At 62.8% G+C, this 55,493-nt stretch carries 52 protein-coding genes and 12 pseudogenes (1 of these 64 running past the window's edge); 29 read left to right on the top strand and 35 right to left on the bottom strand.

What is annotated here, in order from left to right:
* Positions 1–588: 588 nt before the first annotated feature.
* Positions 589–1,620, bottom strand: coding sequence for an IS110 family transposase (locus ACD578_RS25900; RefSeq protein WP_404294519.1), 1,032 nt, complete (start codon positions 1,618–1,620; stop codon positions 589–591).
* A gap of 115 nt (positions 1,621–1,735) precedes the next feature.
* On the opposite strand from ACD578_RS25900, the gene ACD578_RS25905 reads away from it, so the two are divergent.
* A complete protein-coding gene (locus ACD578_RS25905; RefSeq protein ID WP_404295580.1) occupies positions 1,736–2,806 on the top strand; it encodes an IS110 family transposase in 1,071 nt (356 codons plus the stop codon).
* A gap of 322 nt (positions 2,807–3,128) precedes the next feature.
* Positions 3,129–4,159: pseudogene (locus tag ACD578_RS25910) on the top strand (IS3 family transposase); the annotation flags it as partial.
* 107 nt (positions 4,160–4,266) lie between these two features.
* Here the strand turns inward: ACD578_RS25910 and ACD578_RS25915 are convergent.
* From ACD578_RS25915 to ACD578_RS25930, 4 genes are all read right to left on the bottom strand, one after another.
* Complete coding sequence (locus tag ACD578_RS25915; protein WP_404294716.1) at positions 4,267–5,532, bottom strand: IS256 family transposase; 1,266 nt, start codon at positions 5,530–5,532, stop codon at positions 4,267–4,269.
* Between the two features lie 252 nt (positions 5,533–5,784).
* Positions 5,785–6,027, bottom strand: coding sequence for a zinc ribbon domain-containing protein (locus ACD578_RS25920; protein ID WP_404294717.1), 243 nt, complete (start codon positions 6,025–6,027; stop codon positions 5,785–5,787).
* Between the two features lie 461 nt (positions 6,028–6,488).
* Positions 6,489–7,523: an IS630 family transposase gene (locus ACD578_RS25925; RefSeq protein ID WP_404294719.1), complete on the bottom strand. Its 1,035-nt coding sequence runs from the start codon at positions 7,521–7,523 to the stop codon at positions 6,489–6,491.
* A gap of 391 nt (positions 7,524–7,914) precedes the next feature.
* Complete coding sequence (locus tag ACD578_RS25930; protein ID WP_404294720.1) at positions 7,915–8,574, bottom strand: hypothetical protein; 660 nt, start codon at positions 8,572–8,574, stop codon at positions 7,915–7,917.
* Between the two features lie 45 nt (positions 8,575–8,619).
* On the opposite strand from ACD578_RS25930, the gene ACD578_RS25935 reads away from it, so the two are divergent.
* Positions 8,620–8,886 (top strand): transposase, encoded by a 267-nt coding sequence (locus ACD578_RS25935; protein ID WP_404294722.1) that lies wholly within the window; start codon positions 8,620–8,622, stop codon positions 8,884–8,886.
* Positions 8,887–9,126: 240 nt separating this feature from the next.
* Entirely contained in the window at positions 9,127–10,500 is a 1,374-nt protein-coding gene (locus tag ACD578_RS25940) for an IS110 family transposase (protein ID WP_404294723.1), read from the top strand.
* 7 nt (positions 10,501–10,507) lie between these two features.
* Here ACD578_RS25940 and ACD578_RS25945 read toward each other — a convergent pair whose 3' ends face one another.
* Positions 10,508–12,187 (bottom strand): IS1182 family transposase, encoded by a 1,680-nt coding sequence (locus ACD578_RS25945; RefSeq protein WP_404294577.1) that lies wholly within the window; start codon positions 12,185–12,187, stop codon positions 10,508–10,510.
* Between the two features lie 141 nt (positions 12,188–12,328).
* Between ACD578_RS25945 and ACD578_RS25950 the strand changes: the two genes are divergently transcribed.
* From ACD578_RS25950 to ACD578_RS25960, 3 genes are all read left to right on the top strand, one after another.
* Positions 12,329–13,024: a hypothetical protein gene (locus ACD578_RS25950; protein ID WP_404294725.1), complete on the top strand. Its 696-nt coding sequence runs from the start codon at positions 12,329–12,331 to the stop codon at positions 13,022–13,024.
* Between the two features lie 304 nt (positions 13,025–13,328).
* Positions 13,329–13,862: a helix-turn-helix domain-containing protein gene (locus ACD578_RS25955; RefSeq protein ID WP_404294727.1), complete on the top strand. Its 534-nt coding sequence runs from the start codon at positions 13,329–13,331 to the stop codon at positions 13,860–13,862.
* 38 nt (positions 13,863–13,900) lie between these two features.
* Positions 13,901–14,989, top strand: a complete 1,089-nt coding sequence (locus ACD578_RS25960) for an IS110 family transposase (RefSeq protein ID WP_404294729.1) — start codon at positions 13,901–13,903, stop codon at positions 14,987–14,989.
* Positions 14,990–15,478: 489 nt separating this feature from the next.
* Here ACD578_RS25960 and ACD578_RS25965 read toward each other — a convergent pair.
* From ACD578_RS25965 to ACD578_RS25975, 3 genes and pseudogenes are all read right to left on the bottom strand, one after another.
* Positions 15,479–16,630, bottom strand: a pseudogene (locus ACD578_RS25965) (recombinase family protein); the annotation flags it as partial.
* Positions 16,631–16,931: 301 nt separating this feature from the next.
* Positions 16,932–18,035, bottom strand: coding sequence for an IS110 family transposase (locus ACD578_RS25970; protein ID WP_404294731.1), 1,104 nt, complete (start codon positions 18,033–18,035; stop codon positions 16,932–16,934).
* A gap of 87 nt (positions 18,036–18,122) precedes the next feature.
* Positions 18,123–18,593, bottom strand: a complete 471-nt coding sequence (locus ACD578_RS25975) for a helix-turn-helix domain-containing protein (protein ID WP_404294732.1) — start codon at positions 18,591–18,593, stop codon at positions 18,123–18,125.
* 252 nt (positions 18,594–18,845) lie between these two features.
* On the opposite strand from ACD578_RS25975, the pseudogene tnpC (ACD578_RS25980) reads away from it, so the two are divergent.
* Positions 18,846–19,670: pseudogene (gene tnpC / locus ACD578_RS25980) on the top strand (IS66 family transposase); the annotation flags it as partial.
* A gap of 228 nt (positions 19,671–19,898) precedes the next feature.
* On the opposite strand, the gene tnpC (ACD578_RS25985) reads toward tnpC (ACD578_RS25980), so the two are convergent.
* Genes tnpC (ACD578_RS25985) through ACD578_RS25995 form a run of 3 tightly spaced genes read right to left on the bottom strand, consistent with a single transcriptional unit; the run spans position 19,899 to position 22,792 of the window.
* Positions 19,899–21,182 carry an IS66 family transposase gene (gene tnpC / locus ACD578_RS25985; protein WP_404294734.1) on the bottom strand — a complete coding sequence of 428 codons (1,284 nt, stop codon included), beginning with the start codon at positions 21,180–21,182 and terminating at the stop codon, positions 19,899–19,901.
* The gene (locus ACD578_RS25990) at positions 21,169–22,149 is read right to left on the bottom strand and encodes a tyrosine-type recombinase/integrase (protein WP_404294736.1); all 981 of its coding nucleotides are present in this window, start codon (positions 22,147–22,149) and stop codon (positions 21,169–21,171) included. Before ACD578_RS25990 ends, tnpC (ACD578_RS25985) begins: the two co-directional genes overlap by 14 nt.
* Positions 22,142–22,792 carry a tyrosine-type recombinase/integrase gene (locus tag ACD578_RS25995; RefSeq protein ID WP_404295595.1) on the bottom strand — a complete coding sequence of 217 codons (651 nt, stop codon included), beginning with the start codon at positions 22,790–22,792 and terminating at the stop codon, positions 22,142–22,144. The genes ACD578_RS25990 and ACD578_RS25995 overlap by 8 nt, the downstream gene beginning before the upstream one ends.
* Before the next feature lie 106 nt (positions 22,793–22,898).
* On the opposite strand from ACD578_RS25995, the gene ACD578_RS26000 reads away from it, so the two are divergent.
* The gene (locus tag ACD578_RS26000; protein WP_404294242.1) at positions 22,899–23,978 is read left to right on the top strand and encodes an IS630 family transposase; all 1,080 of its coding nucleotides are present in this window, start codon (positions 22,899–22,901) and stop codon (positions 23,976–23,978) included.
* Between the two features lie 31 nt (positions 23,979–24,009).
* Here ACD578_RS26000 and ACD578_RS26005 read toward each other — a convergent pair whose 3' ends face one another.
* Positions 24,010–24,279 carry a hypothetical protein gene (locus ACD578_RS26005; RefSeq protein WP_404294737.1) on the bottom strand — a complete coding sequence of 90 codons (270 nt, stop codon included), beginning with the start codon at positions 24,277–24,279 and terminating at the stop codon, positions 24,010–24,012.
* Here ACD578_RS26005 and ACD578_RS26010 point away from each other — a divergent pair.
* From ACD578_RS26010 to nifT, 5 genes and pseudogenes are all read left to right on the top strand, one after another.
* Positions 24,190–24,726: pseudogene (locus tag ACD578_RS26010) on the top strand (helix-turn-helix domain-containing protein); the annotation flags it as partial. The gene ACD578_RS26005 and the pseudogene ACD578_RS26010 overlap by 90 nt on opposite strands.
* 242 nt (positions 24,727–24,968) lie before the next feature.
* Positions 24,969–26,450, top strand: coding sequence for a nitrogenase cofactor biosynthesis protein NifB (gene nifB, locus ACD578_RS26015; RefSeq protein WP_404294739.1), 1,482 nt, complete (start codon positions 24,969–24,971; stop codon positions 26,448–26,450).
* A gap of 34 nt (positions 26,451–26,484) precedes the next feature.
* Positions 26,485–26,718 (top strand): 4Fe-4S dicluster domain-containing protein, encoded by a 234-nt coding sequence (locus ACD578_RS26020; protein WP_404294741.1) that lies wholly within the window; start codon positions 26,485–26,487, stop codon positions 26,716–26,718.
* Positions 26,719–26,771: 53 nt separating this feature from the next.
* Complete coding sequence (locus ACD578_RS26025) at positions 26,772–27,086, top strand: nitrogen fixation protein NifZ (protein WP_404294743.1); 315 nt, start codon at positions 26,772–26,774, stop codon at positions 27,084–27,086.
* Positions 27,083–27,295 (top strand): putative nitrogen fixation protein NifT, encoded by a 213-nt coding sequence (gene nifT, locus ACD578_RS26030; RefSeq protein ID WP_404294745.1) that lies wholly within the window; start codon positions 27,083–27,085, stop codon positions 27,293–27,295. The genes ACD578_RS26025 and nifT overlap by 4 nt, the downstream gene beginning before the upstream one ends.
* A 142-nt stretch (positions 27,296–27,437) precedes the next feature.
* Here the strand turns inward: nifT and ACD578_RS26035 are convergent, their stop codons facing one another.
* Genes ACD578_RS26035 through ACD578_RS26045 form a run of 3 tightly spaced genes read right to left on the bottom strand, consistent with a single transcriptional unit; the run spans position 27,438 to position 30,594 of the window.
* Entirely contained in the window at positions 27,438–28,445 is a 1,008-nt protein-coding gene (locus tag ACD578_RS26035; protein ID WP_404294746.1) for a tyrosine-type recombinase/integrase, read from the bottom strand.
* A complete protein-coding gene (locus ACD578_RS26040) occupies positions 28,442–29,374 on the bottom strand; it encodes a tyrosine-type recombinase/integrase (protein WP_404294748.1) in 933 nt (310 codons plus the stop codon). Before ACD578_RS26040 ends, ACD578_RS26035 begins: the two co-directional genes overlap by 4 nt.
* Positions 29,374–30,594, bottom strand: coding sequence for a site-specific integrase (locus ACD578_RS26045; protein WP_404294750.1), 1,221 nt, complete (start codon positions 30,592–30,594; stop codon positions 29,374–29,376). The genes ACD578_RS26040 and ACD578_RS26045 overlap by 1 nt, the downstream gene beginning before the upstream one ends.
* Positions 30,595–30,740: 146 nt before the next feature.
* Here ACD578_RS26045 and ACD578_RS26050 point away from each other — a divergent pair.
* Positions 30,741–31,656: pseudogene (locus ACD578_RS26050) on the top strand (SIR2 family NAD-dependent protein deacylase).
* A 269-nt stretch (positions 31,657–31,925) separates the two neighbouring features.
* Here ACD578_RS26050 and ACD578_RS26055 read toward each other — a convergent pair.
* The 10 genes and pseudogenes from ACD578_RS26055 to ACD578_RS26100 all read right to left on the bottom strand — a co-directional run bounded on the left by ACD578_RS26055 (position 31,926) and on the right by ACD578_RS26100 (position 39,939).
* Positions 31,926–32,225: a ferredoxin family protein gene (locus ACD578_RS26055; RefSeq protein WP_404294752.1), complete on the bottom strand. Its 300-nt coding sequence runs from the start codon at positions 32,223–32,225 to the stop codon at positions 31,926–31,928.
* A 15-nt stretch (positions 32,226–32,240) separates the two neighbouring features.
* Positions 32,241–33,548: an FAD-dependent monooxygenase gene (locus tag ACD578_RS26060; protein WP_036349961.1), complete on the bottom strand. Its 1,308-nt coding sequence runs from the start codon at positions 33,546–33,548 to the stop codon at positions 32,241–32,243.
* Positions 33,549–33,559: 11 nt separating this feature from the next.
* Positions 33,560–34,669, bottom strand: a complete 1,110-nt coding sequence (locus ACD578_RS26065; RefSeq protein WP_404294754.1) for an electron transfer flavoprotein subunit alpha/FixB family protein — start codon at positions 34,667–34,669, stop codon at positions 33,560–33,562.
* A gap of 16 nt (positions 34,670–34,685) precedes the next feature.
* Positions 34,686–35,537 (bottom strand): electron transfer flavoprotein subunit beta/FixA family protein, encoded by an 852-nt coding sequence (locus ACD578_RS26070; RefSeq protein ID WP_404294756.1) that lies wholly within the window; start codon positions 35,535–35,537, stop codon positions 34,686–34,688.
* A 185-nt stretch (positions 35,538–35,722) separates the two neighbouring features.
* Positions 35,723–36,106, bottom strand: coding sequence for a nitrogenase stabilizing/protective protein NifW (gene nifW / locus ACD578_RS26075; protein ID WP_404294758.1), 384 nt, complete (start codon positions 36,104–36,106; stop codon positions 35,723–35,725).
* Positions 36,103–36,813: a serine O-acetyltransferase EpsC gene (gene epsC / locus ACD578_RS26080; RefSeq protein WP_404294759.1), complete on the bottom strand. Its 711-nt coding sequence runs from the start codon at positions 36,811–36,813 to the stop codon at positions 36,103–36,105. Before epsC ends, nifW begins: the two co-directional genes overlap by 4 nt.
* 119 nt (positions 36,814–36,932) lie before the next feature.
* Positions 36,933–37,388: pseudogene (locus ACD578_RS26085) on the bottom strand (homocitrate synthase); the annotation flags it as partial.
* Positions 37,385–38,596 (bottom strand): cysteine desulfurase NifS, encoded by a 1,212-nt coding sequence (gene nifS, locus ACD578_RS26090; protein ID WP_404294761.1) that lies wholly within the window; start codon positions 38,594–38,596, stop codon positions 37,385–37,387. The gene nifS and the pseudogene ACD578_RS26085, both read right to left, overlap by 4 nt.
* Positions 38,571–39,594 (bottom strand): annotated as a pseudogene (gene nifU / locus ACD578_RS26095) (Fe-S cluster assembly protein NifU). Before nifU ends, nifS begins: the two are co-directional and overlap by 26 nt.
* Before the next feature lie 24 nt (positions 39,595–39,618).
* Positions 39,619–39,939: an iron-sulfur cluster assembly accessory protein gene (locus ACD578_RS26100; protein ID WP_404294762.1), complete on the bottom strand. Its 321-nt coding sequence runs from the start codon at positions 39,937–39,939 to the stop codon at positions 39,619–39,621.
* 882 nt (positions 39,940–40,821) lie between these two features.
* Here ACD578_RS26100 and ACD578_RS26105 point away from each other — a divergent pair.
* From ACD578_RS26105 to ACD578_RS26130, 6 genes are all read left to right on the top strand, one after another.
* Positions 40,822–41,115, top strand: coding sequence for a hypothetical protein (locus tag ACD578_RS26105; protein WP_404294763.1), 294 nt, complete (start codon positions 40,822–40,824; stop codon positions 41,113–41,115).
* Between the two features lie 47 nt (positions 41,116–41,162).
* Positions 41,163–41,342 carry a BrnA antitoxin family protein gene (locus tag ACD578_RS26110; RefSeq protein WP_404294765.1) on the top strand — a complete coding sequence of 60 codons (180 nt, stop codon included), beginning with the start codon at positions 41,163–41,165 and terminating at the stop codon, positions 41,340–41,342.
* On the top strand, positions 41,335–41,547 hold the full coding sequence (locus ACD578_RS26115; protein WP_404294766.1) for a hypothetical protein: 213 nt from the start codon (positions 41,335–41,337) through the stop codon (positions 41,545–41,547). Before ACD578_RS26110 ends, ACD578_RS26115 begins: the two co-directional genes overlap by 8 nt.
* Positions 41,544–41,813: a hypothetical protein gene (locus tag ACD578_RS26120; RefSeq protein ID WP_404294767.1), complete on the top strand. Its 270-nt coding sequence runs from the start codon at positions 41,544–41,546 to the stop codon at positions 41,811–41,813. The genes ACD578_RS26115 and ACD578_RS26120 overlap by 4 nt, the downstream gene beginning before the upstream one ends.
* Before the next feature lie 175 nt (positions 41,814–41,988).
* Positions 41,989–42,381: a transposase gene (locus tag ACD578_RS26125; protein WP_404294769.1), complete on the top strand. Its 393-nt coding sequence runs from the start codon at positions 41,989–41,991 to the stop codon at positions 42,379–42,381.
* Positions 42,382–42,429: 48 nt separating this feature from the next.
* Positions 42,430–44,106: an IS1182 family transposase gene (locus ACD578_RS26130; RefSeq protein ID WP_404294770.1), complete on the top strand. Its 1,677-nt coding sequence runs from the start codon at positions 42,430–42,432 to the stop codon at positions 44,104–44,106.
* Here the strand turns inward: ACD578_RS26130 and ACD578_RS26135 are convergent.
* From ACD578_RS26135 to ACD578_RS26165, 7 genes and pseudogenes are all read right to left on the bottom strand, one after another.
* Complete coding sequence (locus ACD578_RS26135) at positions 44,081–44,557, bottom strand: hypothetical protein (protein ID WP_404294772.1); 477 nt, start codon at positions 44,555–44,557, stop codon at positions 44,081–44,083. The genes ACD578_RS26130 and ACD578_RS26135 overlap by 26 nt on opposite strands.
* 154 nt (positions 44,558–44,711) lie before the next feature.
* Entirely contained in the window at positions 44,712–45,347 is a 636-nt protein-coding gene (locus ACD578_RS26140) for an OmpW family protein (RefSeq protein ID WP_404294774.1), read from the bottom strand.
* Positions 45,348–45,481: 134 nt separating this feature from the next.
* Positions 45,482–45,577, bottom strand: a pseudogene (locus ACD578_RS26145) (IS3 family transposase); the annotation flags it as partial.
* A pseudogene (locus ACD578_RS26150) lies at positions 45,569–45,907 on the bottom strand (IS481 family transposase); the annotation flags it as partial. The pseudogenes ACD578_RS26150 and ACD578_RS26145, both read right to left, overlap by 9 nt.
* 114 nt (positions 45,908–46,021) lie before the next feature.
* Entirely contained in the window at positions 46,022–47,461 is a 1,440-nt protein-coding gene (gene rpoN, locus ACD578_RS26155; RefSeq protein ID WP_404294775.1) for an RNA polymerase factor sigma-54, read from the bottom strand.
* A 37-nt stretch (positions 47,462–47,498) separates the two neighbouring features.
* Positions 47,499–48,080 carry a peroxiredoxin gene (locus ACD578_RS26160; protein ID WP_404294777.1) on the bottom strand — a complete coding sequence of 194 codons (582 nt, stop codon included), beginning with the start codon at positions 48,078–48,080 and terminating at the stop codon, positions 47,499–47,501.
* Entirely contained in the window at positions 48,080–48,391 is a 312-nt protein-coding gene (locus ACD578_RS26165) for a hypothetical protein (RefSeq protein ID WP_404294779.1), read from the bottom strand. Before ACD578_RS26165 ends, ACD578_RS26160 begins: the two co-directional genes overlap by 1 nt.
* A 446-nt stretch (positions 48,392–48,837) precedes the next feature.
* On the opposite strand from ACD578_RS26165, the gene ACD578_RS26170 reads away from it, so the two are divergent.
* Positions 48,838–49,530 carry a nitrogen fixation protein NifQ gene (locus ACD578_RS26170; protein WP_404294780.1) on the top strand — a complete coding sequence of 231 codons (693 nt, stop codon included), beginning with the start codon at positions 48,838–48,840 and terminating at the stop codon, positions 49,528–49,530.
* A gap of 50 nt (positions 49,531–49,580) precedes the next feature.
* On the opposite strand, the pseudogene ACD578_RS26175 reads toward ACD578_RS26170, so the two are convergent.
* A pseudogene (locus ACD578_RS26175) lies at positions 49,581–49,673 on the bottom strand (hypothetical protein); the annotation flags it as partial.
* 251 nt (positions 49,674–49,924) lie between these two features.
* Here ACD578_RS26175 and ACD578_RS26180 point away from each other — a divergent pair.
* The 6 genes and pseudogenes from ACD578_RS26180 to ACD578_RS26205 all read left to right on the top strand — a co-directional run.
* On the top strand, positions 49,925–50,395 hold the full coding sequence (locus tag ACD578_RS26180; protein ID WP_404294781.1) for an RT0821/Lpp0805 family surface protein: 471 nt from the start codon (positions 49,925–49,927) through the stop codon (positions 50,393–50,395).
* A gap of 21 nt (positions 50,396–50,416) precedes the next feature.
* Positions 50,417–51,634: a cytochrome P450 gene (locus ACD578_RS26185; protein ID WP_404294783.1), complete on the top strand. Its 1,218-nt coding sequence runs from the start codon at positions 50,417–50,419 to the stop codon at positions 51,632–51,634.
* Positions 51,635–51,676: 42 nt separating this feature from the next.
* On the top strand, positions 51,677–51,919 hold the full coding sequence (locus tag ACD578_RS26190; RefSeq protein WP_404294785.1) for a ferredoxin: 243 nt from the start codon (positions 51,677–51,679) through the stop codon (positions 51,917–51,919).
* 254 nt (positions 51,920–52,173) lie between these two features.
* Positions 52,174–52,713, top strand: a complete 540-nt coding sequence (locus tag ACD578_RS26195) for a nuclear transport factor 2 family protein (protein WP_404294787.1) — start codon at positions 52,174–52,176, stop codon at positions 52,711–52,713.
* Positions 52,714–53,325: 612 nt separating this feature from the next.
* Complete coding sequence (locus ACD578_RS26200; protein ID WP_404294789.1) at positions 53,326–53,715, top strand: hypothetical protein; 390 nt, start codon at positions 53,326–53,328, stop codon at positions 53,713–53,715.
* Positions 53,716–53,757: 42 nt separating this feature from the next.
* A pseudogene (locus ACD578_RS26205) lies at positions 53,758–54,593 on the top strand (IS630 family transposase); the annotation flags it as partial.
* A gap of 62 nt (positions 54,594–54,655) precedes the next feature.
* Here ACD578_RS26205 and ACD578_RS26210 read toward each other — a convergent pair.
* Positions 54,656–54,895 (bottom strand): annotated as a pseudogene (locus tag ACD578_RS26210) (omptin family outer membrane protease); the annotation flags it as partial.
* A gap of 541 nt (positions 54,896–55,436) precedes the next feature.
* Here ACD578_RS26210 and nifH point away from each other — a divergent pair.
* A protein-coding gene (gene nifH, locus ACD578_RS26215) for a nitrogenase iron protein (RefSeq protein WP_404294791.1) crosses the window boundary here: on the top strand, positions 55,437–55,493 show its beginning. Its footprint extends 837 nt past the window's final position; the window shows 57 of its 894 coding nt (coding positions 1–57); the start codon lies at positions 55,437–55,439; the stop codon falls past the right edge of the window.

The raw sequence follows: 55,493 nt of genomic DNA on the forward strand, positions 1-55,493 counted from the left end.
ATTTGAACAGCGGGACAAGTGGAGTTTCTGCCTGAGAGCGGCCAGAATGGCTGCCGAACAGGAGAAACGATGAGCAAGAGACCCCGCCGCAATCACTCACCGGCTTTCAAGGCCAAAGTGGCCCTGGTCGCTTTGAGAGGCGAGAAGACCCTGGCCGAGTTGGCGCAACAGACCGTATGTTCGTTGCCAGCGGAGGTGGCTCGTCCACACTATGCGGCGAGCGAGGGTTGCGCCGGATGGGCCGGCGCCGAGCCTCCCGCACAGGGGACGAGCCATGCAGCAGAAGAGCAAAGTGTTTGTCGGTCTGGATACCTTCTTTATTCGGCTAGTTCCAGTCAAGCGTCTTTAAATCCATCGCGGCGTTCGGTGCAGTGGCCCCCTGCAGGCTCTCGCTTCTTTCCGGAATCGGCATCAAAGCCCTTCCATAATGGGATCAGAAGAATGAAGTGGAACAATCTCTAAAGCGTTCTCTCGCAACTTGCGAAGGAGACCAGGTATCCAGCGAACTCACTTCATTCGTCGTCCCGCGAGGGAGACCGCTCCGCCAGCCGGCGAAGTTCCGAGACTTTCTTGAATCGTGATCGTGTGTCAGGCGGCCGATGCCGCCTTCGCCCACCGGAACTCGGTTCCGTCGCTCCACACGCGATGCAGGATGACAGCCAGGCGCCGGGCCAGCGCAATGATTGCTTTTCTCGCTCCGCGCCGCTTGGCCACGTTCATCGCCCATGCTTTCAACCACGACCATCTCGTCACTCGCGTGAGCAGCGTCTGAGCGGCTTCAAACAGCAGCGTTCGCATCATGCCATCACCACACAGCGAAATCCTGCCAACCCGCTTGCTTTCGCCGGACTGATGCTGCACGGGCGTGAGGCCCAGAGCCGGCCCCACCGCTTTGGAATTCCGAAACCGGGCTGGGATGTCGATGGTGGCGACGAAGGCCAGAGCGACCACAGGCCCTACTCCAGGGACGGTCATGAGCCGGCGGCAGACCTCGTCGCCACGCACAATCTCCAGAAGCTTGCGATGCAGGCTGGCAAAGTGCTCGCGCAGGGTCCGGCGAGCATCCAGAAGCGGCTTGGTGATCTCGGCCAGGTCCGGCAGGCCAGCCACCAGTTCGTGAATACGCTCCTCGAACTTGAGCGCACCGACAACTCCGACCTTGAGGCCAAAGTTGCGGAGCAGACCGCGTAAATCATTCTCGATGGCAATGGCCTTTTCCTGCAGGAGCTTACGGGCGGTCAGCAGCGCACGGCGCTTCTGGCTCGCCAGCGTCTTGACGTGAACCGGTCGGAACAGGTTGACCCGCATCATCTGGGCGATGCCGCGGGCATCATTCCGGTCGGTCTTGTTGACCTGGGCCTTGAGGAAGGCCTTGGTGTGCCGGGTCTCGATACACACGACGGGCAAGCCTGCCCTGGCGAGCCCATCGAAGAGCCATTGGGAGAGCGGGCCCGCCTCAAGGCCGATCCGCTCCATCCGCCAGGCAGGATCTTGTAGGACCTGAAGAAGGTCCTCCGGATGGCTGGGAGCCTTCAACTCGCGACAGATCCTCCCTGTCTCATCGACAATGCACACCGATGTCTCCTTGACCGAAACATCCAGACCCACGTAGTGCTTCATGCTGCGCTTCCTCTACTAAGACCCGAAGTCGTTCTCAACTGCTCTCGTTGTATCATTGGCCTGACGCACTGCCCCCATCAACCAGTGGAGGGCTCCGCAGCCGGCCGAATATCCCATCTCGAAACTGAAGATCTCGGGCGCCGTGGCCGAGGACGGCCGTCAGGGCGAAGTCCGCTTTCTCGGCGAGATCGACAATACCCCCGAGGCGGTGCGGCGTCTGGTCCACAAGCTGGCGAGCCGACACAGCGAATTGTTGTTCTGCTATGAGGCGGGGCCGACCGGCTATGGCCTGCAGCGCCAGATCAGCGCGTTCGGATACGATTGTGCGGTCATCGCCCCGTCCCTGATCCCCAAACGCCCGGGCGAACGGGTCAAGACCAACCGGCGCGATGCCTTGACCCTGGCCCGGCTGCACCGGGCCGGCGAGCTGACCGCCATCTGGGTGCCGGATCCGGGGCATGAGGCGGTGCGGGCGCGCGAAGCGGCCATGGCGGATTTGCGCGAGAAGCGCCAGTACCTGCAATCCTTCCTCCTGCGCCATGGGCGGATCTTCTCCGGCCGCAAGCCTTGGACCCGGGCGCATGCCCGCTGGCTTGCGGAGCTCGTCTTCGAGCATCCGGCTCAGTACTTGGTCTTGGGCGAATACCGGCAGGCGATTGCGGATGCCGAGGCGCGGTTGGAGCGGCTGACCCAGCAAGTCGCCGAGATAGTCGCGACCTGGTCGATGGCGCCGGTGGTCGAGGCCTATCAGGCCCTGCGCGGGGTAGCGCTTCTGACTGCAGTAACCTTTGTGGCAGAGATTGGTGATGTGCGCCGCTTCGAGAGCCCACGGCAGCTGATGGCCTTTCTCGGCCTGGTGCCGTGTGAGAGCTCGACCGGTGAGCGGGTGCGGCGGGGCGGCATCACCAAGGCCGGTAACACAAGGGTCCGTCGGGTGCTGATCGAGGGGGCTTGGACCTATCGCTTTCCGGCCCGGATGAGCCGTTTCCTGCAGGAGCGCCAGGAGGGCTTACCAGCGATCGTGCGGGCGATTGCCTGGAAGGCGCAGGTGCGGCTGTGCGCGCGTTATCGCCGGCTGATGGCGGCCGGCAAGCGCCAGACCGTGGTAGTAACCGCGATTGCGCGGGAGATGGCGGCGTTCCTGTGGGCGATCGGGCGCGAGATCCAACCCCGTTTGGCCGCCTAAAGGTGCACAAAGACAAGATCTCACAAAGACCTGGATCACGTTCGCCTGACATCTGTGATTGCGCAGCACCGGAGGCAGGGCCTCGGTGGGGAACCCTCGTTCGAATTGTGTGGCCGATGGGACACCATTGACGCCCGTCAACAGATCGAGGCAGCCCCGGACGAACACACGGAAATGCGGTCACCAACCCGCGCATCAGAGTCTGCTCAACCGTCGTCTTGCGGCTCTGCCTCCGGCCCTGCGCAATTGCTTCATCCTTGTATGCCCTGATCGTTGCAGAGGAGCGCACACCCACGTCCGACATCATTGACAACGAACATCAGAGTTCGATGTCCATCCCAACCAGATCACCCAGTGGAAGGCGCAGCTCCTCGACGGAGCGGTCGGCGTGTTCGGGGCCGAGAAGGCAGCGACGCCACCTGTGGACGTGAAGACGCTGCATGCCAAGATCGGCGAGCTGACCCTGGCCAATGATTTTTTAGAACACGCGCTCGCCAAAGTCGGAACGTGGCCGAGCGCAAAGCGATGATCGATCGCTCGCATGACCTGCCGCTGACCCGGCAAGCCGAGGAACTCGGGATCAGCCGGGGCAGCCTCTATTACCAGCCGCAGCCGGTCTCGGCGACTGATCTGGCCCTCATGCGGCGCATGGACGAACTGCATCTTGCCTATCCGTTCGCGGGCAGTCGGATGCTGCGCGATCTGCTGGTCGCGGAGGGCTTTACGGTCGGACGCCTGCATGTTTCCACGCTGATGAAGCGGATGGGCATGGAGGCGATCTACCGCAAGCCCAACACCTCCAAGCCAGCGTCCGGGCATCAGATCTATCCCTATCTGCTGCGCAAGCTGCCGATCACCCGCTCCAATCAGGTCTGGGCCATGGATATTACCTACATCCCCATGGCGCGCGGCTTCGTTTATCTGGCGGCGGTAGTCGACTGGTTCAGCCGGCGGGTTCTGGCCTGGCGGCTGTCGATCACCTTGGAGGCTGCGTTTTGCATTGAGGCCCTGGAGGAAGCGCTGGCCCGCTATGGCCGGCCGGGGATCTTCAACACGGATCAAGGAAGTCAGTTCACCAGCCACGACTTTACCAGCGTGCTGCTCAAGAACGAGATCGCGATCAGCATGGATGGCAAGGGCGCCTGGCGCGACAACGTCTTTGTCGAGCGGCTCTGGCGGTCCATCAAATACGAGGAGGTCTATCTGAAAGCCTACGACAGCGTATCCGAGGCCCGCGCCTCAATCGGCCGATATCTGACTTTTTACAACAGCCGGAGGCCTCATTCGAGCCTTGACCGGCAGACACCCGATCAGGCCTACTTTACCCCGCTGCCGCAACTCGTGGCAGCTTAACACGGCAGAGCCTCCACTTATCCGTCCGAAAACCCTGTTCAGACAAACCGAGCCTCCTCAAGGTGATGGCTCGAGGACCTATGCTAGATTTTGGGTGACGGGGCCGATCAGGCGGCGCTGTTTGTCGGCATCGGGATGACTTCGGTGCCGTCCTGGAATCTGACACCGGCGATCACCTTCGGCAACTGGTTTTCGCCCATCAGCCGGCGCCAGCCTTTCGCGGCCGCCATCACCAGCTTGAAGACCATCAAGCGTGCAGTCTTTGAGGACAGCGCGCCCTTGGTGCGCACGGTGCGGTGCCGGACCGTCGCGAACACGCTCTCAATCGGATTGCTTGTTCGCAGATGAAGCCAATGCTCGGCGGGAAAGTCGTAAAAGGCGAGCAGAGCGCGCTGATCCTTCGTCAGGCATTCGGCGGCTTTGGGATAGCGAGCCGCATATTTCTCGACGAAGACGGCGATCGCCACCTCGGCTGAGGCGCGGCTTGGCGCGAGATAGATTTCCCGCAGGTCGGCCTTCATGCCTGGCTGCACCGATTTGGGCACCTTGTTGAGCACGTTGATAGTCTTGTGCAGCCAGCACCTCTGATGGTGCGTCCCGGGAAAGAGCTCGTCGAGCGCCTTCCAGAAGCCCAGTGCTCCATCCCCGACAGCGATCCGGGGCGGAATCGACAGGCCCCGCCGCTTGATCTCGACGAGAAGCTCTCTCCAGCTCTGCGTACTCTCGCGCACGCCGGTCTGGAAGCCGACCAGCTCTTTCTTGCCTTCCGGGGTGGCGCCGATCAGCACCAGCATGCATTCAGCCTGATCCTCCATGCGGGCCTGAAGGTAGACGCCGTCGGCCCAGACATAGACGTACCGACGGGCTGACAGGTCCCGGGCCTGCCAGCGATCGTATTCGGCCTGCCATTCTCCCGTCAGTCGGGTGATCACGGAAGGCGAGAGGTTCGGTGCGTCCTTGCCCAGCAATGCTGCCAAAGCCTCCTGAAAGTCGCCGGTGGAGAGCCCGCGGAGATAGAGGATCGGCAGCAGCGCATCCAGGCTCTTCGACCGTCGCGCCCATTTCGGCAGGATGGTGGAGGAAAAGCGGATACGGTCCTCGCCGGTGGCGCCCCGATCGCGGATCTTGACCCGGCTGACCTCCACCGGGCCGATGCCAGCCTGGAGCATTCGCTCCGGCCCATGGCCATGCCGGACCAGACGGTCGCGGCCATCCGGCAGCTTCAGGTCGCGCATCTGAGCCAGGAAGGCCTCAGCCTCATTCCCAGTCGCCTGGGCCAGCAGCTGGCGGGCGCCAGCGCGCAAGATATCCGTCAGGGGATCATCGATTGCATCGGGCTGACGCAGGCGCAAAACATTGGTAGTCTCGTTCATGGCGTATCGCTCTCTCGAAGAGGTTCTGGCAGGCTCGACACCCGCCTCGATACGCCGCCCTTCTCACACCGTCATCACCCAGTTTCCGCCATAGTTCCTTCAGGCCCGCGATGCGCGGCTGGAACTCGCCAGGTTCGATCATCCCCTCGGCGTAGCTGTCAATCAAGCGCCCGATCCCGCACTGGAGACGCGCGATTTGGCGCCTAAGCTGGAGTACGTCGGAACAACTGCCTGTGTGGTCTTGGGTTTGCGTCAAGCGCCGGTGATATTCACATGGCATCCATCGGGGTCCTCCAGCAGCGCGCGCACCCGGTCCCAGACCGCCTGCTCCAGATGATCGCCTCGGATCTGAGGATTGTCACACACCGCATGGTCGTCGAACCGATGCCCGTCTGTTCCGATGCAGCGATAGTAGCAGTACACGCCTTTGGCAGGATCCCGCTTCGATTGCGGGGCTGTCTTGCCATAAGAGGCATAGCCGCAGCGGCGGCACACTCGTCAGCCCCTGCAGCAGCCAGCGCGGCCCTGTCCGGGCTTCCCGCTTGCGCTGGCGGTTCTCCTGCAACTGCATCTGAGCGGACTCAAACACGGCCGGGTCCACCACAGTCGGCACCGGGACCTCTTTATTAACGAGGTCCAAAAGGTCGTGTTGCGCGAGATGCTGGGCAACGATGCCGTAGTCGTAACCATCGGTACTATCAATGGTGGGCACGCGACAAACATTATTTGCCCCTCAGTTGCCATCACGAGCACAATAAGTACAAGCAGTCCCGAGCGTCGGGAGCTGCTGGTGCGACGCGTACGCGAGGTGGCGGGGAGTAGCGCTGCAATGCATCGGGGCAAAGCCGGGTTTTCCTCGCATTTGGGCAATCCCCCGGTAGTCACCGATAGTGTAATGGCCGAGTGCTTCCGGCAGCTTGTTCTTGAATTATTGATCCGGCCTCCATTGTCTTGGCTCATGCGGCGTAGCGGACGGGCTCGTGGCGGAAGTAGCTTCGGATGCGGGAAGGCGATTGGGAGAGCCGGCGCATGTGGCTGATGACGCTGCGCTTAAGGTCGTGTTTGCTGCGGGCCGGGGGCTTGCGCGTGACAGCCTGCTTCAGGTCAGCGTTCAACCCCTCGTCTGGGTTCAACTCCGGACTGTAGGCGGGCAGGTAGAACACCTCGATCTTGGTCCTGTGCGCGGCCAGCCAGTCGCGGATCTGGCCGGCCCGGTGCACCTGCAGCCGGTCCAGAACTAAGAACACCTTGCGCCGGACGTCCCGGATAAGGCGCTGGAGGAAGCGGATCAAGGCCGCGGCGTTCACGGCCCCATCGAGAACCATCCAGCGCAATGCGCCGCGGTTGCTCACGGCAGAGATCAGGCTCAGCCCGGCTCGCCGGTGACAGACCCGGACCACCGGCGTCCGGCCTCGCGGCGCGTAGCCGCGGCCGCGCACGTCGTCCGAGCGCAGACCGGTTTCGTCACCCCAGAAGATGGTGCCGTGCGCCCGACGGGCCGCCGCCACGATAGCCGGGTAATCCCGCCGCAGCCAGCACCGCACTGCGGCCGGGTTCTGTTCGTAAGCGCGCCGCAACGGCTTCTGTGCCGTGAAGCCCCAGCGCGCCAAGTATTTGCCCACAGTCCGTATGGCCAGCGCGACCCCGCAGCGCTGCCGGATCACCTCGCAAACTGCTGCCCGGTTCCACAAGGCAAACGGCAGCCCCAACTCGTCCGGCGGATGCCGGCAGATCAGCCGCCGCACCGCTGCCTCCTGGGCCACATCGAGCAGCCGCTGCTCATTGGGCTTGCGCCCGCGCGGCTGGCTCACCAGCCCCTTGGCGCCCTCGGCCGCAAACCGCTTGCAGATATCAAATACCCCGGTCCGTGACAGTCCGACCTGCGCCGCAATCGCCCCGTAGGTCAGCCCCCGCTCGCGCAACCCAAGCACCTGACGCCGCCGCTCCTCTGGAGCCGCTGCCGGCAGCTTACGCATGTCCACGTGCTTCATGCTAATCGAGGTGGGGTTGCCTGTCGCTCGTTCAAGACAATGAGGGCCGGATCAATAGTACACATAGCAACGAGCTTCGAGTGAGGGTTGTGCCTGAATTGGACGGTCCGGCCACACGCCTTGAACTTGGGGGAGCGCCGAGCCTGGGTGCTGCCAAAAAGTGATCGGCTCCACCTCAATGGGCGCTCAGACTACTGGTCCGTAGAAGCAAAAAGAAGCGGCATCCATGTGTAGGCGATTGCGCTCTCTGCCGTCTGTCGGGAAAGCAACAGTTCTGAGCAAACTCTCCCCGGCCTTGGGCACCTCCAAGACAGCTCGGGCCTCGGTATTTATCCGCCGCTCCTCAGCTCGAGTTTGGCCATTTCTGGTGGGTCTATAGGCCATCTGCGGGTCAGTCCGGATCGGCAAATCTCACCAGGCTCATGAGTGCGTCCATCACGGCAATGCGGTAGATCGCGGTGGCAAACCGGCGATCATTGGCAATCGCGTCGGCATCGCCATGCACGCGCTCCAGCATGGTATCGAACACCTCCTCCATCATCTCCGCATCCACAGGCACAACAACCCCGCACGTCATCGCAAAAGCTTCCGGTGTGCTCAGTCGCATCGCGAGCGAGGTGCCAGGATGAGCCGTCTGCTCCAGATGCTCGTCAACCAGCCAAGCCTCTTCCTGGCGCATGAGATCCAGCACCACCAAGCCGGCCGTCTCATGCCGGCGCTCAATCCGCCAGACCGAGAAGCGGGCCCGGAGCAGGGCCTGCAACATCACGTCCTCATCCGAGCCGGGCGTCGCGGCAGCGTTGCGGACATAGCGGTCCATCCCGCGCGAGCGGCCCGGCGCCGCGGTGTAGAGGGCCAGGTCGTACGCCAACGTCACCTCGTCCAGGCTCTCGGCCACCAGCATCTTGCCGACCGTGAGGCCTAAGCGACGCGCCTGTTCCATCAGAGCCGAATCCGGCACAAAGCGGAGGGCCTCGTTGTGATGGTGGGTGCTGATCGCGCGCAGATGACGGTAGCGCGTCAGGATCTCGGTCCGACCCATTTCGGCCATGGCGACCTCCCAGGCTCTCAGGCCTGATTGTGGGAGATCGTGGCCATGCCCGTCCAGCCCCATGTTCCTGACCTCCTGTCCACTTGGCTGGTTCCGTTCCGGTCCTGCCTGACCGGACCAACCTTCCGCCATGCCCTCGTGCTCGTTATGGGGGCTCTTCTCACCCCAGGGCGTCGGACCGTCACCGCCATGCTTACCGTTGTCGGCCTCGCCCGCACCCGCAGCTTCACGAACTATCACCGCGTGCTCAACCGCAACCAGTGGTCCAGCCGCGAGATCGCGCGATGCCTGCTCTGGTCTTGCTTCGCTTAAGATACTGCTGGCGAACGGGCGCGGATTTTCAATCCGCCTGTGGCGGGAGAAACAGGGCGCCCTATGATCGACCGTGGAGGGGAGCGGCCGATGTGAATGTGGTGGTCCCAACCCCGATGGCGAACATGGTCCACGGGCTGCTGCGCACTTGAGAGTGGTGACGCCCAGGCGATCCCGGTTAGGAATGTGATGATCTCGCACAGCCCCGCCCTCCGTTGATGTCTCGAGGAGGAGCCTGCCATGACGCGCAAGTCGCCATCCCGCCTGCAGCGGGATCTCGCCCCGGTCCACCCCCATGCGGCCGCCGTTGATATCGGCGCCCGGATGCATGTGGCGGCCGTCTTGCTCCGCTGTGATCCCGAGCCGGTGCGCACCTTCGGCACCTTCACGGGCGACCTGCAGCGCCTCGCCGACTGGTTTGAGCAATGCAGGGTCGCCACGGTGGCCCTGGAGTCGACCGGGGTCTACTGGATCCCGCTCTACGAGATCCTCACCCAGCGCGGCTTTGCCGTGGTGGTGGTCAATGCCCGCGAGGTCAAGCAGGTGCCGGGCCGCAAGACGGACGTGTGCGACGCCCAGTGGCTGCAGCGTCTGCATGAGTACGGGCTTCTGCGGGCCAGCTTCCACCCGCAAGGCGAGATCGCCACGCTGCGCTCTTATCTGCGCCAGCGCGAGCGCCTCCTGGAAGCCGCCGCCGCCCACATCCAGCCCATGCAGAAGGCGCTGATCCAGATGAACCTGCAGCTCCAGCACGTGGTGGCTGACATCACTGGCCAGACGGGGCTGCGCATCATCCGGGCCCTTGTCGCCGGCGAGCGCGATCCGGACCGCCTGGCCGCCTTGCGCGACGGGCGCTGCAAGACCCCGCTTGCGACTCTGCGCGCCGCGCTGGTCGGCAACGATCGGGAGGAGCACGTCTTCGCCCTGGCCCAGGCGCTGGAGCTGTATGAGATCTACCAGACCAAGGTGGCCGCCTGCGACGAGCGCATTGCGGCCGTACTGGAGCGCCTGCAAGCCCAGAACCCGCCTCCGGCGGCGGCGCTGCCGCTGCCCCGTCGCGCGCAGCCGCAGGCCAATGAGCCGGCCGTACCGGTGCGCGCGGCCCTGCATGCGATCCTCGGGGTCGACCTGACCCAGATCGATGGGATTGGACCCGACCTGGCGCTCAAGCTGGTCAGCGAGTGCGGCACGGATCTCGCGGCCTGGCCGAGCGCCCAGCACTTCACCTCCTGGCTCGGCCTCGCGCCGCACAACAAGATCTCCGGGGGCAAGGTGCTGTCGAGCCGCACGCGCCGCTCCGGCAGCCGGGTCGCGGCGCTGTTGCGGCTGGCCGCGGGCGCGGTCGGGCGCACCCAGACGGCGCTGGGCGCCTTCTACCGGCGGCTCGCCGCGCGGGTGGGCAAGGCCAAGGCGATCACCGCGACGGCGCGCAAGATCGCGGTGCTGGTCTACAACACGCTGAGCCACGGCATGACCTATGCCGATCCCGGGGCGTCCTACTACGAGGAACGCTACCGGCAGCGGGTGCTGAGCAATCTCCGCCGCCGCGCCAAGTCACTCGGCTATGTCCTGGAAAAGGCAGAGCCCGCCTCAACCGCAGTAGTTGTTTCTTAGGAATTCATCATGCTGGGATGGGAGCCATCATGAGCTTGGTAAAGGCGGATTGCCGCGTTCGTGCGAGCGGCGTGCCCGCAAACCAAGCCCCGAGTCGGATGAGGTTCATGGCGGCTGCCGTCAGCACGTGTTGAAGGTGCGTTTTGGCGAGACCGATATAGCGCGAGCGCCGCAGATGCATGACCCGGACGCCTGCCGAAATCGTTCCCTCGATGCCAGCGCGCCGTCGATACTCTTTTGAGAAGGCAAGCTGCCCCTCGCGCTGGCGAGCCGCCTCCAGCGTCTCGTGTTCCTCGCGTGGTCGTAGCGTGAGCAGTCGCCGCCCGCTTCGGGTACACTGTGTCTTCAGGGGACAAGGTCGACAATCTGTTGTCGAGAAACGAACCTTGAAGGCGGTCCGTCCCTGATGGTCGTCGGGACTCCAGCTCTTGCTCTGATGCCCGGCCGGGCAGGTCGCCACTTCCCGCTCCCAATCGAGGCGGAAGTCCTGCACCGTGAAGCCCTCGCCTGAACGGGCCTGCCATTGATCATCCTTGGGAGCCGGGCCTAACAGCGCGACACCCTTCCTCCGGCTGGCGACAAGCTGGTCGGCCGCAACATAACCGGCATCGGCCAGATGAGTACCGGGCAGCAGGCCCTTGGCTTCGAGCGCTGCATGGATGTCTTCGAGCGCGTCGCGATCAACGACAGGTGCCGGCGTAGTCTCCACATGCGTGATCAGGTGTGGTCCGCCCTCATCGCACGTCTCGGTCAGATGCACCTTGTAGCCGATCCAGATCGTGGACTGCTTCCTGGCGTAGTGCACCTCCGGATCGTAGGGCGAGGCGAGCATCAACAGCGAGGGTGGAAATCCCTCCTGTTCGGTCCGCCATCGCACCAGGGGAGTGGCCTTAGATCCGGCGGCCGGGACATCGCCAATGATGGAGAAATTCTGGAGCCAGGCCTGCCGCAGCAACTCAACGGCCGGGATCTGACGCAGCCATATCGGAGCGCCAGGAGCCATGATGGCCGCAAGCAACTGATGACCATCGCGGCCGATCTGCTCGGCATGAGCACGCCGCTTCGTCTCGCCTTGCGGCACGTCATGATCGCCAGCCCGCCGGTCATATCGCTCCAGCCAAGCAGGATCCGCCTCAGCGCGCAGCCACTCGGGGGCCGCTATCGCCAAGGCATTCAGGGCCGCGCGCAGGGTTTCGGTCACGCATTCGAGACGGTTCAGGGAACGGACGGTTCCGAGCACATGGGTCGAGTCGGTGCGCTGCCGGCCCCGGGCACTGAGCAGCTTCAGGTCACGGCACAGCGCCAACAGCGTGTCGAGCAGATGCTCCTCCGCGCCGCCGGCCACGAGACGGCCGCGGAACTCGCTCAGAACCGAAGCGTCGAAGCCAGGGTCGGTCAGCTCCAGGCCGAGCAGATACTTCCAGTCGATGCGACCGCGGACCGCATCGGCCGCGCGCCGGTCGGGCAGGTTCTCGGCGAACTGGAGCAGGGTCACCAGCGCCAGCCGCCACGGGCATTCCGCCGGTTGCCCGCAAGGGGCGAAGAGGGGTGCGAACTGGGCGTCGGTAAAAATCGTCCCGAGGTGGTCACGCAAGCGCAGATAGGGATTGCCACGGGGAAAGGCCGCACGGGCAACGGTTGCGGTTGACGCTGGGACATTCCCACTCAAAGTCGGGCGGAGCGACATGAGAACCCTCCAGGTCTGAACCCAAGCCCCCTACAGCCTGAACGCCGAGCCTGCCTCAATCGCTCCACCCCGTTCGCCAGCAGTATCTTTTTCGATGCAAGTCCAATTGACCTGTTGAATGCGGTTCGGCATCGCCTGTGCATGATCACGCGCCTGCGTCTGGATGCGCGCCTGTTCACGCCGGCTCCGCGCCGTCGGCCCGGAACCCGAGGGCGCCCCCGCATTGTCGGGCAGCGTCTTCCGAGCCTGGCTGAACGCCTGGCCAATCCCAAAACGGCATGGCGGCGTGTCTGGGTCGACGGTTGGTACGGCGGTGACGAACGCCTGATCGAGTTCGTCTCCGGCACGGCGATCTGGCACCATCCCGGCAAGCACGTGCCGATCCGCTATGTTCTGGTGCGCGACGTGGCCGGCTTGCTCAAGCCTCAGGCGTTTCTGTGCACGGACCTCGAGGCCGATCCTCTTGAGATTGTGCGCTGGTTTGTGCGGCGCTGGAGCACCGAGGTGACCTTTGCCGAGGTTCGCAGACACCTGGGGATGGAGACGCAGCGCCAATGGTCGGACAAGGCGATCGCCCGCACGACACCAGCCCTGCTGGGGCTGTTCTCGCTGGTCAGCCTCTGGACCGATGATCCCGCCATTCGGCGCTTGGCTCGCCCGCGGTGTGCCGCTTGGTACAACAAGCACACGATCACCTTCAGCGATGCTCTGGCAGCCGTCCGACGCTCGCTCTGGGCCGCCGCAGTTTCCAATGCGTCACGCCGGCCCGCCAACATGACAAAATCCCAAATCGATGTTCTGAAACGAATGACAGCAGCGCTCTGCTATCCAGCATAAATGGCCAAAGTCGAGCTCAGACAAGGTGCTGGTGAGCTCGCCAGTGAAGGGGCGCTGCCAGCGATTACCCCCTGTGTTGAGAAAGAGGTAAGCAACGATTACTGCGCCAACGATAATGAGAGCGACAGTGGCAACCAGAATGGGCCAGCCAATTCGGGTTTCGTGAGCCAAGCGCTCATTCACCTCGTGGCGCTTCTGATCTAGTGCCTCATCCGTCTCGTTGTGTCCGAAGATCATTTCTACCCCGCTAAGTAGGTCATCATAAGTCTTGCAACGCGAGCACTGCGGGTGTTTCCTGGGGAGCATGCAACGACATGATCACTCTCCCGAGACGTGGCTCGACGAGGCGGATCGCAAGCGGCTTGCCGCAGCGCTTGCTGGCGCCCGTGAGGCTCGTGTGTATCGCCGCCTCGAGGCGCTGCTGCTGGTGGCCGAGGGCCATTCCATGGCCGAGGCGGCTCGCCGCTGCCGGGTCAATCGCTCCAGCGTGCACCGATGGTTGATGCAGTACCGGGCCGAGCCTGAGGCCAGCGCGCTCCTCGACCGGCCGCGCAGCGGGCGGCCTCGCCTGCATCGCCCGCTGACGCCGCAGCGACTGGCGGCGGCCCTGGCGCGCGACCCGCGCCGCTGCGGCTACCAGGCCACGAGCTGGACGGTGCCGCTGGTGGCGCACGACCTAGCCGCGAAGGGCCTCGCGGTCAGCCCCCAGACGCTGCGGCGGCGGCTGCACGAGGCGGGTTATCGCTGGAAGCGGCCGCGCTATGTCTATGTCGAGCGCGCAGCTCATCTGCCGCAGAAAAAAGATCCTATGAGGCGACGGACAGCGGAACTCGGGTAGGGTTTCGGGGTCCGACATCCGAACCCTGGAGACGCCCCATGGACCTCTCAACCGTTGCTCTGCCGCCCGTCAGCGAGAAGCCTGCCACACTTTTTGTGGCCCTGGAATTGAGCAAGGCGACTTGGCTTGTCGCGCTCCACTCGCCAGCGGCCGACAAGGTCAGCCTGCATCGCCTGGCTGGGGGCGACACGCAGGAGTTGCTCACGCTGATCGCCCGCAAGCGCGATCAGGCGCAAACCGCCCTGGCGCGTCCGGTGCACGTGATGTCGTGCTACGAGGCAGGCTATGACGGGTTCTGGCTGCATCGTCTCTTGTGCGCGTCCGGTCTCGACAACCGGGTGCTGGACGCGGCCAGTATCCTGGTCGACCGCCGGTCACGCCGGGCCAAAACAGATCGGCTCGATGCTGCGGCGCTGCTGCGCACCCTGATGGCCCTCGACCGCGGGGAGCCGCGGGTCTGCCGCGTGGTGCGGGTTCCCAGTCCGGAGCACGAGGATGAGCGCCGGCGCAGCCGGGAGCGAGCCCGGCTTGTCAACGAGCGGGGTCAGCATGCGAGCCGGATCAAGGGATTGCTGATGACCCAGGGCATCCGCGACTTTGCGCCCACGCGGCGCAATTGGCGCGAGCGGCTTGCAGAGCTGCGCACGGCTGATGGGCGGGCTCTCGCCGCCTGCCTGACGGCCGAGATCGAGCGGGAGTGCCGCCGCTTGTGGCAGGTGATCGGCATGATTGCAGAGGTTGAGGCCGAACAGGTTCACGCCGCTGAGAAAGCGGCCACCGGGGCCGTCCAGCTAAGCCGGCTGCGCGGCATTGGCCTGACCAGCGCCAGCATCCTGGCCGACGAGGTCTTCTTTCGCAGCTTTCAGAACCGGCGCGAGATCGCCGGCTATCTCGGCCTGGCCTCCAGCCCCTGGAACAGCGGCGCGGTCAGCCGCGATCAAGGCCTTCAGCGATCCGGCAACCCCCGCGCGCGCCGCACCGCGATTGAGCTGGCCTGGCTGTGGCTGCGGCACCAACCCGAGAGCGATCTGGCCCGCTGGTTCCAGGAGCGCGTCGGCGCCGGCAAGGGGCGCATCCGCCGCACAATGATCGTAGCTCTGGCCCGCAAGTTGATGATGGCGTGTTAGACAATGGTGCAAATTCCGGCGAGTCTCGGACGTACCCGATGAGCCGGGATCAACCCGGAAGACCACCCGGACAACATCATCGGCAACCTCGATGCGCTTGACGAGAGTACAGATGATATCGCGCTTCGTCGCCCAATCTGCACTCGTCAGTCGGTCGCGCACCATCGTCGCAAACAGGTCGAGTTTACCAATGACGAGGTGCAGCGAGCGGATCTGATCATCGGCTTCCTGGTGAGCCTTGGCTTCGGCTTCCAGCCGGGCTGTCCGGCGGCGCAACGCGGCCAGGCGCGGCTCGAATTCAGGCTTGTCGATCAGTCCCTCCGTGTAGCTGTCGATCAGCCGCTCGATCGCGCGGCGCGCCTTGGCCAGCTGACGGCCGAGAGCATCGAGCTCGAACCGCTGCGGCGTTGCTTGAATCGCATCCAGGCGTCGCTGATACTCCTCGATCACCCGCGTCGGGTCGTCGAGCAGCCGACAGACCTCGCTCCAGACCGCCTCATCGAGCTGATCAACCGCCACCAGCCGAGCATCACATCGCCGGGCACCATGGAACCGGGTCCGGTCGGTGCCGCAACAGCGATAGTAGCTCCACGGCCCGCTCGATCGTTGCCCCGTGAAGCCATAGCCGCATTTCTGACAGACAAGCAGACCTCGCAGCAGGTACTGAGCGCCCGCAAGACGCTCGCGATGACGCTTCCGGTTCTCTTCCAGCCGCTCGGCGACGCGCGCAAAGAGGTCTTCATCAACAAGGGCCGGCACCGCAATGCTGATGTGCTGCTCGGCGGCGGCTGGCACTTGCCGGTAGGGCCGCCGCGGCAGGCCCTCATGGCCACGCGGCGGATGAAGCGGTGGCTGCCACGGCACGCATTGGCGCCGACCATAGACCGCCTGGCCGGCATAGGCCGGGTTGCGCAGCAGGGTATAGATCATCGCCCGGCTCCAGTGCGGTCGACCGGTCGGGCTGGGAACCCCGCTGGCGTACAAGCGCCGGCCGACCCCGGCCAGCGTCAAGCGCTCATGCCCGACCCAGGTGAAGATCTGGCGCACGATCCGGGCAGCCTCGTCGTCGATCTCGTAGCGTGCGGCTCCCCCACCAGCTTCACGCGTGATGTAGCGATAGCCAAAAGGTGCCCGGGATAGGACGCTGACCGAACCGCTTTGGGCGCGGTGGCGCTTGCCGCGCCGGCTGCACTCCATCACCTTGGCCCTCTCGTACTCGGCAAACATGCCCTGAAGCTGCAGCAGGAGGCTGTCCTCGGGCGTGCTCCCGATCGCGCGATTGAGGAAAACAACCTGGGTGCCGGCCTGGGAGAACTCCTCGATCAGCAGGGCTTGATGCGCATAGCTGCGGGCCAAGCGATCCGGGGCATGGATGTAGACCAGATCGATCGCCGACAGAGCCACAAGATCGCGCAGACGCTCCAGGGCCGGACGGATCAGGCTGGCGCCGCTGTGGCCGTTGTCGATGAACCGCAAATCCTCCCGCACGTCGTGGCCGTCCTGGGCCACTCGGGCGGTCAACTCGGCCAGTTGGCTGTCGATGGTGTGATGCTCAGCCTGCTGGTCGGAGGAGACGCGGGCATAAATGGCGACCTGCAGGGTCTGTGGGGCCGAAACGGCTCTCAGGTGCGGAGTTCTCATCGCCTGCTCCCTCAGAAATGGGTGTTAGCGCGCTCGATGACAGGGAACAGGTACGCAGGGGCAGGAGGCGCTCGTAGGCGCGTCCCAAGGCCTCGCGACTGCCCCGTCTGACCTCGAAGCCGACCTCAAGGCGCAGAGGTCGGCGCCTCGTGCAAAGCTTGGCCATCGTGGTCCTCTTCCTTCGCCGGTCTGGCCTATCCAGATCCGGCTAAAGGCTTCAACGTCGGACCCGCCGTACGATGGCGCAAAGCCGCGCGGGCAATCGTATGGACAAAACTGAGCGGAAACTTTGCACCATTGTCTAACACGCCATCAGCAGCTTGCGGGCCAAGGCCACAATCGCAATGCGTCTGACCCGACCGGTGGCCGACCCCACACGGCTGCGGAACCAGACCGCGAGCGCACTGTCAGGCTGGTTGCGCACCCACAGCCAGGCGAGTTCGATCAGCGCCTTGCGGGCGCGGGCGTTGCCCGCCTTGGTGATGCCCTGCTCGCGCGATCGGCGCCCGCTCGCAAACGGACTGGGGGTCAGCCCCACATAGGAAGCCACGTGGCGCCGGCTGGCAAAGCATCGGTCGAACACCTCCTTGGCGAGGACGGTTGCCAGTTCGGGCCCGATGCTCCTCACGTGCAGCAAGGCCCCGAGCTTGGACGGGGACGCTGCTTTCGCGGCCGCCGCCGCTTCGGCATCGCGCCTCGTCTCGACCTCGGCCAGCTGGCGCAGCACGAGTTCGAGCCAGTCGAGCTGACGGGCGATCTCCTTCGACAGTCGCGGTGGCAGGGGCCGACCATCCCCCGTGATCAGCTGCGCCAGGCGCGGGCGGCGATCCGACCGCAGCGGCTCGTAGTCGGCGATCCCCTGGGTGGCGCACAGCCCCTGGATCCGGTTGACGAGGCGAATGCGCTCCTGCAGCAGCGTGGCGCGCTCGCGGCTCGGGCGACGCGCATCCTCCTCGTCCGGCGACGGCGGGCGGACCATGGAGCAGACCTTCGGCTCGCCGCGGGACCAGGCCATCAGCGCCCGCAGCAGAGCCTGGGCATCCAGGCGGTCCGTTTTGGCCCGCCGGGCCCGGCGGTCGACCTGCAGCGAGCTCGGGTCCATGACATGGCTGCTGACACCGTGCGCCGCGAGAAGGCGGTGCAGCCAGAACCCGTCGCGGCCGGCCTCGTAGCAGCATGACACGTGCGGGCTCACGCCGGTGCGGCGTTCCACGCGGGTCTGGATGCGGGCGAGCAGCTCGAGCACCGCCTGTCCGTCACCGGCGGGGAGCCGATGCAACTCGATCTTGGCGGCATCGGGCGCATGCAGCGCCACCAGCCAGGAGCGGCGGCTGAGTTCGAGAGCGAGATAGATCGTGTGGGTGCTGCCCGAGAAGGAAGCGTCGGCTGATGGAGAGTGGAACATGAGCGACCTCCGGAGGTGAGGAGACCGCCTTACTTCACCAATCTGGCGGTCCCTGGCCCATGAGATCTTTTTTCGGCGAACGCCGGATCAACCCGCTCGCCAAACCAGGTCTCGTGCTTGCGCCAGCGCAGGCCTTCGTGGAGTAGGGTATCGCAATGCGGCTGCGCCGCATTGCGATACCCTTCGCTTCATGCAGGTAGGCGGCCCGACGGTCGAGCGTCCAGGCGGCAAACGGCAGCCCGAGGGTCTGAGGCTTGGCAGCGCAGTGGCGATCACGGTGGCGGTTTGTTCAGATGTGTAGGTGGGCGGGCGGCCCGACCGATACCGGTCCTTGAGAGCGCCCAGTCCCTCGGCATTGAAGCGCCGGATGCGCTTGCGCACGGTCTCGCCATCAAGGCCGACCCGAGTTGCGATGGCTGATGCACTCTCTCCGCGACTGGCCCGCAAGATGATCTGGGCGCGTTGCACGCTCTGGGCCGGAGCCGTGCGTGAATGAGCCAACTTTTGGACCGCCGCACGTTCCGCAGCAGTCATCTCCCGTATGCAGACTGGTGCCATCGGTCACCTTCCCCAGCAGGTCAGAAGGGACTGCCATTATACCCCGCAACCTGCCGGATGCACCACTTAGACAGGGCATTACTCCGCACAGTCACTTGAGGGTATCGATTGGTGCCATCCCCGGCAACCCTGGCGGCCGTGCAAGGCCGGCTAGCGGAATTGTGTTGCAATCTCCGACGGATCTGATCCATTGGCGATATGACACTCTCGACTCCCAACCCTCTCCCGACTGACTTAGCTGCCGCGCACGCGATGATCCTTGCCGAACGCGAGGAACGCCGTGCTGCGGAAAGCCAGCTTGCGGATGCGCGCGCCGAGGATGCGACGGCTCAAGCCCGTCTGTCGAGCCGGGAAGGCTTCATTGCGCACCTGAAGCTTAAGATCGAGAAGCTGCGGCGAGAACTCTACGGAGTGCGTTCCGAGGGCAAGGCGCGCCTGCTCGACCAGATGGAGTTGCAGCTTGAGGAACTCGCTGCTGATGCCAGCGAGGATACCGAAGTGGCAGAGATTGCGGCTTTCCGAGATGGGCAGGCGCGCTTTCGGCCACTCAAGCCATCCGCCCGCCGCGTCTTCTCCGAGCATCTGCCGCGCGAGCGTGCGGTGATCCCCGTTCCTGCGAGTTGCCCATGCTGCGGGTCGGATCGCCTCTCGAAGCTCGGCGAGGACATCCCCGAGACGGTGGAGGTCATTCCCCAGCAATGGAAGGTGATCCAGACCGTGCGCGAGAAGTTCTACTGCCGGCGATGCGAGACCATCACCCAGCCGCCCGCGCCCTTTGACGTGACGCCGCACGGCTTTGCCGGACCGAACCTCTTGGCTCAGATCCTGTTCGAGAAGTTCAGCCAGCATCAGCTCTTGAACCACCAGAGCGAGCGCTACAAGCGCGAAGGAATCGATCTCAGCGTCTCCACACTGTCCGACCAAGTCGGCGCCTGCACGGCAGCCCTTCAGCCGCTGCACGCCTTGAGCGACGCGCATGTGCTCAAAGCCAAGCGGTTGCATGCCGACAACACCACGGTGCCGATCCCCGCGAAGGGTAAGACCACGACAGGCTGGATCTGGACCTACGTGAGGGATTATGCGCACCCGATAATTATGCGCAGCTCACCGGGACAGGAGCGTATAACCATCGGTTTCCCGGATGATGTCCAGCTGGCGGACTGCGCATAATTTTTAAAGGCTCAACAGGAACTGCATGAGCTGGTCCGGCGGCCGATACCGGCTTTGACTGGCCGTCATGGGCAGTAATCGGTTGAGCGTACGCTCCTTCATGGTAATTACCCACGCCCTATTTCGCACTGAGGTTCAGACGGACACAGTCTGAAGGATTGTGTTGAACGCATTGGTTCCCGGACCGAGACGAGCCGTGTCAACGACCGTGCGAATGTCCGCCTCGCCCTCGGCGGCCCACATGGCGCGATAGCCGTTGGTCACCTTGCGCTGAATGACGGCGGGTCTGAGGGCGCGTTCGCAGGCATTGTTCGTCGCGTCAACCATGCCGGGCCAGTGGGCGAAGGTCAGAAGCTGATCGCGGGCACGCCGGAACTTGGTCTGCAGGTCGCGGGCCAGATCACAGGCTGTCGGCGCAGCCAGGATAGCGTCCAGACTGCGCTCCAGGACGCGGCGCTTGCGGGCGATGCTCGAGGCGGCAAGCGTTGCGACACCCTCCGCCAGGGCGAAGGCCCGGTGCAGCCACAGCTGGAGGCGGGAGGGCAGGACATCCGCGCTGATCTCATCGGCATAGGCGACGTCGCGGGAAAGATGGGCCAGACAGGTCTGGTGGGCGTCGGCATGGCCTTGTTGTGCGCTGTAGCGGTCGGAACACCAGACTGCGGGCCGATGCCCGTCCATCACGGTCCGGACCACGATGGCGCCCCAGGTCGGGGAGGCGTGATGGACAACCGCCTCGGCGCAGCGAAACACCCAATGATAGGCGTTAGAGCCCTCAATCCGGACGCCGGTCTCGTCCGATGCGACGACCGCAGCCCGGCGCAGTGCCGCCACCGCCTTTGCCCGGCCCTCGGCAAAGCGCCCCTGGGCCCGCTGCAGCAGGTTCATCAGCCCGCCCTGGCTGAGCGTGAGACCGAAGAGGTCGGCCAATGCGGCTTGCAGCCGTTCGTAGGACAGGGCCTGGAAGGTCTTCAGATAGGTGGCCACGGCGTGCAGCCGCGGCCCGAACGGCGTCCCCTTTGCGGCATCCGGCACGGGGGCGGCGGCCCGCTTGCCGCAGGCGGGGCAGCGCACCGCCAGGCGCCAATGTTGGGTGACATGGGGCGTTATCTCCGGGAGATCGATCTGCTCGTGGATGCTGATCGTCTCCCCCGGCAAATCCGCCATCAGGACAGCCGAACAGCACGAGCACCGATCAGGACGATGCTCGACCACCTCATCGGGCGTGGCGCTGATGATCCGGCTGTGGCCTTCATGTCCCGGCTTGGCACCGCCAGGCTTGGCCTGATCCCGACGCTGCTTGCGATCCGTCGCGGGCGGCTTTGAGGACGTGCGCGAGGTCTTCGGCGGATGCTGCATCCGCAGCACCAACTCAATCAGTTCTTCCTTCGTCAGGCGCTGCAAATCAGTGCGATCCATCTCCCCATGGATTCAGGAATTGCGCCTGCTGACAAGGGCGTGGGTAATTACCCTTCATGGCGAGATCCGCCTGAAGGTACATGTGCGTCGTGGCGGGGCTCTCATGACCCAGCCATAGGGCGATGACGCTGATGTCGACGCCGGACTGCAGAAGATGCATTGCTGTGGTATGGCGGATAGTGTGAGGCGAAATCGAGCGACGCGCGAGTTGCGGGTAACGTTCCGCGGCGGCCGAGACCGCAAGTTCAAGGCGCTGAGTGACGTTCGAACGCGCCATGCACCCTCCGCCCCGGTTCGGAAACAGGAAACTCTCCTCGCCCGCGCAGTCCAATCGGCGCTTCCAGTTGCGGATCAGGTTGGCGGTCGTACGCCAGAGCGGCACGCTGCGGTCTTTGCGCCCCTTTCCACGCAAGTGCGCGACCGCCGGGCTGTCGACGACCTCGCCGACGCGCAGGCCGATGGCTTCAGACACGCGGGCGCCGGTGTTGTACATCAGGCTGAACAGTGCACGATCGCGCTCACCTGCCCAGGTCCGTGCATCCGGCGCGTCAAGGATCGCCTGCATCTCCTCGCGGGACAAAAACCCCAGGACCGGCCGGTCGAATCGCTTCATCGGAATGGCCAGCGCCTGTTCGATGACGGGGAGCGCGGTCAGGTCGTAGTGGGCGGCATACTTAAGGAAAGTGCGAAGTGCCGCCAGGCGAGCGTTGCGAGTACGGGCGCCGTTGCTCCGCTCCTTCTCCAAGTGGTTGAGGAAGCTAAGGATTAACTGCGCATCGAGGTCGGCCAGGATCAGCCGGGTGGGCGCCTTTCCAATCGTCGCCTCGGCGAAGTCAAGCAACAATCGGAAGGTATCCCGGTAGGCGGCGATGGTGCGCGAACTGACGGCTCGCTGATTGCCCAGATGCTCGACGAAAAAGCGTTGAAGCAGGATGGGGAAGGACGGTGTCAGCTTGGGATCAGTCATGATGATCCCCTCCAATCGTAGAGGCAAATAGCTCGAACCGTTTGCCCGCGACCGCCATGAGCTCCGGGACGCCCGTCAGATACCAATAAGTATCGGAGATCTTGGCGTGGCCGACGTAGGTCGAGAGCGCCGCCATGGCATTGTCGATATCGGCGCCATGCTCGTGCCAGAGCTGGATCCGGCGGCAAATGAAGGTGTGGCGCAGGTCGTGAATACGCACCTCGCCATGGCCGCCCCGCACGGTCCAACCAAGGGTGGTGCGAAGCTTCTGGAAAACCTTATTGATCCTCCGCTTCGCGATGAATCCGCCCGCGGGGGACAGGAACAGCGGTGAGTCCTCGGTGGGCGCGCCATGACGCGCCCGAACCGCCAGATAGCGCCGTAGCGCGGCTACGACGGTGGCGTGTATGGGCACATGCCTGGACTTGCGGAACTTTGTGTTCCGAACCGTAAGGAACGCTCCGTCGAGATCGACATCACCGCAGCGCAGGTGGAGTGCTTCTGACCGGCGCAGACCCGTAGCGGCGATCAGCCCGAAGATCGTCGCGTAGGTTGCCGGCCGCAATCCGCCCTTAGGGGCCAGGCGCGAAGCGGCAGCCACAAGATCGCAAATCTCCTGCTCTGAATAGATGTGCGGTGCCAGGCGGCGATGTGAACGACCAAAGGTCGCGGATTGTGGGAACTCGGTGCTAGTGTTCTGTCACTGACGGGTGATTCCGAAATCCAGTGCAACATGCGATCCTGCCAGGATGGGTAAGATCGAACGCATTGAGGTTCCGACGGCTGATCGGGATCGCCTGGAGAACCTGGTCCGGGATCGCAATACGCCCCAGAAGGTTGTCTGGCGGGCTCGGATTGTTCTGCTGACGGGCGAGGGCTTGCGCGCCACCGAGGTGGCCGCCCGCGTTGGCACGAGCACTCTGACCGTCCGGCGCTGGCGCCGTCGCTATGCGCAGGCTGGCGTGGAGGGGCTTCTCAAGGACGCCTCTCGCCCACCGGGGCGCAAGCCTCTTTCGACCGCTGTGATCCATCGGGTTGTCGACATGACCCTGCATGAGAAACCACCGCGAGCGACCCACTGGAGCGTGCGCTCGATGGCGGCTGCCGTGGGCCTGTCCCACACCAGCGTGCAGCGGATCTGGCACGCCCACGGCCTCAAGCCGCACTTGGTCAAGACGTTCAAGCTCTCCACTGACAAACGTTTCGTCGAGAAGGTTCAGGACGTGGTCGGCTTGTATCTCGATCCGCCGGACAGGGCCCTGGTTCTCTCGGTTGATGAGAAGTCTCAGATCCAGGCGCTTGACCGCACCCAGCCGGGCTTGCCGCTCAAGAAGGGGCGCGCCGGCACGATGACCCATGACTATAAACGGCATGGCACCACGACCTTGTTTGCCGCTCTCGATGTGGCGACCGGAACGGTCCTGGGCACCTGCATGAAGCGGCATCGCCATCAGGAGTTTCTCCGCTTCCTGCGCGTCATCCATCGCAACACCGACAAGCGCCTCGACCTGCACCTGATTGTCGATAATTACGCGACGCACAAGCACCCAAAGGTGAAAGCTTGGTTGGCGAAGCACCCTCGCTTCCACCTGCACTTCACGCCGACATCGGCCTCGTGGCTCAACCAGGTCGAGCGGTTCTTCGCCCTGATCACCCAAGAGAGCATCCGCCGCAACGCTTTCACCAGCGTTCCTGACTTGGAGGCCACGATCATGGAATACCTGGAGTACCACAATGCTGATCCGAAGCCCTTCGTCTGGACGGCTTCTGCCGCCACTATCCTCGAAAAGGTCTTTCGTGCGAAACAAGCGTTAGAGTCACAACACTAGCTTGGCCCGACGAGCGGCCGTGAGGTGGTCGTCAGACAGGGTTGGAGGGGTCACCATCTGTGCTCTCCCGGATCGGCGGCCCCGGGCGCATCCGCCGCAGAAGTTCGGCCAGAAGCTGCGCCATCTGCGTCTGGGTCTCGGTCGGGAGGCTCCGCCACGGTCGCGGCGGGATGGTCCTGGAGCGATTCTGGTGCAGCGCTGCCGGTAGGGCCGCCTCCCGGCGCGAATCCTCGACCGGTTCAACAGGGAGAACGAGCGCCAGTTCACCTTTGCGCCGTCGGCGCTTGATGTGCTCTCGCAATGCGACTTCCCTGGTAACGTCCGTGAGCTGGAAAACTGCGTGCGAAGGACGGCTACACTTGCGCGTTCAAGAATGATCGCTCCGTCGGATTTCGCCTGCAAGAACAGCCAGTGCCTTTCTTCTCTCCTCTGGAAAGGCGCCAACCGTTCGCATGGCGGCAATGCCACCGGCGAGCTCGCCCGGGGCAACATGATGCCGGTTGGATCGCCGCCGCCGGCCAGGCGCATCGGCGCCTCGGAAGGCACGGCATCGCCCGCCAAGGTCGGCGATCCGAACGAACCCGCTTGGCGCGCAATGGGCCCGCGTCTGACGGAACGCCACCGGCTGATCGACGCGATGGAGACAGCCGGCTGGGTTCAGGCCAAGGCGGCTCGTATCCTGGGCCTCACGCCGCGGCAGGTCGGCTATGCTCTGCGCCGCCATGGTATCAAGCTGAGAAAATTCTAAACGTCCTGAGGACATCAAACGTCAGGCTGGAGCTGCCCCTCGTCGCGCTCTGTGTGCCTGAGACGCGTCGCCTCTCGCGACGCAGTTCGTTTGACCATTGTCGGAAGCCTGACAAAATTGTGTCGGAGCAACCCGACAGAATCGGACACGAAAAGCCAACACATTGAATTGAACCGTTTTTTAGGGGTGGCATCGCTCTTGCGTTTTGAACTGCGACGCTCACCCAGCAATGGAGCCGCTCGATGTCCGAACCGATGATTTCGCTCGAGAGCCTGACCAGCACGAAATCCTTCGACCAGTTGCTGGCGACCGCGAAATCCGGTGGCTGCGCGTCTTCATCCTGCGGCTCGTCCGCAAAGCCGGACGACATGGACTCGGCTATCTGGGAGAAGATCAAGGATCACCCCTGCTTTTCAGAGGAAGCGCACCACTATTTTGCGCGCATGCACGTCGCGGTCGCCCCAGCCTGCAACATCCAGTGTAACTATTGCAATCGCAAATATGACTGCGCCAACGAAAGCCGACCTGGGGTTGTCTCGGAAAAGCTGACGCCCGAGCAGGCGCTGCGCAAGGTGATGGCGGTCGCCAACGAAGTGCCGCAGCTTTCCGTGCTCGGCATCGCCGGACCGGGCGATGCCTGTTACGACTGGAAGAAGACAAAGGCAACCTTCGAACAAGTCGCCAGGGAAATCCCTGACATCAAGCTGTGCATCTCCACCAATGGGCTCGCGCTGCCGGACCATGTCGCCGAGCTTGCCGACATGAATGTCAATCACGTGACGATCACCATCAACATGGTCGACCCGGAAGTCGGCGCAAAGATTTATCCTTGGATCTTTTATGACCACCGCCGCTACACCGGAATCGAAGCCGCCCAGATCCTGCACAAGCGACAGATGTTGGGCCTGGAGATGCTGACCGCGCGCGGCATCCTTACCAAGATCAATTCGGTGATGATCCCTGGCATCAACGACGAGCACCTGATCGAGGTGAATAAATGGGTCAAGGAGCGCGGCGCGTTCCTGCACAACGTCATGCCGCTGATTTCCGACCCGGCGCACGGTGCATATTACGGCCTGACTGGGCAGCGCGGCCCAAATGCGATGGAGCTAAAGGCTCTTCAGGATAGTCTCGAAGGTGGCGCCAAGTTGATGCGCCATTGCCGGCAGTGCCGGGCCGATGCCGTCGGCCTGCTCGTCTCGGATCGTGGTCAGGAATTCACGCTCGACCAGATTCCCGGCGAGGTCACCTACGATGCCAGCAAACGCGAGGCCTATCGGGAGGTGGTCGCGCGTGAGCGCGGTGATCACGTGGCGGCTAAGAGTGCGGCGACCGGGATGGTCAAGGCAGCCGGCTCCGGCAAGTCGCTGCTCGTCGCGGTGGCGACTAAGGGTGGCGGCCGCGTCAACGAACACTTCGGCCATTCGAAGGAATTCCAGATTTATGAGGCCTCGCCGACAGGGATCAGCTTCGTCGGGCATCGCAAGGTCGAGCAGTATTGCCTCGGCGGCTGGGGCGAGGACGCCACCCTCGACGGCGTCATCGCTGCGCTCGAAGGCATAGACATCGTGCTGTGCGCCAAGATTGGAGATTGCCCCAAGGATCAGCTCACGGGAGCCGGAATCCGAGCAACGGACGCTTATGGCTATGACTACATCGAGACCGCGATCAGCGCGCTTTACACCGCCGAGTTTGGGGTCGAACCTCTGGCGGCGACGGCATGAGCGGTCTCATACCAACCAAAACCGGAGTCGAAGAATGGCCTTCAAGATCATTGCATCCCAATGCACCCAATGCGGTGCCTGCCTATTCGAATGTGCCTCCGGCGCGATCAAGCTCAAGGGTGAAACCTACGTGATCGATCCGGACAAGTGCACTGAATGCGAGGGGGTCTTCGATACGCAGCAATGCGCCTCGGTTTGTCCGGTGCCGAAGACCTGTGTTCCCGCGACCTCCAATTCGGCGACCGACACGGTTGGGGTCGCCTCCTGAGGAGGCTTTGAACTTCTCTATTGACAAGCTGCAGCTGCCAGAAAGGAACGGCCATGGGCCTCGGACGCGAACAGGAGGTCGAAATCCGCAAGCCTCCACGATTTATGCCGGGGGAGCGGGTCCGTGCCACACGCAACATCAGTAATGACGGAACCTATCCTGGCAGGGAGATCGGCGAAAACCTCGTGCGAAAGGGAGACGACGGTTATGTGCGCGACGTCGGCACCTTCCTCCAGCAGTTCTACATCTATGCGGTCGAATGGGTCGATCGTGGTACCGTCGTCGGCATGCGCGCGGGTGAACTGATGAGCCTCGACAAAGCCGGGTCTCCTTGCAGTGCCGAAACCAGTGAAGGAACAGCCAGATGAAGGTCATGATTCGCAGGACCGGCGCCGGCTTGTCGGCGTATGTTCCCAAGAAGGATCTCGAAGAGCCGATCATCGCGGTCGAGAATGAAGATTTGTGGGGCGGGGCCATAACGCTCAGGAACGGCTGGCGGCTCGTCTTGCCCGACCTTCCGCAGGGTACGCGTCTGCCGATCACCGTCGAGGCAAGGAAGATTTCCGACGAGGACTGAGGCTGTGGGTTGACAGGATGACAGCGGCAAGAGGAAGCGAGCATGAGCACGATCCTGACCTTATGCGTCGTGAGAGATTATGTGGCGGCGGGATCGCTGACGGTGGAGTTCCAGCATTTTGCGGCTCCCAGCCGCCACATAATTATAGGCTCTCGAGCAGTTGAAGCACCGCGTCCTTTGCCTTGAACCGGGCGGGCTGCTTGCCCGAGATGGCGGCGTGGTCGAGGCCGCGGCGCATCATCTCGACATCGGCGGCCGCATAGCGATGCGTCGTCGCGACCTGGGCATGACCGAGCCAGGCCTGGATAGTGAGCAGGTCGACACCCGATTGCAGCAGCGTCATGGCGAGGGTGTGGCGCAGAACATGGGGTGAGACGACCTTGCGCGCCAACCCCGGCTGCGTGGCCGTGGCCCCGGCCACCGCGCGCCGGACGACATGCGTCACACCGAACCGGGTCATCCGCTCACCGTGGACGCCGCGGAATATGGGACCCAGCGGATCATGGTTGAGGCCATGTTCGGCGATCAAGGCTCTGAGGGCTTGAGCGAGATCGGCCGAGACTGGCACAACACGTTCCCTGCGCCCCTTGCCGCGCAGAAGCACCTGGGGCCTGGTCCGGTCGAGCTGGACATCGTCGACATTAACGCCCGTTGCTTCGGTGACCCGGGCACCGGTGCGGCCGAGAAACAGCAGCAAGGTTCGATCGCGGCGGCCCCGCACGGTCCGTTGATCAGGCGCCGCGACGAGCGCATCCAGCTCCGCGCGCGTGAGGTGATGGGTGATCTCGGTGTGCGCTTTCTTCAGCGGGATGGCGAGGATCCTATGGGCGATGCCAAGCGAGGCGGGGTCGTTGGCGGCGACGTGCTGGAAGAAGGATCGCACCGCCGCCAGCCGCGCATTGCGTGTCTGGACCTTGTTCCCGCGCGAGACCTCCAGGTGATCGAGGAAGGCAAGGATGGTGTCGCGATCCAGGTCGCCGATGGTGAGTTCGCATGGCCCACATCCGGTCCTATCGGCGGCAAACAGGATCAGCATGCGAAGGGCATCCCGATAACTGGCGATCGTTGCTGGCGTGGCATTGCGCTGCCGGGTCATACGATGGCGGAAGAAGGACTCCAACAGCGATGGAAAGGAGAAGCGGCCGTTCATGGCGTCTCTCCCCAGGCCAAGGCCCGTTCGGCGGCCATGGCCAAAAGATCGGCGTCCGCGGTGATGTAATAGGCGGTGTCGCTGTAGTGGCCATGGCCGAGATAGGTCGCGAGCAGCGGCAGCATCGCACGCGCATCGGCGCCTTGCTGGTGCCAGTTCGCCAGCCGCCTGACCGCGAAACGGTGACGCAGGTCGTGGAGACGCACCGGCTTGCCGCGATCGAGGCCGGCGAGGGAGCGCGCCGCGCCGAAGGCGGCGTTCAGACCAGACTTCGACAATCGCGTCCCACGCGAGCTGACGAAGAATGCTGGGATGTCCGGCCTTGGGAAGGCCCCATCCCGGTGTCTTGCATAGTCGCGCAGGACCGCCAGCGTCGAAGGATGGACGGGAACCAGGCGATCCTTGCGGAACTTGGTCCTTCGAATGTGGAGAATCCCCTGAGCCAGATCGGCATCACCGCGATCGAGGCGCAACGCCTCGCCGGACCGCAGGCCGGTGCTGGCGAGCAGGCCGACGAGCGGCGTCAGGAACCCGGGGCGCTCGGGATAATCGGGCGACACCGAGCGGCATGCCGCCATGAGCCGTGTGAGTTCCTCGTCGGTGAGGATCCTGGGTGGCGGGATGGCTCGGTTCCTGGGAAAGGCCTTGGGGTCAAGCGCGTCGGTGCGCGGATCGAAGATGGCGAGATACTCGCTGAATCTGCGAACCACGCCGTAGCGAACGGCCCGTCCATTCGCCGTGCCCGCCCAGGAGCCTATGAAGCCGAGCACCGTTTGGCGGCAGAGTGGACCATCGAGCTGTTCGCCATCGACATAGGCGACGAGCGCGCGCAGGATCGCGGCCTGCTTGCTGAGCGAGAAGCCGAGCGAGCGTCGAAGCGCGACATAGGCCTCGACATGCTTGCTGAGTCTGCTGGAGAATGTGCTCATCACGCGTCTCCGGGAAAAGGAAGGGCGACTTCGGCGAGTTGCGACACCGCGACCTTCACGTAGATGGCGGTCGTATCGATGCTGCGATGGCCGAGCAGGTCGGCGATCTCGTTGATCGGTCGTCGCCGGTTGACGAGATGGGTCGCCAAGCTATGCCGGATGAGATGGGCGCCGATGGGACCGTTCAGCACGATGCCGGCGCGCTGCAGTGCGGAGCGGACGATGCGGGAGATGTTGGTGCTGCCGTCGATCGGGCGCACGGGCGGGAGGTGCACCAGGAACACGCGACGGCTGCGGCAATCGGGCCGGGCCCGCAAGACATAATCGGCGAGCGCTTTGCCCGCCTCCTGCGTGAGGGGCACGCTCCGATCGCGCCTCGCCTTAGTGCGGCGTATCCGAACCTGCGCATCGCGCCAGCGAATATCCTCGAGGACGAGTGAGCGAAGTTCCTTGTTGCGGATGCCGGTCGTGGCCAGCAACAGGAGGATAGCCCGATCGCGACTGCCGGTAGGGGTCGCAGGGTCGATGGCGTCGATCGCCTTCCGGATATCCTCCCAACCCAGTTGCCGCGGCAAATGCGCGAGACGGTAGCATGGCGTGCGCGGCACGAACCGCGCAAGGTCCAGGTCATTGAGGTTGGCCCAGTGCAGGAACCTCAGAAACCGGCGCATATAGGACCCGGTCGCTGCCCGCGTGTTATCCATGGACGACAGGCCCATGAGGTGACCGGTGAGCGCCAGCACATGTATGCCGGTCATGGCCGAGAGCGGCTCGCTGGCGTGATGCCGGTCCCACCAGGCAAGCATCCGCCGCGCGGCGAGAACCTGCCCCTCCCGCGTCTTCACGGCCAGACCACGCACCTCACGCAGGTAGTTGGAATAGCCTGTCAGCAGGGGCTCATGTGGATCGGGCTCGCGATGGCGAATCTCGAAGCGGTGAGGAACGATCCTCCGGGCCAGGGCGATCGCGGTGCGTGCGGCGATACGTGACGCCTCGGTCGGACAACCGGCGACAAAGCCATCGATCATGACTTGGGTGATCGGCTTTGCGCGCGATACGACTCCACCGAACCGTCCCAATCGGCCGAGGTAGATCTTCGCTGAAGCGTGCCGATAGTCGTTCTCGAAAAGATAGGTTGCGATGCAATCGAGCTCGTCGCCCAGGCCGCCGCCTCTCAAGCGATGCAGGACCCTCGGATACTTGAAGTAGCGTTCCAGCATGTGCGTTCTCCATGCGAGCGCGGATAGCCCGACGCCCACTGGAGAAATGGCTCAGATTATGTAGCGGCCAGGAACCGCAAAGCGCTGGAACTCCACCGTCAGTGATCCCGCCGCCACATAATCTCTCACGACGCATAAGAACGGATATGTGGCGCGCCACATATCCCTTCTCGGGCCATCTCTTCGTCATGCAAAACAGTGATGCCGAAAAGCGGCTTGACCTGCTGAAGGAAGCGCTCGCCGCCGATGAGATCATCCTCCTATCTCGGCCTGGGGCGCCTGCGGCTCAGCTCCGTGGAACCGCCTGTACCGCACACGCGGGACGCCATCGCCGCGGCACTCAACACGCGGGCGCCAGCCCCGTCCAAGATCCGCACCAATATGTGGTCGGTGGCGCAGTTCATCGAACGGCGCCGGCATCGTCGGACGCTTCAACCTTGGATGGCCGAGCTATTGGCGGTGCCGGCGGCACCGACCGTCCTCCACGCCTGGCTCGCAACGCTGCCGCTGTCCCTCATCGTCGACAGCTGGTACGATGGCGCCATGCGCGCGGCCCTGGCAGAAACTGGCCGAAGGGACGTCGTCGAGATACAAGGCGTCACGCGGGCGAACGAAATCGGCGACATTTGGACGAAAACCTACGATTTGTCTGGAAGGGAACTCGAACCCGGATCAGCGGCAAAGACAGAGTTCTCCATACGCGTCACGGCAGTATGAGGCCGGCCGCAAACATCCTCGTCGCCGATTCCGACTATGTCGAAGTCCTGACCGAAACCGCTGTTCAGACGCCGATCCCTGACGTGGTGAAGGAACGGCGCACCAATCGTGGCCTTTTCTTCGTCGGCTGCCGCTTCGATGATCAGGTGCTGCGCACCTACGCCCGACAGATCATGAAGTGCTCCAAAGGCCCATTTTGCGGTAATTGATGCGGCAACGCTGACCAAAAACGAACGCCGTTTCCTTGCAGCAAGCGCAATCACGGTCAGTGACATGCCGACAAGTGAAGCCGCGGTTCGGCTTGTCGGATCAGGTATTTCAGCAGATGACAGCCAAGATTGTTGAGCGACGTCCGAGCAGGCTTCCAATCAGCACGATCACGATAGGTCCAGGCTCATGAAGCAGCCTTTCTCTCCCCTGCGGGGAGACACGAGGGGAACATTATATTTTCGGTCAGTCACCAGACCGAGCCGCTTAATGATCTTCGCGGAAGGCCTGCAACGGAGAGGCCTGCGTGCCGAAAGAAGCTGACGATCATCTCGGTTCGGCGCTGCTGGCGACAGAACTCTCGGCGCGCCAAGCGGTGGAGATCGGCGATTGATCCAGTACGCCAGTCATCCGAACTTGAAGAGGACACCGAAGCCGCCGCGTGGATAGTTCCACTCGATCTCGCCCGACGCTTCGCAGAGCACGCGGCAGGTGCCGCATTCCATGCAGCCGTCGGCGGTGATCTCGACCTGGCCCTTGTCGTTCAGCTCGTAGCACTTGGCCGGGCAGACGCGTGTCAGTGCGATAAGATTGGGACCCGGCTTCTCGTGCGGCCGCACCTTGATGTGCGGGCCCCCGGCATCGACCAAGTAGCGGTTCAGGAAGAGCTTGTCCTCGACGCGGAGTTCGGCCACTGCGATCGTCATCTCGTCGCTCCTCATTTAGCGCCAAGCGAACGCCAGGCGGACCACGTCGCTGACTATGCCCCAGCGCGAGCGCGCCTTGATGAAGGCGGCCGTGGTCGCCTTTTCCTTCTCGATCTTCGGCGTGCCGTCGACGCGCAGGAAGTTCTGCGCTGCCTGCGATATCAACTGCGGATAGGTCATGAAGAAATTGCAGGAATTGGTGTGGAGCAGGGCCGGCATGTCCTTGTATTTCATTAGATCTTTGACAACAAAGGAGTTGTCCAGCATGGTCTTGTAGAGGGCGAGGTTCTCCTTGGTCATAGGGTCCCTGCGGCTGTTGACCTGGAAGATCGCCTCGCCGGCGATGCGGCCGGAGGTCATGGCGAGGTTGGAGCCTTCGCGGTGCACGGCATTGTTGAGCTGCGCCGCGTCGCCGACAACGAGCCAGCCGTCGCCGAAGAGCTGCGGGATCGCCTTGTAGCCGCCCTCGGGAATGAGATGGGCAGCATATTCCTTGACCTCCGAGCCGGCGATCAGCGGCCGGACCGACGGATGGCGCTTGAAGGCTTCAAGAAGCGCGTAGGGACTCTCCGTCGTGGATGCAAAATCGGAGACCAGACAGCCGATGCCGAGCGAGATCGACTCCCTGTTGGTGTAGAGGAAGGCCAGTCCGGTCATGCCGCGCGAGATGGTGCCGGCGGCTTCGATCACGCAGCCTTCATTGCCCTTCAGGCCGAAGCGCTCTCCGATGACCTCTTCCGGCAGGAAATGCATCTCTTTGACCGCGAGCGCTACCGTTTCCGGCTTCGGCATCTCGCGCAGTCCCGCGCGGGTGCCCAAAAGGCCGTTGACGCCTTCGGCAAGCACGACGACGTCGGCGAAGATGACGTCGCCGGCGCGGTCGGTGCGCACGCCGATCACCTTGCCCTTGGTGTCGTGGGCGAGCTCGGTCACGGTGGTCTCACAGAGCACGGTCGCGCCGGCCTCGCGCACTTTGCGCGAGAACCATTTGTCGAACTGGGCGCGGATGATGGTGTAGCGGTTGGGCTTGGCCTCGTTGAAGTCGTCCGACCGGTAGTGCATGCCGGTGTGGGAGGTATCATCCATCATCCAGAAGCGCTGCTCGACGGGGTGGCGCTCCAGCGGGGCGTCCTCGCGAAAGTCCGGGATGATCTTTTCCAGCATATCAGCATACATGATGGCACCCTGGACGTTCTTAGAGCCCGGATATTCGCCGCGCTCCAGCTGCAGCACCTTCATGCCGCGGCTCGCCATGGTGTAGGCGGCCGCATTGCCGGACATGCCGGCCCCGATGACGATTGCGTCGAATTTTTCCACGCTCATGGCCGTCTCCGTCAGCTAGCGAGCTTGTCGCGGTTGTGCGGCGAGAGCCGCCGCGTGAAGGCTTCCGTCAGCGCCGGCAGGAAGCGGATCGCATCGATGACAATGCCGAGGTGGGCGAAATCGAAAATCGGGGCGTTCGGGTCGGTGTTGATGGCCACGATCAGATCGGCTCCCTCGACGCCCACCCGATGCTGGATAGCGCCGGAAATCCCGATCGCTATGTAAAGCTTCGGCCGGATGGTCTTGCCAGTTTGGCCGATCTGCCGATCAGCCGGCATCCAGCCCTTCTGGACCAGCGGGCGCGAACAGCCATATTCGGCCCCGATTGCCCGCGCGAGATTCTTCACAAGCTGCAGGTTCTCCACCGCGCCGAGGCCGAGGCCGCCGGCCACGACGACGTTGGCATAGGCGAGATTGGCCTTGGCCGACTGGCTGTCGGGCAGGAATCCGAGGATCTTGGTGACGACGTCTTCCTCGGCCATGGCCAGCGTGTGCTGGATGACCCGGCCCACCGGCTTGTCCACCCGCTGCGGCATGGCCATGACCCTCGGTCGCACTGTGGCCATCTGCGGCCGGTGGTTGATCGTGTAGATTGTGCAGAGCAGTGAGCCGCCGAAGGTCGGCCGCGTCGCGGCTAGCGAGCCGTCGGCGTCGACGTCGAGCTCGGTGCAGTCGGCGGTGAGCCCTGTCAGCAAGGTCGTCGCCACGGAGCCGGCAAGATCCCTGCCAAGCGTGGTCGCCCCCAGAAGCAGGATCTCGGGCTTGTAGGTGTTGAGCAGGTCGGTCATCGCCTTGGTGAAGGGCTCGTTGCGGTAATGGGCGAGCAGCGGGTCCTCTATGATGTAGGCGAGGTCGGCGCCATAGGCGAAGGCCTCGGCAACCGCATGCCACGTCGCCTCGCCGGGCGGGCCGAGCACGACGGCAGCGAGCTCTACCCCAAGCTTGTCGGCGAGCTTGCGGCCTTCGCCGAGTAGTTCGAAGGAGACGGGATGGACTTGGCCACGCTCCAGCTCGATGAAGACCCAGACGTGCCGGTAGTCCTTGAACTGCTCGGGCAGCTTCTTCTTCATGCCGGCACGGCTGGCGGCGGGAGGAGGGGTTTCTCGGTTCGCGGTCGACATCGTCTGCTCCTTGCCGTCATGCGCCGCCGTCGACGACGAGTTCCTGTTCCAACGCCGGCTGGCGGGTGAAGATTGCGGCAATCAGCTCGTCAGTGAGATCGCGCAGCGACTTATCGGTGGTGTCGATTTGCGCCGCCTTTTCCGCCCGACTGGTAGGGGCGAAAACGCGCTTGACGACCGTCGGCGAGCCGCGCAGGCCGCATTTAGTGAGGTCCTCAATGCCGGCGTCGGCCGCACTCCACTTCACGATCTGGCTGCGCGCGGCGCGCAGGGCGTCGTCGAGTGAGCCGCGGCGGATCTCGTTGGTGCCTTCCAGCATGGTGATGAGGCAAGGGAGCCTGCTCTTCAGAATCTGCATGCCGCCTTCCGAGCGGCGCTCGACCGTGATCTCGTGCGCATCGAGATCAATGGAGGCGATCTTCGCGACATAGGTGAGCTGCAGGAGGTCGAGGCGCTTGGCGATGCCGGGCCCGACCTGGGCGGTGTCGCCGTCGATCGTCTGCTTGCCAGTAAAGACGATGTCTGGCGTGCCGAAGGTCTCGCCGACCTTCGCGATAGCCTGAGAGAGAGCGAAGGAGGTGGCCAGCGTGTCGGAGCCGGCAAAATAGCGGTCGGTCAAGAGCACCGCGCGGTCGGCGCCGTAGGTGAGCGCCTTGCGCAGCGCGTCCTCTGCCATGGGCGGACCCATCGTAAGCACGGTGACCTCGCCGCCATGGGCATCGCGCAATCTGAGTGCTTCTTCAAGGGCGAACAGGTCATAAGGGTTGATGATGGTCGGCACACCCTGGCGCATGATCGTGTTCGTCACCGGATGGACGCGAATCTGCGCGGAGTCCGGCACCTGCTTGATACAGACTACGATGTGCATGGCGGTCTCTCCAGGCTCCTATCCGGATGCGGGCTCGGTGGTTCATCGTCTTCCTAGCATCATTCGTGCCAACCGTTTTGCGTTCCCCTATGCCTTTGAAATGCGGTTGTTTTGTTCTGAAGGCGCCATCGTGGTGACCGGATTTGTCGGCTTCTCGACATTGTCGCGTCGCAACCGTGTCGCGCTCATTCCTGCCCGAACAGCGTCAGGACGGAGTCGAACGGGACGATGGTGCGGCCCAGCGTGGCGGGTTTGTCCGGATCGTGGTCTCTAAGCACCTTGAAGACCCGGTGCGTGAGCGGCGAGGACGTCGCGAAGTCCTCGTAGGCACGTTCCAGCGTGATGCGCACCCGCGCGGCGATTACCCGGTCTGAGAGATCGGAGAAATCCACTTCAGCGAGGTATTGCCCCATGCGCTTCATGATATGGAGCCGTGAGACATTGAGCACCTTCGGGTCATAGGAGACGCCAAGGACTGCGAAGAACTCCTCCGCAGCTGACAGGCCCTTCAGCCGCGCGAGGATGTCGGTGACCTCGATGGGACGGCTGTCAGCGGAATCACTGCTCATTGCATTCTCCCTCTCGGAAACGGTGGTCTCGGGTGCGTTCGCCGCAAGCTGACGCTGCAGCCGTGAAATTCGCAGCTTGAGGAATGAGATGCGGTCGACGACGAGGCAATCGCATCGCCAACCGGGTTGGATATTAGGTGATGGTCGAGATCGATCCGGCCATTAACGATGCGGCCGGGTATGCCGATCACGGTCAGGCCGGGCGGGATGTCTTCGATGAAAACTGCATCGGCGCCGACCCGGCAGCCGGCACCGACGAGGACGCCGCTCTCGAGGGTCGGATGGCACTTGTCCGGCGCCCAGGACGTGCCGCCCAGCGTGACGCCGTGATAGAGGGTCACCTCGTCGCCGACCTCGCCGGTTTCGCCGATGACGAAACCGGTGCCGTGATGAATGAGGAAGCGCCAGCCGATCGTCGCGCCCGGATGGATGTTGGCATTCATCACGAGGCGGGCCGCCCAGGACGGCAAGCGCGCCGGGAAGCGGAAGCCTCGCCGCCACAGACGATTAGCGAGCCGGTGACAGACGATGACGTGGACGCCGGGATAGGTGAGCACGATTTCGAGCGTGCTGCGCGCGGCCGGATCGCGCGCCTTCCCGCAGGCGATGTCCTCACGGAGCATGGCCATCAAAGATGGCGGAACGGCTTTTGCGCCGCGCCGCGCGGCTGTTATGCTGGAAGAAGTGGTGGCGAGGATAAACGACATCGCCGGCCTCACCCGATTTCAAGGGTTTGGCCGGCCGCCTCGCTGCGCAGTCTGTCGTAGAGCTCGACCAGCTGAGTTGCGGTGACGGCCGATCTGGTCTGGGCCGCTTTGCGGCGGACGCGGGCGACCATGTGCTCGATGACCTGAAGCGCTCCCGCCCGATCAAGGCCGAGCTTGGCGGTGAGTTGGACGTCCGATGCAGGCAGCGACAGATTGACGGCGGCGATACCGCTCTCGATTGCTGCGTTGAGATCCTCCGACCTCATTCGACACCAGGCCTTGGTTGCGTAAAAACGCTGACGTGTCACTCGTTGAAGCAATTTTGTGTCGTGCAGGACTGGATTGGCCGAATACTTCTCGGTGCAGACGCATGAAATCGTACAAATAGTGCGCCAAGATCGGGCCAGTTTGAGTTTTGATACAGCTAGGGCTGTGAGCCGAATCGGGAGACGCAGCGCGCCCGCGGCGCAAATTGCTTCGATCTCGTCGGCGCCCATGGCCGTCGTGAAGGCGACGCCGGGTGCCTGCGCGCCGTCGCGCAGGGTCGTATCGTTGAGAAAAACCGGACGTTTCATGAGCGGCTGTCGGCTCTTCTGCCCCTCAGGCCTAGACCGGATCGAAGCTCTTCGGCACTTCGTCCCCCGGCCCTGAGGGGGGAAAGAGCACGCAGCTTCTCCACGATTCCGGGCATGACCTCGAGCACCCGGTCGACATCCGCCTCGCCGTTGTCGCGCGAAAAGGAGAAGCGGATTGCCCCGTGTGCCGCGGTATAGGGGATGTTCATCGCCCTCAGGACATGGCTCGGCTCCAGCGAGCCGGAGGAGCAGGCAATGCCCTCGCGATGGAGGAGAAGCAGCATGCCCTCGCCTTCGATATATGCCATGGCGATGTTTGCGGTGTTCGGCAACCGCTCCAGCGGACCGCCGGTAACGAAGGCGTTCGGGATGCGCTGGAGAAGTCCTTTTTCCAGACGGTCACGGAGCGCCTTTACCCGTGTGTTTTTGTCGTCCATGAAGTTCAAGGCGAGTTCGGCCGCCTTGCCAAACCCGACTATGCCGGGCGTATTCTCTGTGCCCGCCCGCCGGCCGCGCTCCTGGTGCCCCCCTTTGATCAGTGAGTGGAAGCGCACGCCACGCCTAACATAAAGTGCGCCGATCCCTTTCGGGCCATGCAGCTTGTGGCCGGAGAGCGACAGCATGTCGATTGCGGTCGATTTCAGGTCCATCGGAAGCTTGCCGACCGCCTGCACTGCGTCGGTATGGAAAAGGGCGCCGACTTCCTTGGCTAACTCAGCAAGCTCGACAACGGGGAAGATCGTACCGGTCTCGTTGTTCGCCCACATGATCGAGACGATTGCTACGTGCGGGGTGAGGGCGGCCCTGTAGGCGTCGAGGTCGAGCCGGCCCTGACGATCCACTGGGATCCTGTGCACCTTGACGCCGCGCATCTTCTCAAGATGCGCGCAAAACTTTAGCACAGCCGGATGCTCGACCGCGGACGTCACGATCTCTGTGCGGCGAGGCATCACCTCGAGTGCCGAAAGGATCGCCGCATTGTCGCTTTCCGTCCCGCCCGATGTGAAGGCGATCTCATGGTCGCACTCCGCGCCGATCAGCGCCTGCACCTGCCGACGCGCCTCCTTCACCGCCGCACCGGCGGAGGCACCAAAACCGTGCATCGACGAGGGGTTGCCGAAGTGATCCGTAAAGAACGGCAGCATCGCTTGAACGACTCCAGGGTCGACTCGTGTCGTCGCGTTATTGTCGAGATAGATAGGCCTCATGGGTGCGATCCTCAGCTGACCGGAAGGACGCGAAGCGCGAGACCGTCGCCTCATTGAGCTTCTGGCGCATGCCGTTGATGGTGACCGAGGCGCGCTGGCAGCCGGTGCAGGCGCCCGACAGTTTGACGGAGACCTGGTCACCGTCGACATCCACAAGTTCGCAATCCCCGCCGTCAGCCCGCAGGTAAGAACGCATGTCCTCGACAGCGTTTTCGATCAGTCGAATTCGCTGCCGCGTCGTCTTTGACGGCTGGCAGCTTTCGGTCCCGCTGGAAGCTGAACTGTTTCGGGTGGCAATGTTCTCCGCATCCTACCGGACGCGATCGCCGATTCCGGAATCGACTTCGACCTTGCCTTGTTCTTGAGGGCGCGGACATCCGTTGCGCCGGCCGTATAGGTCTGTTCTGCCGCAATGAGGCCTTCGGCGACCATCGCTGCGTGGACCCGAACAAGCACTTCCTCGATGGCTTCGAAGCATGTGAGGCAGCCGCCGCCAGCCTTGTGTAGTGCGTGACCTGCTCGATGGTGGAGAGCCTGTTGATACGGACGGCCCGCTCGATCACCCCTTCGTTGACACCGAAGCATTTGCAAACGAGGGCACCGTCCTCGTGATCGTCGCCCCATTCCTCGCTGTGGTAGTTGGCGATCGCAGCCTGCAGTGCCTCATAACCCATCACCGAGCAATGCATCTTCTCCGGCGACCGGCCACCGAGAAAGTCCGCTATGTCCTGATTAGCGATCCGGAGGGCTTCATCGACGGTTTTGCCGATGATGAGTTCGGTAAGCGCGGACGAGGAGGCGATCGCGGCGCCGCAGCCGAAGGCCTGGAATGTCGCGGCAGTAATCGTCTCCGTCACCGGATCGACGCTGATCATCAACTTAAGCGCATCGCCACAAGAGATGGCGCCGACCTCACCGACGGCATTGGCCGTTTCCAGAACGCCGGCATTCTTCGGGTTGAAGAAGTATTCCTTGACCTTGTCGCTATAGTCCCACATGGCCCTTCTCCCTGTCTCAGGCGATCAGCCGAAGGACTTGCCGCAGGCGCACTTCTCGCGCGCGTTGGGATTGTCGAAGACAAAGCCGGAGGATTCAAACCCCGTGACGAAGTCGACGGTCGTGCCGGCGACATGGGGTTGGGAGCCTACGTCGACGAACACCTTGACCCCGTCTACATCCATGACCGCATCGCCCTCGCGCGAGATGCTTTCCAGGCCTAGCAGGTACTGGAAGCCGGCGCAGCCGCCGGCCCGGACCATGATGCGCAAGCCGTCCGCCGGCTCAGCGGCGCGGGAAAGCGCAGTCTTCACCGCGGCGATGGCGTTTTCGGTGAGCATGATCATGGGACGATTTCTCCTCACTCCGTGACGCAGGTGCGGAGAACCATGCATGTCCCGTGCCAAAGGAGAAACTCATGTCAAAACAATATAATGGCTCTAATGCTGCGATGCCGCCTGTCCGACATTGTCGACTCTCGGACCACGCGGAGCGCGGTGGGATGACGGGTGAACTGCGCTGTTCCCGCGGAGCACTCCTGTCCGCCACTCCTGGGACAACGTCAGGCAACCGACACCGACTGTCGGGTTTGTCGAGTCCGCGACACGGTGGTGTGCGGCCCGGCTTCCTTCCGCACTCTCAAGCCATTGACCACGATCCAGAAAATTATTTCTGAGGCGCTTTCTGCGCAGTTGGCACGCCTTTTGAAACTCCCCCGTCGGGAGCCGAAGGAGCTGCCCACCTATCTGTGCGAGGGCAACAGGTCCGGATTGCGGAGCAATCCGGATAATGGCTGAGTTTTGCCATGTCGAAAATCTGATGACTTCTGAAATCGCAGGGAGATCGAAATGCTTTATAAAGCGGACGGAACTGAAGTATGGCCGCGGACCTCGACAAAGTTGCCGTATCTGTCGCTTGGTGGTGCCATTGAATCTCGGAAGACTATGCCACAATTCGGCCACGACTGCTTTGGGCCTATGAGCAGCTTCCCGGCATCGCCTCCGACGAGGCCTTTCTGGCGCAGGAATTCGAGCATGGCGGCGGTTTTCTCTTCTGCGCCCGCCCCGTCAAGAACTGCGCCTTGTTGCTGCCAGGAAATTTGATCGTGGCTTGGAGAAGCAAGAACCCTGTGCTATTCTCGAAGACCTCGTCGAAGTGATCGACAACAGCCTGGATGGAATCGGCCGACATGCGGGTGCTATGACTGGTTGCTGGATATCTATCTTGGCATGCCAATCCGGGAAGAGCTGCCGAAATACGCAGGCGATGTTTCCGCCCGCAACATCATGCCGAATCGCGACGCAGCCCTGGCCGACAGCATCAATCTGTCCTGGCTGAGGGAATATGGCGAGCATCGGATCGATTGCGATCCGTACTGCCTCAATCTGGGCAGTCCGGTGCGACGCCGCGAAATCCTCGGCCGGTACCATGTACGGCCCGAACCCTTTGCAGAGGCCAATTCGGTGGCCAATGCCATTCTCGGTCATTTCGAGAAATCCATGGGCATCCCTTTGATCCAGTAGGTCGTAGCTTCGCCTCCGGCATTGGCGCTTAGATAGGGAGAACATCGATGATCAGACATCAGACAGAACATTTGGTCCTTACTTCCATGCGACCCGAGCACGAAAAGGAATCATTCAAATTGCATATCGACCTGGATGTGCTCGCGTACTTTCAAGAGGGCGGCCTAGGCTGGCAGGAGCGCATCAGCGCAGCCCTGCGCAGAGCCGCCGGCAAGTCCAATGGCTGAAACCCGTGCAGCCGCAGAAGCTGAGGTGCTGGAGCACCGCGGCTATCAGATCCGCCTCAGCCCAACTGGCCTGGAATGGATGGCCTTCGTGGCACTGCCGAAACAGCGCCCGACCTTGATCATGGCTCTCGATCGCGATGCTGCCATCGCCAAGGCCTACGAGTGGATTGATCGACAGCTTGCATCTGACAAGACACCAGTATGACCTACAGCCTGTTCCAGCTGGCGCCCGGCGCCTATGACCTCCTCCTGAATGGGGAGGTTGTGGGGAGCGTGGTGCGCAGCAGCTCATACCAGCCTTACACTTGGACAGCGGAACTGCTTGAGGATTTAGCTCCAGCTCGCAGGCCTGCACCCTTCACTGAGATCGAACATATCTTCGCCTCGTTGGAGGAACTCTGTGATTGGCTCGGTAATGTACAGACGGAAACCGGACGGGACGCTGATCCGCATTCGCAGATAGTTCAGTAGTGGATCCGCATCTTAGTTTGAATTTGGCCATTTCTAACGGGTGATTTGCGAGCGCGGGGGCGGCGAAGCGAACGATGCAGTAGGGTAGCGGAGTTTCCGCCAAGAGACACCGCCATGCCGGACCTGCCCGCCCGCTTCGCCGCAATCATTTTATCCTTCGCGCCGCTCTTTCGCCATGGACGTGGCACCATGCCGAGATCCTGCTCGTCGGCGTCATCCTGGCGCCCGGCAAACGCACTGTGACCAGCCTTCTGCGGATCACTGGCTCAGCCGCGAGCGCCACTTCGTCAATTATCACCGCGTTCTCAATCGCGCAGGATGGAACAGCCGCCGCGCCGCTCACCTGCTCCTTGGATTACTGATTGACACCTTTGTCCCGGCTAGCCCGGTGATCCTCGGTCTCGACGACACCATTGAGCGCCGCCGCGGCAAGCGCATTGCAGCCAAAGGCATCTACCGCGATCCGGTGCGCTCATCCGATGCCCACTTCGTCAAAGCATCAGGACTGCGCTGGACTTGCTTCGCGGAAGATACTGCTGGCGAATGGGCTGGAGCACTTGAGGCGTGATCGGCGTTCTGGGTTTTGGGGGCTGCACCACCATCCCGGAGATCTTTCATGTCGCTCCGCCCGACCGTGAGTGGCAATGTCCCAGCATCGACCGCAAGCGTTGTCCGTGCAGCCTTTCCCCGTGGCAATCCCTCTCTGCTCTTGCGCGACCGTGTCGGGACGATTTTCGCCGGCGCTCAGGTCGCGTCCCTCTTCGCCTCTTGCGGACAGCCGGCCGAATGCCCGTGGCGGCTGGTGCTGGTGAGCTTGCTCCAGTTCGCCGAGAACCTGTCCGACCGGCGGGCGGCCGATGCTGTCCGCGGTCGCACCGACTGGAAGTACCCGCTGGGATTGGACCTGACCGATCCTGGCTTCGGCGCTTCGGTTCTAAGCGAGTTCCGCGGTCGTCTTGTCGCTGGAGGCGCGGAAGAACACCTGCTCGATACCCTTATGGCACTGTGCCGGGAGCACAAGCTGCTGAACGCCCGTGGCCGCCAGCGAACCGACTCCACGCATGTGCTCGGAGCGGTCGGTTCCCTGAACCGTCTTGCCTGCGTGACCGAGACCATGCGGGCGGCTCTGAATGTCCAGGCATCCGCTGCGCCCGTGTGGTTGCGCGCTCAAGCCAATCCCGTCTGGCTCGAGCGGTATGGCAGGCGGGCTGACGACTATGATGTCCTGCAGGGCGAAGCGAAGCGGCGGGTCCACGCTGAACAGATCGGTCGCGATGGCCATCAGTTGCTCGCGGCGATCACAGCCCCTGGCGCACCGATATGGCTGCGCGAGATCCCGGCTGTTGAGCTGCTGCGGCAGGTCTGGGTGCAGAATTTCTGCCTGATCAGTGAAGCTCCACCCGCGACCTCAGGCTCTGCCTCTGATGGGCGGCGGACCGATCACGAGGGGTTTCCACTCTCCCTGCTGATGGTCGCCTCGCCCTACGATCCGGAGGTGCACGATGCCAAGAAGCAGTCAACGATCTGGATCGGCTACAAGGTGCATCTGACCGAGACGTGCGATGAAGGCGGACCACACTTGATCACGCATGTGGAGACCTCGCCGGCACCCATCGTTGATCGCGACGCTCTCGACGACATCCATGCGGCGCTCGAGGCCAAGGGCCTGCTGCCCGATACTCATCTGGCCGATGCCGGTTATGTTGCGGCTGACCAGCTTGTCGCCAGCCGGAAGAAAGGCGTCACGCTGTTAGGGCCGGCTCCCAAGGATGATCAATGGCAGGCCCGTTCAGGAGAAGGCTTCACCGTGCAGGACTTCCTCCTCGATTGGGAGCGGGAAGTGGCGACCTGCCCGGCAGGGCATCAGAGCAAGAGTTGGGCCCCCGACTACCATCAGGGGCGAACCGCGTTCAAAGTCCGCTTCTCGACAACAGATTGTCGGCCGTGTCCGTTGAAGACACAGTGTCCCCGAAGCGGGCGGCGACTGCTCACGCTACGCCCACGCGAGGAACACGAGACGCTGGAGGCGGCTCGCCAGCGCGAGGAGCAACTTGCCTTCTCAAAAGAGTATCGACAGCGCGCTGGCATCGGGGGAACGATTTCGGCGGGCGTCCGGGTCCTGCATCTGCGGCGCTCGCGCTATATCGGTCTCGCCAAAACGCACCTTCAACACGTGCTGAGGGCGGCTGCCATGAACCTCATCCGACTCGGGGCTTGGTTTGCGGGCACGCCACTTGCACGAACCCGGCAACCCGCATTTACCAGGCTCATGATGGCTCCCGTCCCAGCATGATGAATTCGCCAGCAGTATCAAAAGCGGAGCAAGACCAGTCCTCCCACTCGACGAGTACGAGCAACGCCGCGACCTGGAGCAGCGCAAGGAGGCGCTGGCTGATCAGGAGGAGCTCCTGCGCAACGATGCGCAGCGCCAGCAGCAACTGGCCGGTATCGCAGCCTCCCTGGAGGCCTTTCGCGAGCGGCTGCAGCACGGGCTGGCGAAGGCCACCTTCGAGCAGCGCCGGCAGCTTGTGCTGTTGCTCGTTCACCGTGTCGTCGTCACGAGCGACGAGGTCGAAATCCACTATGTGCTGCCCATCAGCCTTGCGAGTGAGCACGTCCGCTTTTGTCCATTGCGTAAGGACTACTTCAACCACCCACCTGCGTGGCAGCGGCTGAAAGCTCTGTTGCTCGGATAGCCTACGCGCGATCTCGATCACGAAGTCCCGATAGGCCGCCTGGCCCATCAATCTCCCGCGATCGTCGCGGAAAAGAACAGACCTCTCGTAAGGATTGCAACATGATCTCGATCAAGCTGCAGCCACAGAGTGTGTCCCACAGAGCGAAAGAGACTCCAATTTTGAAGCCTCTTCCGGAGATTCGAGCTGAAAGTCAGCCAGCTCAGAACCGATAAGTCACGCCGGTGCTGATCAGCCACGGGTCGATCTTGACCTTGCCATCGATCGCGCCGGCATTGACACTCACATCGGGCTCAAGGAAGATCTTCTTGACGTCCAGGTTGATGCCCCAATGCTTGTCGATCATGATATCGACACCGGCCTGTAGGGCGAAGCCGATCGTGTTCGCGAGATTGAATTTTTCAAAGCTGCCCTTCGCCTTCTCGTCGAAGAAGAAGGTGTAGTTAATGCCCGCGCCGACGTAAGGCTTGACCATGCCGAGATCAGTGAAGTGGTATTGCAGCATGAGGGTCGGCGGAAGCAGCCACACATCGCCGATCCGGACACTCTCAAGGCTTCCAGCCCCCTTCACCCGATGAGGCGTCACGCCGAGGATGAGTTCGGCCGCCAAATTGGGCGTGAAGAAGTATGAGATGTCCAGTTCGGGCACAACCGAGGTCGAGATGTCGACGTCGCCGCCTACGTTCAAATCGGCATTGGGTTGCGGATGAACGACGAGGGCACGTCCACGGATCATCCAGGGGCGGAAGGTGTTGACAGCGACAACTGGAGCGGCGGGCGCCTTGTTACGGCCAATCAAATCAGAAGCCTGGGCGATAGATGTGGCGCCGGCGAGCATCGTTCCGGACAAAGCGGCAACAAGGAGAAGGCGAGACATGGTCATTTTGACTCCGTTTCTCACACGCGCCCGACACGGCCACGTGTGCTTGACTGACTGGATTTGCTTCGGTCTAGTGGAGAGTGTTTTGCTGTCTATTCGGCGTGCCTTTCGAACTGAACCGGACTGACATAGTCGAGCGTCGAATGCCGCCGGACAGGGTTGTAGAAGCCGTCGATGTAACGGCCGAGCCCCTCAGACTTGAGGATGCGGTAGACCGCATCGCAGTTGAGATGCGGCAGGAAGTGCGTGACCACGAAGGTGAGGTCATCGAGCGGAAAGCCGGTGGCCTGGCGCAGGGCGCAGACAATGGCCCGCTCTTCCTCGGTGACTTTCCAGGGCAGCTTGTGCAGCCGGCTGCTATGATCCTGACAGTCATGGGCTCCGCGCTTGCGCCACTTGCGGATGGTCTCGGTGCTCACGCCGAAGCGGTTGGCCAGCACGCCGGTGGGCTCGGCTGAGCGGGCGATCTCCTCGCGAACGGCTGGGGTGGTGCGGGCACGCGGATGAATGGAGAGCATCACGTCCTCCTTCGATGAGGGGTTCGGCGTCGCAGGCCGTCAAAGCGCCAAATATATTCCTCAATCGCCCAACGCATCCGATCCCAACAACCTTCCGCCACCAAACAGCCCTCCCTAGGCCCACAAGCGCTTTTCCCGGCGGCGCTGCACGGAGGAGGGGATGTTCATCGCCTCGCGATACTTTGCGACGGTGCGGCGCGCAAGATCGATGCCAGTTTCCTTAAGTCGGACGACAATGTCATCGTCGGACAGCACATCATCAGGCGATTCCACGGCGACCATCGCCTTGATCCGATGGCGGACAGCCTCGGCGGAGTGCGCGTCGCCACCTTGGGAGGAGGCGATTGCGACAGTGAAAAAATACTTCAGTTCGAACACGCCGCGCGGAGTGAGCATGTACTTGTGCGACGTCACCCGGCTTATCGTCGACTCGTGCATGTTGATCGCGTCAGCGACAGTTCTGAGATTGAGAGGCCGCAGGTGGGCGATGCCATGTTCAAAAAAGGCATCCTGCTGGCGGACGATTTCAGCCGCTACCTTAAGGATTGTCTTGGCGCGCTGATCGAGGCTGCGGATTAGCCAGTTCGCGTTTTGGAAGCATTCGTTGAGAAATGCCTGATCTTTCGAATTGTGGGCGGTCGCGCGTGAGACTTCGGCGAAATAGGTTTGGTTGATCAGCAGCTTGGGCAGCGTATCCGGCTCAAGTTCGATTTGCCATCCACCTCCGGGCGAGGGTTGGACCCAGACGTCGGGAATGATGGATTCCGGGCCTCCGGACTGGAACCGGTTTCCCGGCTTGGGGTCGAGCGCACGGATTTCATGCAGCATGTCGAGAAGGTCGTCTTCATCGACCCCGCAATGCCGCTTCAATGCTTGAAAATCGCGCTGCGCAAGCATCTCAAGATTGGCAACCAAAGTTGCCATCGCCGGGTCGAACCGGTCTCGCTGGCGCAACTGTATCTCGAGGCATTCGCTGAGAGTACGCGCAAAGATTCCCGGTGGATCAAAGAGCTGCAAGGTTCTGAGAACCCGTTCTACATCAGCCTCCCGGACATTTAGGCTCCCGGCCAGCTCCAAAAGGTCTACCTGAAGATACCCGGTGTCTTCCAGATGATCGGAAAGCGCGCGAGCAATCAGCCGCTCCTGCGGTGTGTATGCGGTGAGAGCGATCTGACGAGCGACATGGTCGTGCAATGTTTCGGTGGAGGCGGTAAACTCGCCGAGGGCAAGGCTTTGCCCGGGCGGGATATTGATTGTGTCGCGCGTTGATTTCCATTGCATGAGCTGTTCCGGGGCCCCGGTCCTGGTCGGCTCATCAACGTCGTTTTCGCGTGCGCCGATGTGCGGATCCTCGGCCGAAGTCGACAAAACATCGCCTAGAGCCCCGCCATCGTTTGGCGCTAGCTCCAAAAGCGGGTTCTTTTCGATTTCCTGCTCCACGAACTGACGCAGTTCGGCATGCGTCAGTTGCAGCAAGCGGATCGACTCAATGAGTTGAGGTGTTATACTCAGAGATTGCTTCTGACGCTGAAGCTGGCTTGCTGAGAATCTCATGGTGAAACTCCTGTCAAGCGACGCACTTGGTCGGGCATCATGGGATCTGTGAGATGTTGATTCGTCCAGGTCGTGCGGCGGCCGCGGTTTGAAAGGCCTTCAGCGCTTCGAGAACGTTCTGCGGCGACGAGATGCCGTAAGGGTCGGTTTCGCAGTTGTCGGAGAAGCCGTCCTCCTCGAACCACTGCTCCACCACGCCGTTATCGATCACGGCAGCGTACCGCCAGGAGCGCATACCGAAGCCGAGATTCTCCTTGGCGACCAGCATGCCCATCTTACGCGTGAACTCACCCGAGCCGTCCGGGATGAGCTTGACTTTTCGCAGCCCCAAGGCCTTGCCCCACGCATTCATGACGAAGGCATCGTTGACGGAGATGCAGTAGATCGCGTTAATTCCTTCCCTTTCAAACTCGTCATAGAGCTTTTCGAAATCGGGCAGTTGGTAGGTCGAGCAGGTCGGGGTGAAGGCGCCAGACAACGAGAACAGGACGACGCGCTTGCCGCTGAAATAGTAGTCGGATGTCTTGTCTTCCCAGCGGTAGGGGTTTGGCCCCTCGATGGACTCATCGCGAACACGGGTGCGAAATGTGACGAAGGGAACCATCTTATTAACGGTCATCAATGGTGCTCCTCGAGAAGAAAAGCGGGCAATGCAATCACGTCAGGATGGTTATCGAGGCCGGGATAGGAACATCGGACGAAATCGACGACGTCCTGACCGGCATGGTCGCCGCGCGCGAGACGGATGGTCCGACCGTTTCCCGGACGGCCGTAAACGTCCATCGATCCGTCATCGCGCGGTTGCCGGAAATGCGATTCCGCATGGTCAATAACAGCGGCGGTGTTGCGCAGGGGGCGCGTTGATGGCGCCGGCGTGTGCAAACGAGGAGCACTCACGCCGGATAAACGGTGCCAATCAGTTTGCGACAAAGCCCGTCTCCTCACTCCGCGACGCATGTACAGAGAACCAAGCATGTCCCGTGCCAAGGAAAAAACTCATTGCAAAACAATATATTGGCTCTAATGCTGCGATGCCGCCTGTCCGACATTGTCTACTATCGGACCATGCGGAGCGCGGTTGGATGTCGGGTGAACGGCCCTGTTCCCGCGGAGCAATCCTGTCCGCCACTCCTGGGACAACGTCAGGCAACCGACACCGGCTGTCGGGTCTGTCGGGTCCGCGACACGGTAGCGTGCAGCCCGGCTTCCTGCTGCACTCTCAAGCCATTGACCCGTATGCAGAAAATTATTCCTGAGGCGCTTTCTACGCAATTGGCACGCCTTTTGAAACTCCTCCGTCGGGAGTCGAGAGAACTGCCCACCGACACTTATATCGTGGGTACCCGCGATCGATGGTCCGCAGGAAGGAGAGCACCATGTCAGGTCTGCGTCAGAACCGCAGTCTGTGGGAAACAGGTATCCCTCGTGGACTCCGAATGTCCTTTTGGTCCGACGAGCGACGACACTCACAATCGCGCAGCATCGGCCGATGGCCGATCGACCTGGAGACCGGGTTCGACCAGCATGTGCTTGCCTGTGTCCTCTCACGAGCGCTCAAGGAGGTCGAGGCCGGCGAGGCGACGGCGACGGGGGCAACTGGCCTTTCGCGTGCCGAGCTGCGGGATGTCCTGACCAGCAATTTCCCTATTATCGCTGTCAGCGCTTTCGCCTTGCAAGAGGTGAACGACCGCGAGCCGGATATGGAGGAAGAGCTGTTGCGCGGCCTGCTGTTCGCGCATGCCCGGCCGGGCGACCCAGTGAGTGCCCGCTTCGCTAAGATCATCGCCCGGCGTGCCTTGTGCAGTAACCATCTCTGGCAGGACCTCGGCCTTTTCAACCGGGCCGCGCTCAGCCGCTTGCTTGCCACGCATTTTCCGGTGCTGGCGGCCGGCAACACCAAAAACATGAAATGGAAGAAGTACTTTTACCGCAAGCTCTGCGAGGCTGAAGGTTTTTCGCTCTGCGCCGCGCCCAGTTGCCGGGAATGCAACGAATTCGACAGCTGCTTCGGCCCGGAGGAGGGCGAAAGCCTCCACGCACGGATCAAGAACGGGCTCGCCTTGGATTAAGAGTGGCTTTCGCCAGCAGGACAAGGCCGCCAGTCTTGATCGCCATTCGTCTAAATCCACAGGCGCTTTTCCCGGCGGCGTTGCACGGAGGAGGGGATGTTCATCACCTTGCGGTATTTTGTGAGGGTGCGGCGCGCAGTGTCATGTCGGTTTCCTCGAGCCGAACGACGATGTCATGTAGGACAGCACATCTTCGGGCGTTCTCCTCGCGCTGTTCGAGGTAGGAAAATGCCGGGTCTCGAAGATTTCGCTCGGGAAGGCGCGCAATCCGCTCTTCCGGCCAGGCCGCTGCCCGGTGAAGAGGCTTACAATCTTGTCGGATGGCGAACGCTATGCCGCGCAACCTAGGGAGTCATTAGGTGTGACTTTTTCGTTCTTGGAGACCCGACGCGCCATGAGGGCCGATGCGCGCCGTTATAAATCAGACGCCTTCCTGAGCGAAGCCATGAAAATGCTCGCCGTAGGGATGATCCCCCTGTCGGCGGGCGCCTGCAGCTTCTCCTTCGGGACCGTGGGACTGCAGGAGGAGGAGCCGCAGGTCACGGACTCGGTCAGCCGGACGGCCGTGCCCCTGTCGCCCGACCTCAACGAGGAGGATTGGCGCCGGGCCAAGGCGGCCCTCTCCGTGGCGCTCGATCCGCAGCGGCCCGGCACCCAGGTCTCCTGGGATAATCCGGCCTCCGACCGGAAGGGCACCTTCACGCCCACAAGCGCTCCCTTCGTGAAGGACGACCAGATCTGCCGGAACTTCACGGCTCTCATCAACGGATCGTCCTCCTCCCTCCAGGGCATGGCCCGCCGGCCCTCGGGCGGCGAATGGGTGATCAGGGGCATCAAGCCGGTCAAGACGACCGCCAAGGTCTAGCCGAAGATGAGGAGAAACCAAGTGGCGAGCAACCCGGTTCCAGATCATGTCCCACCCGAAATGGTGAGGGACTTCAGCCTGTTCACGTCGGCTGGCATGCTGCCGACGCCCAACGGGGATCCGCACGCAGCTGTCGCTTGCGTCCATGCCGGGCCACCGATCTTTTATTCCCCCTACAACACACGCAATGGCCGGGGGACCTGGGTCATTACGCGCGCCAGAGACCAGCGCAGGGTGCTGCAGGACGCCGAAACCTTTTCCAGCCATCGCAGCATCTTCGCCTCCGCCCTCGGCGAAAACTGGCCGATGATCCCGCTCGAACTCGATCCACCGGCCCATGGCATTTTTCGCTCACTACTCAATCCGCTGTTCTCGCCCAAGCGGGTGATGGTGCTCGAACCGGCTGTCCGGGAGCGAGCGATCGCGCTGATCGACAGGATCGCCGCATCGGGCACAAGCTGCGATGTTATGAAGGATTTTGCCTTTCCTTTCACAGTCAACATCTTCCTTGGCTTTCTGGGGCTATCGGATGACCGCCTCGATACATTTGTCGGCTGGGCGAATGATCTGCTCCACGGCGACAATGTCAAACGACCGGCGGCGGCCCGGATGATTGTGGCGTTCATCGACGAACTTGCAGCCATGCGCCGCAAGGAACCAGTCGCCGATTTCATGACCTTCGTCGTGCAGGCAGAGGTCGAGGGCCGTCCGCTGACCGACGAGGAAGTCCGTGGCACCGGGGTGCTTCTGTTCGTCGCTGGACTCGACACAGTTGCAGCAGCGATAGGCTTTGACTTGGCCCATCTCGCGCGCAATCCCAAAGACCAGGACTTGCTGCGGAGCGAACCGGATCGAATCGGGCTCGCAGCCGAAGAATTGCTGCGCGCCTATCCAACCGTGCAGATGATCCGGGTGGCAACGAAAAATATCGACTTCGAAGGCGCGCCGATCCGTAAGGGGGACTATATTTCCTGCGCCACGATGATTGCCAATCGTGACCCGGCGGAATTCGAATGCCCCAACACGATCGATCTTGCGCGAGAGGACAACCGCCATGCTGCCTTTGGCTATGGCCCGCATCGTTGCCTTGGCTCACACCTTGCCCGGCGGGAGATTGTCATCGGCCTCGAGGAGTGGCTGGCGCGCATTCCGGGCTTCCGGATCAAGGACGGTACGGCGCCCATCACCCATGGTGGCCATGTGTTCGGGATCGAGAATCTGATCCTGGACTGGTCCTGACCAAGGCCACCCGAATCGGAGCACAGAAATGGAGGTAGCGCCATGCGCATCATCGTCCGCCATGCCACATGCCAGGGTCACGCGCGATGCTGGGCGCAAGCGCCGGACATCTTCAAGCTTGATGACGAGGGCTACATCCTGCCCGGTGACATTAAAGTTGAGGAGGGGTACGAACTGCTCGCGTCACGAGGCGCGCAAGCCTGCCCCGAACGTGCACTCGAAATTGATTGCACAGCCGCTGCGCTTGAATCGGTGTTTATTCAATCGAGAGTCAAGCAGGCTTAAATTGCAGTCAGCCCGACCTGGCCGCACAGCGAAAAGGACGGCGCGCGGCCTCTGTCCTGCCACCGTCCTCGTCCAACTGGGCAGTGGGGTCATCCTCTCCGGTATCGAGCTGCTCCACTTGATACGCAAACGGCAGGCGAGGTTCGCCTTACAGTCCGGCTCCTTCAATCGCCGACCCGTTCGAAATCGTTGCAGCGGACCGGAGGCGCGAAAACGCCTCTTCCTGACCAATCTCAGCATTCGCGACAGAGCCGATGAACCAGGCAAGGACTTCCGAACTACACGACCGGGAGGCGATCCGCGACTGCCTCTATCGGTACTGCCGTGGGATAGACCGCGCGGACGAGGCGGCGCTGCGCAGCTCGTACTGGCCCGATGCGTATGACCATCACGGGGCCTATTCTGGCTCGGCCGAGGGCTTCATCCAGTTTGCGCTCGGTGTCTTCAAGAGCGGACCGCGCAACATCCATCAGATCACGAACGTCCTGATCGAGTTCATCGGCCCGGCAGAGGCCGCGGTCGAGAGCTACTTCACCGCGCTGCAACGCGGACCAGACGAGGCCGGAGAGATACGCCAGGTGCTCCTCTGCGGCCGCTATTGCGATCTGTTTCAGAAGAGGGCAGGGGAATGGCGGATTGCCGAACGCACGGTGGTCTACGATTGGCTCGAGGAGCAGACCCCGCCGGCGGCCTCCGAGACAGAGCGGTTCGGCCCCTGGCAGCCGCTCGGAGCATCGTATCCGGATGACCCGGTCTACGCGCTCGGGAAACGCCGCATTTCTTCAGAGATATGAAAGTGTACTGCATATGAATGTAACGCTTGAATGCTCCGCTCCCATAGCCACGGTGCCTTCAGAGGTTCCCAACTGGAGAGCCGCGTCGGCTGCGGAGACGAAAGACTATAACTATCCTGCAATGCCCCAGCGCTTCTCCCGGCAAAGGCCTTGCCGGTGAGGATGCGGCCGTGAGGATTGCCTTTCCGAGCCGAAACGGCGCGACCGCGACAGCGATCTGCTCCGTCACCACGAGCCCGCCGACGGTCCTGGTGGGCAATGTTGCCCTACGGTTCGTTATGCTCTCCTGAGATGGGCGCACTCTCCGAAACCCCACGCTGCTTCTGCGGTGATGGATCAGACCAGAGGCGGAAGACGGCTGATGGCCGATGGGTGTTCACGACAGCAGGGAGGGAAGATCTTGCCCAGGCTCAGGCAGCCGCAGGACGTGGCGCATTGATCGGGTCGGTTACGCCATCGCTCCTGCCACCTTGGGCTTCAGTCCACCCGTTTCTGACGCGCCCTCTTGTTCATCCGGCAGGTCAACGTATTGTGGGCTGATCCCTCCCTCCCAACGGCTTCCAACCTCATTCTCACCACCATCCTCTTTGGCGGCACCAACCGCGGCACTTCGTGTCGGTCGCTAGCGCCCAGACGCTGGCGGAAGCCTTACCGGAGGCTGAGCTCTGGTTCTGGCGCCGCGACGGCCTCGTCCAGGTCTGCTCCCGTGACGTTCTGATGGGGCACGCGCGGCCGTTCGAGGTGGACCTGCCAGTGACGGGCGAGGCGATCGGCAGCCTTGAGGTGGCGCTTGACCGTGCCAGTCGAGAGCACAGGCTTCTGGTGCTCGGTCTCCACGGCGGGATGGCCGAAAGCGGCGAGTTGGCCGCCCTGTGCGAAGCTCGCGGCGTCCACTTTGCCGGGGCGGGCTCGGCCGCCAGCCGTCTGGCCTTCGACAAGGTGGCTGTGGCGCAGACCAGCCTTGCGACACCGCCCACTCTCACGCTAGTGTTCTGTCACTGACGGGTGATTCCGAAATCCAGTGCAACATGCGATCCTGCCAGGATGGGTAAGATCGAACGCATTGAGGTTCCGACGGCTGATCGGGATCGCCTGGAGAACCTGGTCCGGGATCGCAATACGCCCCAGAAGGTTGTCTGGCGGGCTCGGATTGTTCTGCTGACGGGCGAGGGCTTGCGCGCCACCGAGGTGGCCGCCCGCGTTGGCACGAGCACTCTGACCGTCCGGCGCTGGCGCCGTCGCTATGCGCAGGCTGGCGTGGAGGGGCTTCTCAAGGACGCCTCTCGCCCACCGGGGCGCAAGCCTCTTTCGACCGCTGTGATCCATCGGGTTGTCGACATGACCCTGCATGAGAAACCACCGCGAGCGACCCACTGGAGCGTGCGCTCGATGGCGGCTGCCGTGGGCCTGTCCCACACCAGCGTGCAGCGGATCTGGCACGCCCACGGCCTCAAGCCGCACTTGGTCAAGACGTTCAAGCTCTCCACTGACAAACGTTTCGTCGAGAAGGTTCAGGACGTGGTCGGCTTGTATCTCGATCCGCCGGACAGGGCCCTGGTTCTCTCGGTTGATGAGAAGTCTCAGATCCAGGCGCTTGACCGCACCCAGCCGGGCTTGCCGCTCAAGAAGGGGCGCGCCGGCACGATGACCCACGACGATCAACGGCATGGCACCACGACCCTGTTTGCCGCTCTGGATGGGGCGAGCGGCACGGTCCTGGGCACCTGCATGAAGCGGCATCGCCATCAGGAGTTCTTACGCTTCCTGCGCGAGATCGACCGGGTCACGGACAAGCGCCTCGACCTGCACCTGATTGTCGACAATGACGCGACCCACAAGCACCCGAAGTGAAGGCTTGGCTCGAGAGGCATCCGCGCTTCGTCGTGAGCGAGAAGCGCACCGAGACGGCGTATTCAGCACCAAGGCTCAGGCCAACCATCCAATCGGGAGCGAAATCCTCGGTGAATAGGAGGTCCCGCTGGTTATGATGGTCCTTGTCCTCCGCAACCACAAACGGACTGGTGATAACCTCACGGGTCACACGCCAGGATCCGGTCGCATAGGTCGCGCCTAGGCCAACATAAGGAGTGTGCCACCATTGCTGGTAAGCGACACCAAGCCCATGCGAGTCGTCTGTGCCGACCGAGTTCCTGAAGCCGCCATTCTCCGAATAGACGACCATGGGCGTGGCACCGTTTGGTATCGGGCAGCTCTGGCCACCGGCGGGCACTGCTGAGTTCGATGACTGGGCAGTCGAAGCGTTGTGAAGATCGTCAGGTCCCGATGCCGTCTGGTGGCGATCTCGCTCGTTGCGTTCTTCCGCAAACGGAAAGGCAACAGATATCCGGCATGAGGACTTCTCCACTGGCGGAGCTTGGATGTGCAAAGGCCTCCATTTCGACGCTCGTTGATCCAGCTGTGCGTACGCTGACAGATCGCCAGCCCTTATGGCTCTCCAGCGAGGTCAACGTATAGCGATCGCAGGTCACGCCATCCGACACCTTCTGTCGCGTTTGTCGGCTCTGCGACACAGGCTTGTTGGGCCCGTCACTTGTTGTGCCTCAGGCTAAGTAGCTGAAAAACAATCGCAAAGTTCGTTCTTCGGCTCGATCCGACAAATTGGCACGAGTTTTGAAACTCTCTCGTCGCGGGGCGGCAGGAGCTGCCGATCGACATGCATGGCGCGGGTAACCGCGATCGATGAAACGAGAGAAGGAAGCAACATGGCAGGTCTGCGTCAGATCGCATTCTATGGGAAAGGAGGTATCGGCAAATCCACC

Origin of the sequence: Microvirga sp. RSM25, assembly GCF_044784385.1 — a bacterium.
GTDB lineage: Bacteria > Pseudomonadota > Alphaproteobacteria > Rhizobiales > Beijerinckiaceae > Microvirga > Microvirga tunisiensis.

Excerpts from the sequence above, each read along its gene's own strand:
- ACD578_RS25900 (WP_404294519.1), bottom strand. The coding sequence starts at position 1,620 with ATGAAGCACTACGTGGGTCTGGATGTTTCGGTCAAGGAGACATCGGTG.
- ACD578_RS25915 (WP_404294716.1), bottom strand. The coding sequence starts at position 5,532 with ATGAACGAGACTACCAATGTTTTGCGCCTGCGTCAGCCCGATGCAATC.
- ACD578_RS25925 (WP_404294719.1), bottom strand. The coding sequence starts at position 7,523 with ATGAAGCACGTGGACATGCGTAAGCTGCCGGCAGCGGCTCCAGAGGAG.
- ACD578_RS25930 (WP_404294720.1), bottom strand. The coding sequence starts at position 8,574 with ATGGCCGAAATGGGTCGGACCGAGATCCTGACGCGCTACCGTCATCTG.
- ACD578_RS25935 (WP_404294722.1), top strand. The coding sequence starts at position 8,620 with ATGCCCGTCCAGCCCCATGTTCCTGACCTCCTGTCCACTTGGCTGGTT.
- ACD578_RS25940 (WP_404294723.1), top strand. The coding sequence starts at position 9,127 with ATGACGCGCAAGTCGCCATCCCGCCTGCAGCGGGATCTCGCCCCGGTC.
- ACD578_RS25945 (WP_404294577.1), bottom strand. The coding sequence starts at position 12,187 with ATGTCGCTCCGCCCGACTTTGAGTGGGAATGTCCCAGCGTCAACCGCA.
- ACD578_RS25950 (WP_404294725.1), top strand. The coding sequence starts at position 12,329 with ATGATCACGCGCCTGCGTCTGGATGCGCGCCTGTTCACGCCGGCTCCG.
- ACD578_RS25955 (WP_404294727.1), top strand. The coding sequence starts at position 13,329 with ATGCAACGACATGATCACTCTCCCGAGACGTGGCTCGACGAGGCGGAT.
- ACD578_RS25960 (WP_404294729.1), top strand. The coding sequence starts at position 13,901 with ATGGACCTCTCAACCGTTGCTCTGCCGCCCGTCAGCGAGAAGCCTGCC.
- ACD578_RS25970 (WP_404294731.1), bottom strand. The coding sequence starts at position 18,035 with ATGTTCCACTCTCCATCAGCCGACGCTTCCTTCTCGGGCAGCACCCAC.
- ACD578_RS25975 (WP_404294732.1), bottom strand. The coding sequence starts at position 18,593 with ATGGCACCAGTCTGCATACGGGAGATGACTGCTGCGGAACGTGCGGCG.
- tnpC (WP_404294734.1), bottom strand. The coding sequence starts at position 21,182 with ATGGATCGCACTGATTTGCAGCGCCTGACGAAGGAAGAACTGATTGAG.
- ACD578_RS25990 (WP_404294736.1), bottom strand. The coding sequence starts at position 22,149 with ATGACTGATCCCAAGCTGACACCGTCCTTCCCCATCCTGCTTCAACGC.
- ACD578_RS26000 (WP_404294242.1), top strand. The coding sequence starts at position 22,899 with ATGGGTAAGATCGAACGCATTGAGGTTCCGACGGCTGATCGGGATCGC.
- nifB (WP_404294739.1), top strand. The coding sequence starts at position 24,969 with ATGTCCGAACCGATGATTTCGCTCGAGAGCCTGACCAGCACGAAATCC.
- ACD578_RS26020 (WP_404294741.1), top strand. The coding sequence starts at position 26,485 with ATGGCCTTCAAGATCATTGCATCCCAATGCACCCAATGCGGTGCCTGC.
- ACD578_RS26025 (WP_404294743.1), top strand. The coding sequence starts at position 26,772 with ATGGGCCTCGGACGCGAACAGGAGGTCGAAATCCGCAAGCCTCCACGA.
- nifT (WP_404294745.1), top strand. The coding sequence starts at position 27,083 with ATGAAGGTCATGATTCGCAGGACCGGCGCCGGCTTGTCGGCGTATGTT.
- ACD578_RS26035 (WP_404294746.1), bottom strand. The coding sequence starts at position 28,445 with ATGAACGGCCGCTTCTCCTTTCCATCGCTGTTGGAGTCCTTCTTCCGC.
- ACD578_RS26040 (WP_404294748.1), bottom strand. The coding sequence starts at position 29,374 with ATGAGCACATTCTCCAGCAGACTCAGCAAGCATGTCGAGGCCTATGTC.
- ACD578_RS26045 (WP_404294750.1), bottom strand. The coding sequence starts at position 30,594 with ATGCTGGAACGCTACTTCAAGTATCCGAGGGTCCTGCATCGCTTGAGA.
- ACD578_RS26055 (WP_404294752.1), bottom strand. The coding sequence starts at position 32,225 with ATGACGATCGCAGTGGCCGAACTCCGCGTCGAGGACAAGCTCTTCCTG.
- ACD578_RS26060 (WP_036349961.1), bottom strand. The coding sequence starts at position 33,548 with ATGAGCGTGGAAAAATTCGACGCAATCGTCATCGGGGCCGGCATGTCC.
- ACD578_RS26065 (WP_404294754.1), bottom strand. The coding sequence starts at position 34,669 with ATGTCGACCGCGAACCGAGAAACCCCTCCTCCCGCCGCCAGCCGTGCC.
- ACD578_RS26070 (WP_404294756.1), bottom strand. The coding sequence starts at position 35,537 with ATGCACATCGTAGTCTGTATCAAGCAGGTGCCGGACTCCGCGCAGATT.
- nifW (WP_404294758.1), bottom strand. The coding sequence starts at position 36,106 with ATGAGCAGTGATTCCGCTGACAGCCGTCCCATCGAGGTCACCGACATC.
- epsC (WP_404294759.1), bottom strand. The coding sequence starts at position 36,813 with ATGTCGTTTATCCTCGCCACCACTTCTTCCAGCATAACAGCCGCGCGG.
- nifS (WP_404294761.1), bottom strand. The coding sequence starts at position 38,596 with ATGAGGCCTATCTATCTCGACAATAACGCGACGACACGAGTCGACCCT.
- ACD578_RS26100 (WP_404294762.1), bottom strand. The coding sequence starts at position 39,939 with ATGATCATGCTCACCGAAAACGCCATCGCCGCGGTGAAGACTGCGCTT.
- ACD578_RS26105 (WP_404294763.1), top strand. The coding sequence starts at position 40,822 with ATGCCAATCCGGGAAGAGCTGCCGAAATACGCAGGCGATGTTTCCGCC.
- ACD578_RS26110 (WP_404294765.1), top strand. The coding sequence starts at position 41,163 with ATGATCAGACATCAGACAGAACATTTGGTCCTTACTTCCATGCGACCC.
- ACD578_RS26115 (WP_404294766.1), top strand. The coding sequence starts at position 41,335 with ATGGCTGAAACCCGTGCAGCCGCAGAAGCTGAGGTGCTGGAGCACCGC.
- ACD578_RS26120 (WP_404294767.1), top strand. The coding sequence starts at position 41,544 with ATGACCTACAGCCTGTTCCAGCTGGCGCCCGGCGCCTATGACCTCCTC.
- ACD578_RS26125 (WP_404294769.1), top strand. The coding sequence starts at position 41,989 with ATGGACGTGGCACCATGCCGAGATCCTGCTCGTCGGCGTCATCCTGGC.
- ACD578_RS26130 (WP_404294770.1), top strand. The coding sequence starts at position 42,430 with ATGTCGCTCCGCCCGACCGTGAGTGGCAATGTCCCAGCATCGACCGCA.
- ACD578_RS26135 (WP_404294772.1), bottom strand. The coding sequence starts at position 44,557 with ATGGGCCAGGCGGCCTATCGGGACTTCGTGATCGAGATCGCGCGTAGG.
- ACD578_RS26140 (WP_404294774.1), bottom strand. The coding sequence starts at position 45,347 with ATGCTCGCCGGCGCCACATCTATCGCCCAGGCTTCTGATTTGATTGGC.
- rpoN (WP_404294775.1), bottom strand. The coding sequence starts at position 47,461 with ATGAGATTCTCAGCAAGCCAGCTTCAGCGTCAGAAGCAATCTCTGAGT.
- ACD578_RS26160 (WP_404294777.1), bottom strand. The coding sequence starts at position 48,080 with ATGACCGTTAATAAGATGGTTCCCTTCGTCACATTTCGCACCCGTGTT.
- ACD578_RS26170 (WP_404294780.1), top strand. The coding sequence starts at position 48,838 with ATGTCAGGTCTGCGTCAGAACCGCAGTCTGTGGGAAACAGGTATCCCT.
- ACD578_RS26180 (WP_404294781.1), top strand. The coding sequence starts at position 49,925 with ATGAGGGCCGATGCGCGCCGTTATAAATCAGACGCCTTCCTGAGCGAA.
- ACD578_RS26190 (WP_404294785.1), top strand. The coding sequence starts at position 51,677 with ATGCGCATCATCGTCCGCCATGCCACATGCCAGGGTCACGCGCGATGC.
- ACD578_RS26195 (WP_404294787.1), top strand. The coding sequence starts at position 52,174 with ATGAACCAGGCAAGGACTTCCGAACTACACGACCGGGAGGCGATCCGC.